Origin of the sequence: Providencia sp. PROV202 (assembly GCF_028479565.1) — a bacterium.
Taxonomy (GTDB): Bacteria; Pseudomonadota; Gammaproteobacteria; order Enterobacterales; family Enterobacteriaceae; genus Providencia; species Providencia zhijiangensis.
The window spans coordinates 115344-173014 of the sequence record NZ_JAMPNV010000010.1; the positions used below are offsets into that span (position 1 = coordinate 115344).

At 42.7% G+C, this 57671-nt stretch carries 46 protein-coding genes, 8 tRNA genes and 1 pseudogene (2 of these 55 cut by a window edge); 39 read left to right on the forward strand and 16 right to left on the reverse strand.

The genetic code is table 11. From position 1 onward, the window contains the following. From iscA to rluF, 20 genes are all read left to right on the forward strand, one after another. Window positions 1-108 carry the final stretch of an iron-sulfur cluster assembly protein IscA gene (iscA, locus tag PR799_RS06835; protein ID WP_154628970.1) on the forward strand. 216 nt of this gene lie to the left of the window's left edge, so 108 of the gene's 324 nt are visible here — the last part of the coding sequence; the start codon falls outside the window, past its left edge; it ends in the stop codon at window positions 106-108. Between the two features lie 112 nt (window positions 109-220). Further along, window positions 221-742: a co-chaperone HscB gene (gene hscB / locus PR799_RS06840; protein ID WP_154628969.1), complete on the forward strand. Its 522-nt coding sequence runs from the start codon at window positions 221-223 to the stop codon at window positions 740-742. Window positions 743-754: 12 nt separating this feature from the next. Beyond that, window positions 755-2605 (forward strand): Fe-S protein assembly chaperone HscA, encoded by a 1851-nt coding sequence (gene hscA / locus PR799_RS06845; protein ID WP_272521561.1) that lies wholly within the window; start codon window positions 755-757, stop codon window positions 2603-2605. Between the two features lie 2 nt (window positions 2606-2607). Then, window positions 2608-2943, forward strand: coding sequence for an ISC system 2Fe-2S type ferredoxin (fdx, locus tag PR799_RS06850; protein ID WP_154628967.1), 336 nt, complete (start codon window positions 2608-2610; stop codon window positions 2941-2943). Between the two features lie 481 nt (window positions 2944-3424). Continuing rightward, window positions 3425-4597, forward strand: a complete 1173-nt coding sequence (locus tag PR799_RS06855; RefSeq protein ID WP_272521562.1) for an MFS transporter — start codon at window positions 3425-3427, stop codon at window positions 4595-4597. Between the two features lie 54 nt (window positions 4598-4651). Beyond that, complete coding sequence (locus PR799_RS06860; protein ID WP_272521563.1) at window positions 4652-5449, forward strand: hypothetical protein; 798 nt, start codon at window positions 4652-4654, stop codon at window positions 5447-5449. 74 nt (window positions 5450-5523) lie between these two features. Further along, window positions 5524-5724, forward strand: a complete 201-nt coding sequence (gene iscX / locus PR799_RS06865) for a Fe-S cluster assembly protein IscX (RefSeq protein ID WP_154602672.1) — start codon at window positions 5524-5526, stop codon at window positions 5722-5724. 242 nt (window positions 5725-5966) lie between these two features. Further along, window positions 5967-7262 carry an aminopeptidase PepB gene (gene pepB, locus PR799_RS06870; protein ID WP_154602673.1) on the forward strand — a complete coding sequence of 432 codons (1296 nt, stop codon included), beginning with the start codon at window positions 5967-5969 and terminating at the stop codon, window positions 7260-7262. Window positions 7263-7375: 113 nt separating this feature from the next. Further along, the gene (locus tag PR799_RS06875) at window positions 7376-7828 is read left to right on the forward strand and encodes an enhanced serine sensitivity protein SseB C-terminal domain-containing protein (protein WP_154628963.1); all 453 of its coding nucleotides are present in this window, start codon (window positions 7376-7378) and stop codon (window positions 7826-7828) included. A gap of 240 nt (window positions 7829-8068) precedes the next feature. Beyond that, window positions 8069-13108 (forward strand): alpha-2-macroglobulin family protein, encoded by a 5040-nt coding sequence (locus PR799_RS06880; protein WP_272521564.1) that lies wholly within the window; start codon window positions 8069-8071, stop codon window positions 13106-13108. A 113-nt stretch (window positions 13109-13221) separates the two neighbouring features. Beyond that, window positions 13222-15543 carry a peptidoglycan glycosyltransferase PbpC gene (gene pbpC, locus PR799_RS06885; RefSeq protein WP_272521565.1) on the forward strand — a complete coding sequence of 774 codons (2322 nt, stop codon included), beginning with the start codon at window positions 13222-13224 and terminating at the stop codon, window positions 15541-15543. Window positions 15544-15831: 288 nt separating this feature from the next. Continuing rightward, a complete protein-coding gene (gene ndk / locus PR799_RS06890; protein WP_006658631.1) occupies window positions 15832-16257 on the forward strand; it encodes a nucleoside-diphosphate kinase in 426 nt (141 codons plus the stop codon). A 171-nt stretch (window positions 16258-16428) separates the two neighbouring features. Next, window positions 16429-17628 carry a bifunctional tRNA (adenosine(37)-C2)-methyltransferase TrmG/ribosomal RNA large subunit methyltransferase RlmN gene (locus PR799_RS06895; RefSeq protein ID WP_154628960.1) on the forward strand — a complete coding sequence of 400 codons (1200 nt, stop codon included), beginning with the start codon at window positions 16429-16431 and terminating at the stop codon, window positions 17626-17628. Between the two features lie 229 nt (window positions 17629-17857). Further along, window positions 17858-18808 carry a cytoskeleton protein RodZ gene (gene rodZ, locus PR799_RS06900; protein WP_272521566.1) on the forward strand — a complete coding sequence of 317 codons (951 nt, stop codon included), beginning with the start codon at window positions 17858-17860 and terminating at the stop codon, window positions 18806-18808. A gap of 178 nt (window positions 18809-18986) precedes the next feature. After that, window positions 18987-20108 carry a flavodoxin-dependent (E)-4-hydroxy-3-methylbut-2-enyl-diphosphate synthase gene (gene ispG / locus PR799_RS06905; RefSeq protein WP_154628958.1) on the forward strand — a complete coding sequence of 374 codons (1122 nt, stop codon included), beginning with the start codon at window positions 18987-18989 and terminating at the stop codon, window positions 20106-20108. Between the two features lie 214 nt (window positions 20109-20322). Next, on the forward strand, window positions 20323-21600 hold the full coding sequence (hisS, locus tag PR799_RS06910; protein ID WP_272521567.1) for a histidine--tRNA ligase: 1278 nt from the start codon (window positions 20323-20325) through the stop codon (window positions 21598-21600). Between the two features lie 10 nt (window positions 21601-21610). After that, window positions 21611-22234: a YfgM family protein gene (locus PR799_RS06915; RefSeq protein WP_181477332.1), complete on the forward strand. Its 624-nt coding sequence runs from the start codon at window positions 21611-21613 to the stop codon at window positions 22232-22234. 21 nt (window positions 22235-22255) lie between these two features. Then, entirely contained in the window at window positions 22256-23428 is a 1173-nt protein-coding gene (gene bamB / locus PR799_RS06920; RefSeq protein WP_272521568.1) for an outer membrane protein assembly factor BamB, read from the forward strand. Between the two features lie 129 nt (window positions 23429-23557). Further along, window positions 23558-25036: a ribosome biogenesis GTPase Der gene (gene der, locus PR799_RS06925; RefSeq protein WP_154628956.1), complete on the forward strand. Its 1479-nt coding sequence runs from the start codon at window positions 23558-23560 to the stop codon at window positions 25034-25036. Between the two features lie 127 nt (window positions 25037-25163). Beyond that, window positions 25164-26042 carry a 23S rRNA pseudouridine(2604) synthase RluF gene (rluF, locus tag PR799_RS06930; RefSeq protein WP_154602681.1) on the forward strand — a complete coding sequence of 293 codons (879 nt, stop codon included), beginning with the start codon at window positions 25164-25166 and terminating at the stop codon, window positions 26040-26042. A 173-nt stretch (window positions 26043-26215) separates the two neighbouring features. Here the strand turns inward: rluF and PR799_RS06935 are convergent, their stop codons facing one another. Together PR799_RS06935 and hemF are read right to left on the reverse strand one after the other, a co-directional pair. Then, window positions 26216-27346 carry a M4 family metallopeptidase gene (locus tag PR799_RS06935; protein WP_154628955.1) on the reverse strand — a complete coding sequence of 377 codons (1131 nt, stop codon included), beginning with the start codon at window positions 27344-27346 and terminating at the stop codon, window positions 26216-26218. A gap of 149 nt (window positions 27347-27495) precedes the next feature. Beyond that, window positions 27496-28419, reverse strand: a complete 924-nt coding sequence (gene hemF, locus PR799_RS06940; protein WP_272521569.1) for an oxygen-dependent coproporphyrinogen oxidase — start codon at window positions 28417-28419, stop codon at window positions 27496-27498. Window positions 28420-28555: 136 nt separating this feature from the next. Between hemF and PR799_RS06945 the strand changes: the two genes are divergently transcribed. The 3 genes from PR799_RS06945 (at window position 28556) to PR799_RS06955 (ending at window position 30806) form a co-directional block, all read left to right on the forward strand. Beyond that, window positions 28556-28987 carry a GNAT family acetyltransferase gene (locus PR799_RS06945; RefSeq protein ID WP_154629019.1) on the forward strand — a complete coding sequence of 144 codons (432 nt, stop codon included), beginning with the start codon at window positions 28556-28558 and terminating at the stop codon, window positions 28985-28987. A 101-nt stretch (window positions 28988-29088) separates the two neighbouring features. Next, a complete protein-coding gene (locus PR799_RS06950; RefSeq protein ID WP_154628953.1) occupies window positions 29089-29673 on the forward strand; it encodes an RpoE-regulated lipoprotein in 585 nt (194 codons plus the stop codon). A 236-nt stretch (window positions 29674-29909) separates the two neighbouring features. After that, the gene (locus PR799_RS06955; protein WP_154628952.1) at window positions 29910-30806 is read left to right on the forward strand and encodes a Dyp-type peroxidase; all 897 of its coding nucleotides are present in this window, start codon (window positions 29910-29912) and stop codon (window positions 30804-30806) included. Between the two features lie 68 nt (window positions 30807-30874). Here the strand turns inward: PR799_RS06955 and PR799_RS06960 are convergent. Beyond that, window positions 30875-31039, reverse strand: a pseudogene (locus PR799_RS06960) (type II toxin-antitoxin system HicB family antitoxin); the annotation flags it as partial. A 238-nt stretch (window positions 31040-31277) separates the two neighbouring features. Between PR799_RS06960 and cysP the strand changes: the two are divergent. The 5 genes from cysP to cysM all read left to right on the forward strand — a co-directional run bounded on the left by cysP (window position 31278) and on the right by cysM (window position 36048). Then, window positions 31278-32300: a thiosulfate ABC transporter substrate-binding protein CysP gene (gene cysP / locus PR799_RS06965; RefSeq protein WP_154628951.1), complete on the forward strand. Its 1023-nt coding sequence runs from the start codon at window positions 31278-31280 to the stop codon at window positions 32298-32300. Further along, on the forward strand, window positions 32300-33130 hold the full coding sequence (cysT, locus tag PR799_RS06970; RefSeq protein ID WP_036949525.1) for a sulfate/thiosulfate ABC transporter permease CysT: 831 nt from the start codon (window positions 32300-32302) through the stop codon (window positions 33128-33130). The genes cysP and cysT overlap by 1 nt, the downstream gene beginning before the upstream one ends. Then, window positions 33130-33990, forward strand: coding sequence for a sulfate/thiosulfate ABC transporter permease CysW (cysW, locus tag PR799_RS06975; RefSeq protein WP_154628950.1), 861 nt, complete (start codon window positions 33130-33132; stop codon window positions 33988-33990). Before cysT ends, cysW begins: the two co-directional genes overlap by 1 nt. Window positions 33991-33992: 2 nt before the next feature. Further along, window positions 33993-35081, forward strand: a complete 1089-nt coding sequence (cysA, locus tag PR799_RS06980) for a sulfate/thiosulfate ABC transporter ATP-binding protein CysA (RefSeq protein WP_154628949.1) — start codon at window positions 33993-33995, stop codon at window positions 35079-35081. An 82-nt stretch (window positions 35082-35163) separates the two neighbouring features. Then, on the forward strand, window positions 35164-36048 hold the full coding sequence (cysM, locus tag PR799_RS06985; RefSeq protein ID WP_272521570.1) for a cysteine synthase CysM: 885 nt from the start codon (window positions 35164-35166) through the stop codon (window positions 36046-36048). 103 nt (window positions 36049-36151) lie between these two features. Here the strand turns inward: cysM and crr are convergent, their stop codons facing one another. The 5 genes from crr to cysZ all read right to left on the reverse strand — a co-directional run bounded on the left by crr (window position 36152) and on the right by cysZ (window position 41163). Next, window positions 36152-36661 carry a PTS glucose transporter subunit IIA gene (crr, locus tag PR799_RS06990; RefSeq protein ID WP_006658610.1) on the reverse strand — a complete coding sequence of 170 codons (510 nt, stop codon included), beginning with the start codon at window positions 36659-36661 and terminating at the stop codon, window positions 36152-36154. A 48-nt stretch (window positions 36662-36709) separates the two neighbouring features. After that, entirely contained in the window at window positions 36710-38437 is a 1728-nt protein-coding gene (ptsI, locus tag PR799_RS06995; protein WP_154628947.1) for a phosphoenolpyruvate-protein phosphotransferase PtsI, read from the reverse strand. 136 nt (window positions 38438-38573) lie between these two features. Then, on the reverse strand, window positions 38574-38831 hold the full coding sequence (gene ptsH / locus PR799_RS07000; protein ID WP_006658608.1) for a phosphocarrier protein Hpr: 258 nt from the start codon (window positions 38829-38831) through the stop codon (window positions 38574-38576). 355 nt (window positions 38832-39186) lie between these two features. Then, window positions 39187-40143, reverse strand: coding sequence for a cysteine synthase A (gene cysK, locus PR799_RS07005; protein ID WP_154628946.1), 957 nt, complete (start codon window positions 40141-40143; stop codon window positions 39187-39189). Between the two features lie 255 nt (window positions 40144-40398). After that, on the reverse strand, window positions 40399-41163 hold the full coding sequence (gene cysZ / locus PR799_RS07010) for a sulfate transporter CysZ (RefSeq protein WP_154628945.1): 765 nt from the start codon (window positions 41161-41163) through the stop codon (window positions 40399-40401). A 219-nt stretch (window positions 41164-41382) separates the two neighbouring features. Between cysZ and zipA the strand changes: the two genes are divergently transcribed. The 4 genes from zipA (at window position 41383) to PR799_RS07030 (ending at window position 46247) form a co-directional block, all read left to right on the forward strand. Further along, window positions 41383-42426 carry a cell division protein ZipA gene (gene zipA / locus PR799_RS07015; protein WP_272521571.1) on the forward strand — a complete coding sequence of 348 codons (1044 nt, stop codon included), beginning with the start codon at window positions 41383-41385 and terminating at the stop codon, window positions 42424-42426. Between the two features lie 45 nt (window positions 42427-42471). Further along, a complete protein-coding gene (gene ligA / locus PR799_RS07020) occupies window positions 42472-44508 on the forward strand; it encodes an NAD-dependent DNA ligase LigA (RefSeq protein WP_272521572.1) in 2037 nt (678 codons plus the stop codon). 242 nt (window positions 44509-44750) lie between these two features. Continuing rightward, the gene (locus PR799_RS07025) at window positions 44751-45935 is read left to right on the forward strand and encodes a NupC/NupG family nucleoside CNT transporter (RefSeq protein ID WP_036949543.1); all 1185 of its coding nucleotides are present in this window, start codon (window positions 44751-44753) and stop codon (window positions 45933-45935) included. A 96-nt stretch (window positions 45936-46031) separates the two neighbouring features. Then, complete coding sequence (locus tag PR799_RS07030; RefSeq protein WP_272521573.1) at window positions 46032-46247, forward strand: DUF3820 family protein; 216 nt, start codon at window positions 46032-46034, stop codon at window positions 46245-46247. A 22-nt stretch (window positions 46248-46269) separates the two neighbouring features. Here the strand turns inward: PR799_RS07030 and PR799_RS07035 are convergent, their stop codons facing one another. From PR799_RS07035 to gltX, 4 genes are all read right to left on the reverse strand, one after another. Beyond that, entirely contained in the window at window positions 46270-47616 is a 1347-nt protein-coding gene (locus PR799_RS07035) for a flavin monoamine oxidase family protein (protein WP_154628941.1), read from the reverse strand. Between the two features lie 215 nt (window positions 47617-47831). Then, a tRNA-Ala gene (locus PR799_RS07040) sits at window positions 47832-47907 on the reverse strand. Window positions 47908-47956: 49 nt separating this feature from the next. Next, window positions 47957-48032 (reverse strand) — tRNA-Ala (locus PR799_RS07045). Between the two features lie 191 nt (window positions 48033-48223). After that, window positions 48224-49645: a glutamate--tRNA ligase gene (gene gltX, locus PR799_RS07050; protein ID WP_154628940.1), complete on the reverse strand. Its 1422-nt coding sequence runs from the start codon at window positions 49643-49645 to the stop codon at window positions 48224-48226. Between the two features lie 356 nt (window positions 49646-50001). On the opposite strand from gltX, the gene PR799_RS07055 reads away from it, so the two are divergent. The 7 genes from PR799_RS07055 to PR799_RS07085 all read left to right on the forward strand — a co-directional run bounded on the left by PR799_RS07055 (window position 50002) and on the right by PR799_RS07085 (window position 52464). Then, window positions 50002-50077 (forward strand) — tRNA-Val (locus PR799_RS07055). A gap of 27 nt (window positions 50078-50104) precedes the next feature. Next, window positions 50105-50180 (forward strand) — tRNA-Val (locus PR799_RS07060). A 31-nt stretch (window positions 50181-50211) separates the two neighbouring features. Next, window positions 50212-50287 (forward strand) — tRNA-Val (locus tag PR799_RS07065). A gap of 41 nt (window positions 50288-50328) precedes the next feature. Then, window positions 50329-50404, forward strand: a tRNA-Lys gene (locus PR799_RS07070). Between the two features lie 162 nt (window positions 50405-50566). Next, window positions 50567-50642: transfer RNA gene (locus PR799_RS07075), tRNA-Lys, on the forward strand. Window positions 50643-50703: 61 nt separating this feature from the next. After that, window positions 50704-50779: transfer RNA gene (locus PR799_RS07080), tRNA-Val, on the forward strand. Between the two features lie 1391 nt (window positions 50780-52170). After that, window positions 52171-52464, forward strand: a complete 294-nt coding sequence (locus tag PR799_RS07085) for a helix-turn-helix domain-containing protein (RefSeq protein WP_036949379.1) — start codon at window positions 52171-52173, stop codon at window positions 52462-52464. Between the two features lie 245 nt (window positions 52465-52709). Here PR799_RS07085 and PR799_RS07090 read toward each other — a convergent pair whose 3' ends face one another. The 4 genes from PR799_RS07090 to PR799_RS07105 form a co-directional block, all read right to left on the reverse strand. After that, a complete protein-coding gene (locus tag PR799_RS07090) occupies window positions 52710-54437 on the reverse strand; it encodes a potassium/proton antiporter (RefSeq protein ID WP_272521575.1) in 1728 nt (575 codons plus the stop codon). 370 nt (window positions 54438-54807) lie between these two features. After that, complete coding sequence (locus PR799_RS07095) at window positions 54808-55476, reverse strand: methionine ABC transporter permease (protein ID WP_132495518.1); 669 nt, start codon at window positions 55474-55476, stop codon at window positions 54808-54810. Further along, the gene (locus tag PR799_RS07100) at window positions 55473-56486 is read right to left on the reverse strand and encodes a methionine ABC transporter ATP-binding protein (protein WP_154628938.1); all 1014 of its coding nucleotides are present in this window, start codon (window positions 56484-56486) and stop codon (window positions 55473-55475) included. Before PR799_RS07100 ends, PR799_RS07095 begins: the two co-directional genes overlap by 4 nt. 3 nt (window positions 56487-56489) lie before the next feature. After that, window positions 56490-57671 carry the 3' portion of an FAD/NAD(P)-binding protein gene (locus tag PR799_RS07105; RefSeq protein WP_272521578.1) on the reverse strand. The gene runs 279 nt beyond the window's last position, so 1182 of the gene's 1461 nt are visible here — the last part of the coding sequence; its start codon lies beyond the right edge, outside the window; it ends in the stop codon at window positions 56490-56492.

Sequence of the window (57671 nt, forward strand, 5' to 3'; positions counted from 1 at the left end):
GACGGCACTGAGCTGGATTTTGTAAAAGAAGGCTTAAACGAAGGGTTTAAATTTAATAACCCTAACGTTAACAGTGAATGCGGATGCGGTGAAAGTTTTCACGTATAATGTCTTCAAATGAGCATGACTTTGACCAATGTAACTAACGTGGCGTTAATGACCACATAATCTTTAGCTAAGCTTAGCTACATTGGTACCCGGTTCGAGAAACTGAGCACTTATGGATTACTTTACTCTTTTTGGGCTAACCCCTAATTACGCGATTGACAGTGAGCAACTCACGCATCGCTTTCAAGAATTACAGCGACAATATCATCCCGATCGCTTTGCAACCTGTTCAGAACAGGAAAAAATGCAAGCAATCCAACATGCTGCGACTATCAATGCGGCATATCAATCCCTTCGTCATCCGCTGAAACGCGCGGAATATATGCTGTTATTACATGGTTTTGATATAAATAACGAACAACATACCATGCATGATACTGCATTCCTGATGGAGCAACTCGAATTACGTGAAGAGTTAGATAACATCGAAAACAGCCCGCAAGCCCTTGAACGGGTGTCTGCCTTTATGAAAAATGTCAAACAAATGCAGCAGACGCGCAGCGCCTTGATGGTTTCAGAACTCGATGCGATGCAGTGGGAAAAAGCCGCTGATACCGTTCGAAAATTGCGTTTTCTCGATAAGTTACAGCAACAAGCTGAGCAACTCGAAGAACGGTTACTAGACGACTTTTAAGAGAAAACGATTATGTCTTTATTACAGATTAGCGAACCAGGAATGACCGCCGCGCCGCACCAACGTAAATTGGCGGCCGGGATCGATCTTGGTACAACACACTCTTTGATTGCCACTGTTCGTAGTGGTGAAGCGGCGGCATTACCCGATGAACAAGGGCGCTATTTGCTTCCTTCTGTGGTGAATTATCAAGCAGATAACCGGATTGTGGGTTGGGAAGCGAAACAATTATCCGAACAAGATCCTGTCAATACCGTGATTTCAGTGAAACGCATGATGGGGCGTTCATTAGCCGATATTCAAAAACGTTACCCGGATTTACCTTATCAGTTAACAGCTAGCGAAAACGGTCTGCCATTTATTCAAACGGCGGCAGGGCAAGTGGATCCTATTCAAGTTTCTGCTGATATTTTAAAAACGTTGGCAAAGCGCGCAGAGCAAACTCTTGGTGGTGAAATGGATGGCGTGGTGATCACGGTTCCAGCTTACTTCGACGATGCCCAGCGCCAAGGCACCAAAGATGCGGCTCGTTTGGCGGGTATGCATGTTTTACGTTTACTGAATGAACCTACTGCGGCCGCGATTGCTTATGGTTTAGATTCCGGTCAAGAAGGGGTGATCGCCGTTTATGATTTAGGTGGCGGTACGTTTGACGTTTCGATTTTACGCCTGAGCCGAGGTGTCTTTGAAGTATTGGCAACAGGTGGTGATACGGCGTTAGGTGGCGATGATTTCGACCACGTATTGGCGCAGTGGATTGCACAGCAAGCGGGACTTTCCATTCAGGGTGACCACCATTTAACGCGCCAATTATTAAACATTGCTACCGAAACAAAAATCGCATTAAGTGACGCAGATTCCGCGACAGTTACGCTGCCAACTTGGCAAGGTACAGTTAGCCGTGAAACGTTTGAGTCACTGATTGAAACCCACATCAAACGTACACTGATGGCGTGCCGTCGTGCCTTAAAAGATGCCGGCGTAGAAAATGACGATGTCTTAAATGTGGTCATGGTTGGTGGTTCGACTCGCGTACCATTAGTTCGTGAAAAAGTGGGCGAGTTTTTTGGTCGCACACCATTAACCTCCATCGATCCAGACAAAGTCGTGGCTATCGGCGCTGCAATTCAAGCCGATATTTTAGTGGGCAATAAACCAGACAGTGACATGCTGCTTTTGGATGTGATCCCGCTGTCATTAGGTTTGGAAACCATGGGCGGCTTGGTGGAAAAAGTCATTCCGCGCAACACCACCATTCCTGTGGCTCGCGCGCAAGAATTCACGACATTCAAAGATGGACAGACCGCCATGAGCGTTCACGTTGTACAAGGTGAGCGTGAAATGGTTTCAGATTGCCGTTCATTAGCCCGCTTTACGCTGCGTGACATTCCGCCAATGGCGGCTGGTGGTGCACATATTCGTGTCACATTCCAAGTGGATGCCGATGGCTTACTCAGCGTGAGTGCCATGGAAAAATCCACGGGTGTTGCCGCATCGATTCAAGTTAAGCCATCCTACGGTTTAACTGACACTGAAATTTCAACCATGATTAAAGATTCAATGACTAACGCGCAAGACGATTTAAATGCGCGCCGCCTAGCGGAGCAAAAAGTTGAAGCGGCAAGAGTGCTTGAAAGTTTAACGAGCGCATTAGAGCAAGATGCACATTTACTGACTCCAACCGAAGAGACAGAAATTGATAATGCGGTCAATGAGTTAATCCAAGCAGTAGAAGGCACAGACCCTACTGTTATTGAAAATGCAATTAAACAACTGGATAAGAAATCCCAAGAATTTGCCGCTCGCCGAATGGATGCATCTATTCGTCAGGCGCTGTCAGGCCATTCTGTGGATGAGATATAATTATGCCTAAAATCGTTTTTTTACCTCATAGTACGTTATGTCCGGAAGGTGCCGTAGTCGAAGCACAAGAGGGCGAATCTATTTTAGACGTAGCACTGCGCAATGGAATTGAAATCGACCATGCCTGCGAAAAATCCTGCGCATGCACAACCTGCCACTGCATCGTTCGTGAAGGCTTTGACTCTCTCGAAGAAAGCAGCGAACTCGAAGATGACATGCTAGATAAAGCATGGGGCCTCGAGCCAGAAAGCCGTCTAAGCTGTCAGGCACGTGTTACGGATGAAGACCTCGTTGTTGATATTCCGAAGTATACGATTAACCATGCTCGCGAGCACTGATGCTCGTCATGTAGTTCACGCCGTAGCGTTATCGAGTCGCTCGTCATAGTTCGCACCGTAGCGTTGTTGGCTACACTCGCTAATCCTAGTCACATACTTTTGTATGTTTCTAGGGATTAGCTCCTTTGCCGCCTAGGCTCTTCATATTTCGCGCCATAGCGTTGTTGGCTGTATTCGTTAACCCTAGTCACATACTTGTGTATGCTCCTAGGGATTAACTCTTTTGCCGCCTAGCTACAGCACGAACTATTTAGAGCGTCAAATTTTTATATTTCAAGAGTATGATTTAAATCTCACCCTGCTTATTTTTCATATTTAATTAATTAAAATATTAACTTTTATATTTTAAATTTTAATCTAAATCTATTCTTTTTATTTCTATTTTACGATGATATAAATAAACGTCCATTGCTCAATGGAAGTCTATAAATTACTTAATATGTAATTGATGATTTTTATATTATATAAAAAGGATTTTATTATGAAATGGAAATATCGATTTGGCGCTGTGGCAGGAAATACATTGGAATATTATGATATTGCTATTTTTGCGGCAATATCAGGTTACTTAAGTGCGGAGTTAGAAAGGCTAGGCTATAACCAAGCGACTGAAATGGTATGGGGAATATTTGCATTACGATTTCTTATTCGACCGATTGGGGCTTATGTCATAGGGCGCTATGCGGATAGGAAAGGAAAAAAATCGGCGTTAGTGTTAACAAGTTTTATTACAGGAGCCGCAACACTCTGTATGGCTTTATTGCCTATTAATTTATTAGGTAATTATACACCCATTGCTATTTTAATTTTACAAATGGCGCTGGCATTTAGTTATGCAGGGGAATATCCATCATTAATAACCTATCTTTTTAATCACTCCCAAAATAATGAAAGGGCAAGGTTATCAGCCATAATAAATGGTAGTACATTACTTGGTATTATTTTCTCATTAAGTGTCGTTTTTTTCCTTGAGTACTTTTTAGAAGCTGAATTTATGCAAAGGGTAGGCTGGCGAATTCCATTGTTTTTAGGCTTACTTAATATTGCAATTAGTTTTTGGTTTAGGATTAAATTACCAGAGAATAATACTAAAGAAGTTAATGAAGAAAAATTAAATTATATTCATATGTTTTCGGTGTTTTTATTAACAATACCTGGGAATATTATATTTTTTGTACAACATTTTTCAACCGTTGTGCTTCTTGATAAAATGCAAGTTATCGCAGAAAAAACAAACTGGGCGTTGTCACTCGCAATTTTAGCACTTTTATTAATGTTAATTTTCGGGTGGTTAGCGGATAAATATAATATTGTGGAAAAAGTCTTTAATCTGGGTGTTATTTCTATGGTGTTTTTTTCTATTCCAGCTTATGCAATGATAAATACTCAATCCATTGAATTAATTATATTGGCACAGTTTATCATCAATATTTACGCTGCCATGATTTTAGCTACAACTCCTTTTATTTTATTTAAGGTTGCTAAAGGAAAAGTCGTTACACTAGCTCTAGGGTTTAATTTTGCAGCAATGCTTTTTGGGGGTTTTTCACCTTTGGTTATAACGTATCTGGCATCAATAAATGTGGTTTACATTGGTTTTTTCTTAACGTTTTGTGGTGCACTACGATTTATTATATATAGGGTTAAATTTTAATTATCTGGAAATGAAGTCTGAGTGGTGAAATATAAAATATATGAGGGAAATAAAATGAATGTAGAAAGTCTATTATTTGAAGGGGTTTGTAGTAACTTTAAAAGTGAGTTTTCAAACATATTTGATTGGAATGATGTAGATATCACCTACTTCTGTATAGATATAAAAAATAAAAATATGCATATAGCTTCTAATAATTATGAGTGGCAATTGGTTTCTATAGATAATGATATAGATAAATTAGTGGAAGAGCGATTAAAGTCAAGCCTGCAATATTGGAATAACTATTCAGATTCATTACAGCAAATTCTTGCCAAAGCTAAAAAGAACAAGTTTAAAGTAGACTTTTGTAATCGATATGGTAATACCTTTGAAATTACAACGGTAAACTCAAATAAGCAGTTAACATTCTCAGATATGTTATCCATTTATAAGCATCGCCCTATCATCTCAGAGTATGCCTATCAGTTGTGGAAAAAAAGTCCGGAAGTTGTTTTGCCAATGAGAGCCAATATATCTTTAGATACTAAATTATTAGGGAAAACAAAAAATGTAACGCCAGAATTATTAAACCCTCACAAATATATGCGTTTCGGTAATATTCGTTTTACGCGCAAGGAAATGATCACAATTCGCCTACTTTTATCTCACTGTAAAGTCAAAGAAATTAGCTATATTCAAGGGTGCGCGGAAGCTAATGAGCATAAAAGAATTCAACATATTAAAGACAAGCTCGGTTGTCCTCATGTTTCGTCTAGCGGATTATTCACTGCATTAAGGGAGCATGGTATCACGCTTGCGTGCTTGGAAACGCTGATAGACTTACCTCTCCAGACTGGATGTGGTAAGTGAACTAAAAGTATTAGGCAATATTATTTAGAGCGGTATAATTCCAAAAAACTTACTTGGTAGAATTTGGAAAAAATATGAGCCTAAAATGGACAAACAGTCGTGAAATCGGTGAAGCGCTCTATGATGCTTACCCAGATACAGACCCAAAAACCGTGCGTTTCACTGACATGCACCAATGGATCTGTGACTTAGAAGACTTTGATGATGACCCGCAAAAATCGAACGAGAAAATCCTCGAAGCTATTCTGTTAGTCTGGCTGGACGAGTACGAATAATTTTCGTGGATAAAAACCGGATAGCGCTGAATAGGTTGCATCCGGTTTTTTTTCGCCTGTAACAAGCCGTATAAGAAAATAAAAGGGTTCAAAAGAACCTATTAGTCTGATAGAAACTAAACTCAATAATATTGCTGTTTTTAGGGTATAGTTGGCGAATTAGCAAAGATTGATAGCAGAAACTGATAAGCTAAATTCAAGATCCCGCAATAATCAACTTAGTGGATAAAGTGAGAAAAATAATGACCAAACAAATTATGCCAGTCATGATTACATGCGAACCTGCAGCACCATGCTGGGGTGAAGGCGCTCTATTAAGTTCAAACGATAAAGGCATGACTATCCACCTTAAGCACCCAGGTAAACTGTGTGCTGTTCAAAGTGCTGGTCGTAAGTTAGATAGCCAAGGTATTCGCAATGTTTCATTAACGGGTGAAGGTTGGGACTTAGAAAAAAGTTGGGCATTTTGGCAAGGTTTCCGTGCACCAAAAGGGGCGAGAACCATCGAATGGCCAGCACTGCAAGAAGCGGATCGCAAAGAATTAGAACAACGCATCAATACCATTGATTGGGTTCGCGATATTATCAATGCGCCAGCAGAAGAATTAGGCCCAGAGCAATTGGCTCAGCGTTCAATTGATTTACTGTGCAAAGTGGGCGCTCAAGATATCAGTTATCGCATTGTGAAAGGCGATGACTTATTAGAACAAGGTTATGCAGGTATCCATACTGTGGGTCGTGGGTCTAGCCGTCCTCCAGTATTGCTGGCATTGGATTACAACCCAGGTAAAGATGAGAAAGCGCCTGTGTTTGCCTGTTTAGTCGGTAAAGGTATTACTTTTGATTCAGGGGGTTATAGCATTAAGCCATCTGCTTCAATGAACTCAATGAAAGCCGATATGGGCGGCGCAGCCACATTAGTGGGTTCTTTAGCGCTTGCTATCACTCGTGGTTTAAACAAACGCGTAAAATTATTCCTATGTATTGCAGACAACATGGTTAGCGGTAATGCCTTTAAATTAGGGGATATTATCCGTTATCGTAATGGTAAATCTGTTGAAATCATGAACACGGATGCGGAAGGGCGCTTAGTTTTAGCGGATGGTTTAATCGATGCAAGCAAAGAAAAACCAACGTTATTAATCGATGCGGCAACCTTAACTGGGGCTGCGAAAACAGCCGTGGGTAATGACTACCACTCCGTACTGAGCTTCGATGACAAACTCGTGGCAGAATTAATGTCAGCCTCAGATGAAGAGTTCGAATTATTCTGGCGCTTACCATTAGCGGAATTCCACCGTCAACAATTGCCTTCTGGCTTTGCTGATCTGAACAATATTGCAGCGCCTTCGCATACTGCGGGTGCAAGTACAGCGGCCGCCTTCCTGTCTCACTTTGTTGAAAACTACCGTCAAAACTGGGTACATATCGATTGTTCAGCAACTTACCGTAAATCACCAGTGAGTTTATGGGCAGAAGGGGCAACCGGTATTGGTGTGAGAACATTAGCCAACTTACTTCTCAAAAAATCAAAATAATTCGCGTTATAATGAAATCGCAGTGGTGCAGTCAATGCAGCCTGCGATTTTTTCTTTAACATGAATGGTTTTTGAATTTAGACGATATTATTTTTGGTTGTAGAGGATATTGAATGACGCAACAATCCCAAAACCTAACAACAGACTCGCAATCCGATGTTCAGTTTACTGAACTCACGGTGCCGGAAGGTTCTTCATTAAAATTAAGCGTTCTCGAACAAGAACCTGAAGAATTGACAGCGGCGCTCAGTGAGTTTTTTAAACAACATAAAGTCGTACGACGCGCGTTTATTGTTTCGGTTCAAGAAGTGGAAGATGAACAATTTGATGATATTTTGATGATAGCGTTGGAATTTGTCCCGGGCGCAGAAAATATCGATGAAATTATTCAAGAAGCTGGCGCAACCGCGTGCGAATATATCGATGAGGATGAATCCATTGATTTTTGCATCGTTAACGAAGACGAAAAAGGGTTAAGCCACATTATTACCCAGCACGTTGCGCCATTTTATCAACGCCGATTAGGCAGCTTCCTGCGCGACAGTATTCCCATCAAAAATACCTAATTCTCTCCTTACTTAAAATAAAGACCGGACTTCTCCGCGTCTTTATTTTGTCATGCTATTTTTTCCGTTTTGTCTGATAGGTGTTGGTGTTACATTCTGTTAAATTATGTATTCAATTAATGCGCATGCTTATTATTGCGGATTACACACTAAGCTCAATCATCGCAACGTATTTAAGTTCAAGGGTTTTCTTGGGCTTCATGAACATAATAAATTAACTTAATAAGGGATGGGGCGGTAATGAAACAACAATCAAGTTGGACTTCATTGGCGGGTCTAAAAACGAAAAAGCGTTATGTAGCATTAGCCTTAGCGTCCGTTATGGCATTAGCGGGCTGCGATAATACTGACGATACCACGAAAAAAGAGGGTAATGTCTCCACCTCAGCGGCAGAAACGAGTACCAAAACGGCGCCCGTTGCAGAACAAAAACAGGCTGCACCTAAGCTTTCCAATGAAGAGTTAGTGAAGAAATATGCCGGGAAAGATCTGGAAATTTTGGATGCCTCAGAATTGCAGCTAGATGGTGCGAGCGCCATGGTCGTGACGTTCTCGGTGCCTTTACAACCGAATCAAAACTTTGGTCAGTATCTGAATCTGGTGGATGTGAAATCAGGCAAGCTGGATGGAGATTGGGAACTATCTGATAATCAGATGGAATTACGTTTCCGCCATTTACCGCCATCAAAAGAATTAAACCTTTCGGTTAATCCGGGAGTGAAAGCAGTCAACGAACGCACCATTAACAACAGCTTTGAGAAGAAATTCCAAACGGCACAAATTATTCCAACCGTTGGCTTCGCAAGTAAAGGCTCTTTACTGCCAAGCAAAGTTGCCCAAGGTTTACCAGTGATTGCACTGAACGTGGATAAAATCGACGTGAATTTCTTCCGCGTTGATGAAAAGCAATTACCACAATTCCTCGCGATGTGGCAATACCGCAGTAACTATGAATATTGGTATTCCGATGAATTCCTCGACAAAGTCGAATTAGCCTACACAGGGCGTTTCGATTTAAACCCAGATAAAAACACCCGCCAATCCATTTTGTTACCATTAAAAGATATTAAAGAGCTGCAACAAGATGGCGTTTATTTAGCGATCATGCAAAAAGCGGGTAGCTACAGTTATCAATTCCCTGCGACAGTCTTTACGCTCAGTGATATCGGCGTGTCATTACATAGCTATCATGATCGTGTGGATATTTTCACCCAATCATTAGCCAAAGGTTCGGCGATTAAAGGCGTCGAGCTGCGTATTTTGGATGAGAAAGGCCAATTAGTCACCAAAGGCACGACTGATGGTGATGGTCATGCCCAGTTAGACAAACTGGCTGGCGGTAAATTATTACTGGCAACCCACGAAGGGCAAACCAGTATGATTGACCTGACTCAGCCAGCATTAGACCTGTCTGAGTTTGATATTTCAGGCCCTTCAGGCTATGCAAAACAGTTCTTTGTATTCGGCCCTCGTGATTTATATCGTCCGGGCGAATTACTGCTAGTGAATGGTTTACTGCGTGATGGCGATGGTCAGCCAGTGAAATCTCAGCCAGTCAAAGTGGATGTCTTAAAGACGGATGGACAGGTCTACAAGAGCTTTGTATGGCAAGGAGATGAAAAACAAGATGGTCTGTACCAGTACCAGCTAGAGATCCCGAAAAATGCTGAAACGGGTGGTTGGTCACTGCGTTTTGATTTAGGTGATGGTTCACCACAACGTTATTACAAATTTAATGTTGAAGATTTTATGCCAGAGCGCATGGCGCTGGATATTACAGGCAGTGAAAAGCCGGTATTAAGTTCACAGCCCGTTGACTTTGACATTAAAGGCCGTTACCTCTACGGCGCCCCAGCAGCGGATAATCAGTTGCAAGGGCAAGTGCTGTTGAAAGCAAATCGTGAAGCAGTTGCGAAATTGCCGGGCTTTGAATTCGGTGCGACGAATGAAGAAGGCTTACCGCGTAAACTGGATGAGTTTGATTTAACCTTAGATGGTAGCGGTGAAACTGTGATTTCCTTGCCGCAAAGCAACTGGGAATCAACGCGCTCGCCAATTACGGCGGTTCTGCAAGCTAGCTTACTAGAGGCAGGCGGTCGTCCGGTTACTCGCCGTGCTGAACAAGCGATTTGGCCAGCGAAAAAACTGGTGGGTATTCGTCCTCTCTTTGAGAAAAAAGAGATCTACGATTACCGTACAGACCGCTACGCGAAGCGTTATAACGTCGATGAAAATTCATTGGCTGAGTTTGAAATTGTCATGTCAGATATGGCAGGGCATAAACTGGCCGCAGAAAACCTGACGGCGCGTTTAGTGTACGAACGTCGCGATTACTACTGGAGCTGGTCAGAAAGTGGTGGTTGGGTTTCTAACTACGATCAAAAAGATCTCGTGGTGGCGAATGAGAATATTTCTATCGCCAAAGATGGCACAGCGAAGATCTCGTTCCCAGTGGATTGGGGTTCATTCCGTTTAGAAATTACCAACCCTGACAATGAGCTTGTCAGTAGCATTCAATTCTGGGCAGGCTTCTCTTGGCAAGATAATACCGGAGGTAGCGGTTCCGTTCGCCCTGACCAAGTGAAATTAAGCTTGAATAAACCAGCTTACTTACCGGGTGAAAAAGCCAAAGTCCGCATCGAAGCGCCAAAAGCAGGTAAAGGTTACATTCTGCTTGAATCTAGCAGTGCACCATTATGGTGGCAGGAAATTGATGTCCCAGCTGGCGGGTTAGATGTGGAAGTGCCGATAAATAAAGAGTGGGCACGCCATGACTTATATATCTCCGCGGTGGTTGTTCGCCCAGGAGATGATTCCAAAGAGGCGACGGTTAAACGCGCCGTTGGGGTATTACACCTGCCGCTAGCCGATGAAAATCGTAAGATTGCATTGGCGTTGAACGCACCGACAAAAATGCGTCCAAATGAAGATCTGAAAGTGAAGATCAAAGCCACTTCTCAAGATGGCAAGCCACTGCCTGAAAAAGTGAATGTACTGCTGTCTGCGGTTGATACGGGTGTCCTGAATATCACCGATTTCAAAACTCCAGACCCATACGATGCTTTCTTTGGTCGTAAGCGTTACAGCGTTGACCAATATGATGTGTATGGTCACTTAATTGAAGGGCAAGGGAAGTTAGCGAACCTGCGCTTTGGTGGTGATGGTGAAGATGCCGCACTTGAGCGTGGTGGTATGAAGCCACTGACAGAGGTACAAATCATTGCGGAACAAGCGCAGCCTGTCATCTTAGACAAAAATGGTGAAGGTGAAATTACGCTGGCAATCCCTGATTTTAATGGGGAGTTACGCTTAATGGCGCAAGCATGGAACCAAAAAGATTTTGGTCATGCAGACAGTAAGGTCGTTGTTGCGGCACCATTAGTAACGCAAATGTCGATGCCTCGCTTTATGGCGAGTGGCGATAAATCTTACTTCGCGTTAGATCTTACCAACATGACCGACAACACACAGAATGTGACAGTCACATTTAAAGCGTCGGGTATGGTGAAATTAGACGGCGCACCAACCCGCGATATCGAACTGACCAAAGGCAAACGTACTACAGTGACGTTGCCAGTCAGTGCCGATTATGGCTTTGGTGAAGGTGAAGTTTCCATGACCATCAATGGCGTGAAAGTCGAAGTGGAAGCGGAGAAAGAGTACAAAAACAGTTGGAAAGTGGGTGTGCGCCCAGCACAACCGGCCGAAACTGTGGCATTTGCTACCGCGATTGAGCCGGGTGAAATTTGGTCATTACCAACCAATGATTTTGCTTATTTACAGCAAGATACTCTGGAAGGACAAGTTCTGTTAACGAGTCGCCCACCACTGCAAATTTCACGCTATATTCGTGAGCTGTTTGCGTATCCATACGGCTGTTTAGAGCAAACCGTGAGCGGGCTGTATCCGTCACTGTTCTCTACACAAGCTGAACTGCAAAAGCTGGGTATTAATTCACAAACTGACGCAGACCGCCATAAAGCGATTGAGTTAGGGATCCCACACTTACTGAGTATGCAGCGTGATGACGGTAGCTTCTCTTTATGGGATAAAATGGGACGTGAAGAGTATTGGTTAACCGCTTATGCGACGGATTTCTTAAATAAAGCGAATCAGCGTGGTTTCTCCGTACCACAAAGTGCATTGAATAACGCCAACGCACGCCTGTTAAGTTACCTGCAAGATGGTAGCCAAGTGAGTTATCCGTACACGGATCAGCCAGACGCATCCCGTTTTGCGATCCAAGCCTATGCGGGCTTAGTATTAGCGACTCAGCAGAAAGCACCATTAGGAGCACTGCGTCAAATCTATGGTCAAGCCAACAATGCGACCAGCGGTTTAGCGTTAGTTCAACTGGGTGTGGCATTAAACCTGATGGGTGATAAAGCGCGTGGTGAAAGTGCCATTATTGATGGTATGAAGAAACAGAGCGCACGTTACAGCAGCATTGGTGACTATGGTTCAGCTATCCGTGATGATGCGATGATCGTGGCATTGTTAAATGAATATAACTTGATGCCAAAATCCCGTGATCAAAAACTGCAAACGCTATCTAACAACCTGACTTCGCAGAAGTATTTCTCAACTCAAGAGAGCAATGCCCTGTACTTAGCCGGTCGTTTCTATGCTAATGAAACAGAAACACCATGGAAAGCGCTAGTCAATGGTCAAGAGCCACCATTGGTTTCAGATAAACCAGTGAGTGAGTTCTTAACTAAACAACAGCTAGTAAATGGTTATAGTGTTGAAAACAGCGGTACAAGCACACTGTATACTCGCTTGAATGTTGTCGGTTATCCGATGCGTTCACCGAAGCCATACTCAAATGTGCTGGATATCAAACGCAGTTACTACGATATGAAAGGCAACCGTATTTCAATCGATAGATTAAGAAGCGGCGAAATGGTGGTGGTGAAGTTGGAAGTGAATGCCAACCAAACTGTCCCTGATGCACTGGTGGTGGATTTATTACCTGCGGGCTTAGAGTTGGAAAACCAAAACTTAGCCAATAGCAGCGCGAACCTCAGTGAATCTGCGCCAAATCTGCAAGAGATGATTGATGATATGCAGCAGTCGCAAATTCGTCACATGGAATACCGTGATGACCGTTTTGTTGCGGCAGTAGAAGTTCAACAATATCGCCCAACTACACTGGTTTACTTAGCTCGCGCAGTAACGCCGGGTGTATATAACAAACCAGTACCACAGGTGGAATCCATGTATGTGCCAGAGTGGCGTGCAACGGGTTACTCCGATGGTCAGTTGGAAGTGGTTCGTTAATTGACATTGAATCAATATCGCTATTGATTTAGATGAAGATAAAGAGGGAAGCGTGTGTTTCCCTCTTTTTTTAGTATCATAAAAACAAATAATAACTCTCGGTATATTGACGAATGAAGAGATGGCTACGTCGCATTGGGTGGACGCTACTGGTTTTGGTCGTGGTATTGCCACTGGCCTTTTTAGCCGCAGATAAAATTTGGCCGCTGCCAATCAAGCAGATTGAGATGGCACGCACGGTCGTCGCGGGGGATGGGACTCCGTTATGGCGCTTTGCCGATAAAGAAGGAATTTGGCGTTTCCCCGTTAAATTAGATGAGGTCTCGCCAGAATATATTGACGCGTTATTAACCTATGAAGATCGCCATTTTTACCAGCATCCGGGGGTTAATCCATTTTCATTAATGCGTGCAGCTGGGCAGTTAGTGAGCTCTGGGCGCATTGTCTCTGGGGGCAGCACCATCTCAATGCAGGTGGCAAGGCTGATTGACCCACATGAGCGTACGTTTGGCGGAAAACTCAAACAGTTATGGCGTACCGCACAGCTGGAATATCACTATTCCAAAGATGAAATCCTCGAAATGTATCTTAACCGTGCGCCTTATGGGGGCACGATTGAGGGCATAGGTGCTGCCAGCTGGGTTTATTTGAATAAATCCCCCGCAAAATTAACCGCAAGTGAAGCAGCATTATTTGCGGTTTTACCCCAAGCGCCAAGTCGTTTAAGACCTGATAGATACCCAGAACGGGCGCAAGCAGCACGAGATAAAGTACTCGACAGATTGGCTGAATACCAAGTTTGGAGTACTGAAAAAGTCAATGAAATTAAGCAAGAGCAAATCTGGCTTGCCCCACGTAAAAATCCGCATTTAGCGCCATTATTGGCACGTCGGATGGTTAAAGATTCCCAAGAATCCATCGTGGAAACCACCATTGATGCTAGCCTGCAAAAGCAGCTTGAAGATATGGCGATGAACTGGAAAAACCAATTACCCAAGCAAACTTCATTAGGATTGCTGGTGGTTGATCACACGGATATGAGCGTGAAAGCGTATATCGGGTCGATTGATTTTCAGGATGATAGTCGCTTTGGTCACGTGGATATGATCAGTGCATGGCGCTCGCCCGGCTCAACACTCAAGCCATTTTTATATGCGCTGGCCATGGATGACGGCTTGATCCACGCCGAATCACTGTTACAAGATGTGCCTCGTCGATTTAATGATTATCGTCCCGGTAACTTTGATAGCGGCTTTAATGGCCCTGTCAGTGTGAGTGATGCGTTAGTGCGCTCATTAAACTTGCCTGTTGTGCAACTGCTGGATGTGTACGGCAGTAAGCGTTTTGCCGCTCAATTACGTAATGTGGGTACAGAACTGCGTTTCCCAGTTGGTGGAGAACCTAACTTGTCGTTGATCCTCGGGGGAACGGCGGCACGAATGGAAGATTTAGTCTCAGCTTACAGTGCATTTGCTCGCCAAGGTGAAGTTTCTCCACTGCGTTATCGACCGACAGATGTTATCCGCGACCGCAAGTTGATGTCTCCGGGGGCCGCGTGGATTGTTCGCCGGATTATGGCAGGAGAAGCCCGTCCAGTCCCTGATGCTAACTTATCGGGGCAGCCAAATCTTGCCTGGAAAACAGGTACCAGCTACGGCTACCGTGATGCTTGGGCGATTGGTGTAAACCCTCGTTATACTATCGGGGTTTGGGTTGGTCGCCCTGATGCGACACCTGTTGCAGGGCAGCTCGGCTATGCCACAGCGATCCCAATTATGAACCAAGTGAATAACATGCTGCTGATGCGAATTTATCAATCTCGCGAAGTGCTCCCCAAAGATTCAAGGCCAGCAAGTGTTAGCCAAGCCGTGATCTGTTGGCCGGGGGGAACCTCATTACTGAAAGAAGATAGTAATTGTCGCCAGCGCCGTTTGAGTTGGATTTTAGATAATACTATTCCACCAACACTCATGGCTCGGGATCAAGAATCCTCTCTTGGACTCAGGCAAAAAGTGTGGGTGAATGATCAGGGGTTACAAGTAGCACCAGATTGCCCAAATGCCCAAGAAAAAGAGATCCATTTATGGCCGATCACCGTGGAGTCATGGCTGCCTGCAAGTGAAAAACGAGTGAATCGACTGCCTAAGCCTGATACAGCTTGTCCGCCACTAAATCTTGAAATGCCGCCACTCTTAATTTCAGGGATCCGCGAAGGGGAGGTTCTCCAGCGTTTACCTGGAAAAACCAGTTTAGACCTGCGTTTACTCACGCAAGGTGGACAAGGGCAAAAATGGTGGTTTTTAAACGGTGAGCAAGTGAACAATACAGAGCAAAATGGGGCAATTTTGCTGACGCTCGAAAAAAGTGGAAACTACCAAATATCGGTCTTAGATATGAGCGGACAGGTGACAGCTATCAACTTTAAGGTGAAGTAATAGCATAAAACGATGACTTAATTAAAAATCTAGCATTTTTTGCTATAAAAAGATTAACAAAATGTTGATGTGACTGTAGGAAATTGTAATCCAAGCCCCTATAATCAACGCCCTATTTTTCTGCTTCCTAACATCAGGAATAGAAACAATATAAAAAACTACAACAGGCACATATTCTTGGTTCTTCATATGCCACTCTTGAAATCCTAGTAGAAACATTGGGTTAAATAAGAGAAACAAAGCAGAGAATAAAGAGTAAAAGTCAAGTCAATCGCTAAGAGGTTATTTATGGCTGTTCAACGTACATTTTCTATCATCAAACCAAACGCAGTTAAGAAAAACGTAATCGGTGCAATTTACAACCGTTTTGAAAGCGCAGGCTTCAAAATCGTTGCGGCTAAAATGATGCACCTGACTCGTGAACAAGCTGAAGGCTTTTACGCTGAGCACAAAGGTCGTCCTTTCTTTGATGGTCTGGTTGAATTCATGACTTCTGGTCCAATCATGTTACAAGTGTTAGAAGGCGAAAACGCAATCCAACGTCACCGTGATCTGATGGGCGCAACTAACCCAGACAACGCATTAGCGGGTACTTTACGTGCTGATTACGCAGACAGCTTTACTGAAAACGCAACTCACGGCTCAGATTCAGAAGAGTCTGCTGCACGTGAAATCGCTTATTTCTTCGCTGCTGATGAAATCTGCCCACGCTAAGGCGTTCTCAATAATGCATTAGCGTTATTGTTATAATATTTGTACAATATGTCGCCCTGTTAATCATTGCGTTAACAGGGTGATTTATTTTTTAGTCGTCCCGACTAATCGCAACCCCAATTTACGTCGTGCTTTTCGCACTGCCGAAAGTGTAATAACGAGGCAAACTCAATGTCTGATATGACTACCAATGCACAATGTGCAACTCCTTCTGCTGTATCTGCTGTGCCAGAAAAAAATGGGCAGCTAGAAAAAAGCGGTCAAAAAATTAACCTGCTAGATTTAAACCGCAAGCAGATGCGCGAATTTTTTGCTGAGCTCGGCGAAAAACCGTTCCGTGCAGACCAAGTGATGAAGTGGATTTACCACTATTGCTACGATGATTTCGAGCAAATGACCGATATCAATAAGGTGCTACGCGCGAAATTAACAGAAGTCGCTGAGATCCGAGCACCTGAAGTTGCTGATGAACAACGTTCATCCGATGGCACGATTAAGTGGGCTATTAAAGTCGGCGATCAATTAGTTGAAACTGTGTATATCCCTGAAGCTGATCGCGCAACACTGTGTGTCTCTTCCCAAGTTGGCTGTGCATTGGAATGTAAATTCTGTTCTACAGCACAGCAAGGTTTTAACCGTAACTTACGTGTTTCCGAAATCATCGGGCAAGTTTGGCGTGCGGCTAAAATCATCGGTTCACTGAAATCTAGCGGTCGCCGTCCTATCACCAACGTGGTGATGATGGGGATGGGGGAGCCGTTATTGAACTTAAATAACGTGGTTCCAGCGATGGAGATCATGTTAGATGATTTTGGTTTCGGTCTGTCAAAACGCCGCGTGACCATTTCCACTTCAGGGGTTGTTCCTGCTCTGGATAAGTTAGGCGATATGATTGATGTCGCACTGGCCATTTCTCTGCACGCACCAACGGATGATGTGCGTGATGACATCGTACCAATCAATAAGAAATATAATATCGAAACATTCTTAGCTAGCGTGAATCGTTATTTAACGAAATCCAATGCCAATGCGGGACGTGTCACAGTTGAATATGTGATGCTTGATCATATTAACGATAGCGTTGAACAAGCTCACCAACTTGCGGAATGTTTGAAAAACACACCAAGCAAAATCAACTTGATCCCATGGAACCCGTTCCCAGGAGCGCCATATGGTCGCAGTTCCAACAGCCGAATTGATCGATTCTCTAAGGTATTGATGGAATACGGTTTTACAACTATAGTTCGCAAGACTCGTGGTGATGATATTGATGCTGCATGTGGGCAACTGGCCGGGGATGTTATTGATAGGACGAAACGTACCTTGAAAAAACGCCTTGCTGGGGAACCTATCCAGGTAAAATCAGTCTGATATATAGATAATATCTAATCAGTGAGTTAGGTTATAATTCGGGGTGTTTTATGGTTAGGCAAAACGCCCTGGTTCGCCTACAATAGTTAAAGCGACATATAATCTCTATCGTTGTAAAAAACAATGTTATTGGAAACTATATTGTTGAAAACTATGACGTGCTCAGACGGGTAAAGTAGCATGAAGTCTGCTTTATATTTATTAAACTTGGAAACAGTGTTGCCAGCTAATGACTATCGAAAATAATACCGAACAAACTTCTATCACTGTAGGACAATTATTATCCCGAGCGCGTGAGCGTATGGGACTAACGCAAGAAACAGTTGCGGAACGACTGTGTCTTAAAGTGAGTACGGTAAAGGAAATAGAACAAGATATTCATCCTGCGGGCGTAGAGCCAACGTTTTTACGTGGTTATATTCGTCTGTATGCACGCATGGTCGGAATTACTGAAAACGATATTGCCCCATTCTTAAAAAGTGATGTTCCCGCGCAGTCTCCCAATGTTTCCCCAATGCAAAGCTACTCATTAGGCAAAAAGCGTAAAAAACGCGAAGGTTGGCTAATGAAATTGACGTGGCTGATCGTCATTGTGCTTATCGCGATGGTGGGTATTTGGTGGTGGCAAGAGCATAATGCGCAACAGAAAGACCTATTAACCATGGCGAACCAAAATGAAGCGTTGGTTCAACAAAGTAATAGCGAACCCGTAAATAATATTGCAGTTGATATGCCACTTGTCACTGACAATAGCGCTGCGCAAACCGATCCGCTGGTTGATCCTGCACCTGTATTGGCAGACACTCAATCAGCAACGAATACCGACGCAGAAGGTGTGAGAACGATCCCGCTGCCAAATGCGCCGCAAACAACGCCTTCCGTAGACAGAGCCCAAGCAGATGCTTCTCAAACAACAGATATGCCAGCCGCAACAGGTAATGGTTTAACGTTAAATTTCTCGGGTCAATGTTGGTTAGAAATTCGTGACGCAAACAATAAAGTTTTATTTAGCGGCATGAAAAATGGCGGCGATAAATTAGAGCTTGATGGTGCACAACCTTATCGTTTAAACATTGGTGCGCCAGCCAATGTGACTGTGCAATTCCAAGGTAAAGACGTTGATTTAAGCCGTTTCATCAAAGCAAAACGTTCTGCTAAATTTAAGTTGCCAGAAGCATAAAAAGATGACGAAATTAAAGAAGCAAACTATATCCTAAAACACTCTTTGTGATAGTTTATAGTTTGCTTTCTTGTGTATAGTGGGGCGCGTTAAAGCAATGACCATACACTATGCCATGATATTAAAGAGCGCCATGGTATTAAAATGAGTACATGGATGTTCGGAGAATTAAACAAAAATGCATAACGAATCACCAATCAAAAGACGCAAATCCACCCGTATTTATGTCGGTAATGTTCCTGTTGGCGACGGCGCACCAATCGCTGTTCAATCAATGACCAATACCCGTACAACCGATGTCGAAGCAACTGTTCGCCAAATTAAAGCCCTTGAACGTGTTGGGGTAGATATTGTGCGCGTATCGGTACCCACGATGGATGCGGCAGAAGCCTTTAAATTAATCAAACAGCAAGTTGATGTCCCTCTGGTCGCTGATATTCACTTTGACTACCGTATTGCCCTAAAAGTGGCGGAATACGGTGTTGATTGCCTGCGTATCAACCCGGGAAATATTGGTAGCGAAGAGCGAATTCGCCAAGTAGTTGATTGCGCTCGTCATTACAATATCCCTATTCGTATTGGCGTCAACGGCGGCTCGCTGGAAAAAGATATTCAAGAAAAATACGGTGAACCGACACCTGAAGCATTGGTTGAATCAGCCATGCGTCATGTGGATATCCTGGATAGATTGAACTTTGATCAATTTAAAGTCAGTGTGAAAGCCTCTGATGTATTCCTTGCCGTGGGCTCTTATCGTCTGCTGGCTCAAAAAATTGACCAACCACTTCATCTCGGTATTACTGAAGCGGGTGGTGCGCGTTCAGGTTCCGTGAAATCAGCTATCGGTTTAGGTATGCTGCTCTCTGAAGGTATTGGGGATACATTGCGTATTTCGCTTGCCGCCGATCCAGTAGAAGAAGTGAAAGTGGGCTTCGATATTCTGAAATCACTGCGTATTCGTTCCCGCGGTATTAACTTTATTGCTTGCCCAACATGCTCACGCCAAGAATTTGACGTGATTGGCACAGTGAACGCGTTAGAGCAGCGACTTGAAGACATTATCACGCCAATGGATGTGTCTATCATCGGTTGTGTTGTGAATGGTCCTGGTGAAGCTGAAGTGTCTACATTGGGTGTCGCGGGTGCGAAAACCAAGAGCGGATTCTACGAAGATGGTGTTCGTCAAAAAGAGCGCTTTGATAATGACAATATCATTGATCAGCTAGAAGCTAAAATTCGAGCCAAAGCGGCAATGATGGATGAAAGCATGCGAATAAATGTTAATCAAATAGATAAATAATATTTAGAAACTGGCTCATCATGAGTCAGTTTTTTTATTTATTACCGTGATTAGCAGTGTTAATCGCGGTCATTTTTTCTTAAAATTACGCCATAGCGACCAAAATCAACAGATAATTCCCGATTCCACGGTGGTTTTGCAGTTTGTTGATTGAACCTGATGACATTTCGCTCTTATAATCGACCTTATGTAATTCTGAAAATAGAGAAATAAAGTGGGAAAAAATATCCAAGCCATCCGAGGCATGAATGACTACTTGCCAGCAGATACTCGAGTGTGGCAAAAAATCGAAGCAACATTGAAAAATATTTTACAGGGTTATGGTTTTAGCGAAATTCGTACCCCGATTGTAGAGCAGACCCCGTTATTTAAACGGGCGATTGGTGAAGTGACTGACGTTGTTGAAAAAGAGATGTATACCTTCAACGACCGTAATGAAGAGAGCCTCACACTGCGCCCAGAAAATACCGCAGGTTGCGTCCGTGCCGGTATTGAGCATGGTTTGCTGTACAATCAGGAACAGCGCTTATGGTATTTAGGGCCAATGTTCCGTTATGAGCGCCCACAGAAAGGCCGTTATCGCCAATTCCACCAGCTAGGTGCTGAAGTTTTTGGTCTGGCAGGCCCAGACATTGATGCGGAAGTGATCTTAATGACCGCGCGCTGGTGGCGTGCGCTTGGGATCAGCGAGCATGTCACTCTGGAGCTCAACTCAATTGGTTCACTAGAAGCGCGTGCAAATTATCGTGATGCGCTGGTCGCTTTCCTTGAGCAGCATAAAGATAAGCTGGATGAAGATTGCAAACGTCGTATGTATAGCAATCCTCTGCGCGTATTGGATTCTAAAAACCAAGACGTTCAAGCATTATTAAATGATGCGCCAGCGCTGTTTGACTATCTGGATGTGGAATCTCGCGAACACTTTGATGGCCTGTGCAAATTATTAGATAACGCGGGCATTAAGTACCGAGTTAACCAACGCTTAGTGCGTGGTTTAGACTATTATAACCGCACTGTATTTGAGTGGGTGACAACTGCGCTAGGTTCCCAAGGTACGGTCTGTGCGGGTGGTCGTTATGATGGTCTGGTAGAACAACTGGGCGGTCGTGCAACACCTGCAGTTGGCTTTGCAATGGGTATGGAGCGTATGGTTCTGCTGGTTCAAGAAGTGAATCCAGAGTTCACCGCAGATACCTCCGTTGCTGATGTGTATCTGGCTTCTTTTGGTGAAAACAGCCAACAAGCTGCATTGTTAGTTGCAGAAAAAGTGCGTGATGAACTGCCAACTCTGCGTTTAATGACTAACCACGGCGGCGGTAACTTTAAGAAACAGCTCGCGCGTGCCGATAAGCAAGGGGCAAAAATTGCTCTGATCTTAGGCGAAGACGAAATCAATAATAGCCAAGTGACGTTGAAAGATTTACGTACTGGTGAGCAAGAAACTATTTCACAGCAACTAATGGCATCGCGTATCGCCACGCTGTTAGGTTAAGGAGAGACAAGTGGAAGTCTATACAAACGAACAAGATCAAGTTGAGGCGATCAAACGTTTTTTCGCTAACAACGGCGTTGCTTTAGTGGTTGGACTGGTTATTGGTGTCGGTGGTGTGTTTGGTTGGAACTATTGGCAATCACACAAGTCGAATGTGTTGCAAGAAAGTGCAGCAAAATACGAAGCCGTCAATACTCAGTTACGTTCAGGTTCAGCGGAAGGTATTCAAGCTGCACAAAAATTTGCAGCAGAAACTAACGACGTTTACAGTTCAATGACTGGGCTGGAACTGGCGCAAGTTTTTGCTGATAAAGGCGATTTAGCAGGTGCTGAGAAAGCATTGACTGACGCATTAGCGAAAGCAAAAACCGTTGATTTGCAAGATGTGATTAACCTGCGTTTAGCGCGTATCCAACTTGCACTCGGTAATGCAGATGCGGCAATCGCCTCTGTTGCTAAGATCCAAGGTAAGTCATGGCAAGCTACGGCACAGGATGTCCGTGGGGATGCTTTACTCCATAAGGGTGATAAATCCGGCGCTAAAGCTGCATACACTCAGGGGTTAGAAAGTGAAGGTTCTCAATCACTCAGAGGTATTTTGACTCTGAAATTGAACAACGTATCTAATTCATAAGAAGAAAGGAAACGACACACTATGCAGTTGCGCAAAACTCTTTTGGTAGGCCTGGTTGCTTCAGCTTTACTTGCCGGTTGTTCCAGCGAAACTGATTCTATTGTGATGGCGCCATTACCACAGGTTGAGAATCAATTTACACCTTCAATTGTTTGGGATAAGTCCGTTGGTAATGGTGTTGAGCAGTTTTATTCTGAACTCTCTCCAGCATGGGATGGCTCGGCAGTTTATGCTGCGGATCGCAAAGGTTTAGTTAAAGCGCTTGAGCTTGAAAGCGGCAAAGAGCTGTGGTCTGTCGATTTATCGAAACGTACTGGTTTTCTTTCTGCCAATTTATCTGCGTTACTGTCTGGTGGTTTGACCATCTATGATGACAAAATTTTCATCGGCACTGAGCGTGGTACAGTTATTGCGCTAAATAAAGAAAACGGTGAAGTGCTATGGGATGTGGAAGTGGCGGGCGAAGCCTTGTCCAAGCCTGTCGTGAGTGGCGACATGGTGGTTATCCACACGAGCAATGGTCAATTACAAGCACTAGATACAGCGACAGGCTCGATTAAGTGGACAGTGAATATGGATACGCCATCACTGTCATTACGCGGTGAGTCTGCGCCTGCGGTTGCATTCGGTGCGGCTATCGTTGGTGGTGATAACGGTCGAGTGAGTGCAGTCCTGCTGTCTCAAGGTCAATTGATTTGGCAACAACGTATCTCTTTAGTCACCAGCTCAACAGAAATTGGTCGTCTGAACGATGTGGATATGACGCCTGTGATTGATGATGGCAAAGTGTACGCGATTGCCTATAACGGCACATTAGCGGCGCTGGATATGCGTTCTGGTCAAATGTTATGGAAGCGTGATTTAGGCTCCATCAATGATATGGTTCTATCGGGCGATACCCTGTATTTAGTTGACCAAACCGACCGTGTGCTAGCTGTTCGTAAGAGCGACGGCGTGACATTATGGACTCAAGATCAGTTACTGAACCGTGGATTATCTGCACCAGAAGTCTATAACGGCTATATTGTTGTAGGTGACAAAGAAGGTTATCTTCACTGGTTAGATACCAGCACAGGTGGCTTTGTGGCTCAAAATAAATTGAACAGTTCAGGGATCCACAGTCGCCCAGTGATTGCGAGTGATAAACTGATGGTTCAGACAAGAAACGGAACAGTTTACCTGTTAACACGTTAATTTTCTGACAAGCAGACAATTTATCGATAAAATAAACGGTTCCTGAATACAGGGGCCGTTTCGTTTTTTTGTTTTCTGAGTTTAGCCTCAGAATTCTATTAGTTAATTAAAGTTGTGAGGCACTGAAGAATGATACCCGTTGTAGCGCTGGTTGGGCGTCCAAACGTAGGAAAATCCACGTTATTTAACCGATTAACCCGTACCCGTGACGCACTTGTAGCGGACTTTCCCGGTCTGACCCGTGATCGTAAATATGGTCGTGCAGAAGTTGAAGGGCACGAATTTATTATTATCGACACTGGTGGTATCGATGGTACAGAAGAGGGCGTAGAAACTCATATGGCGGCTCAGTCGCTTCAAGCGATTGAAGAAGCGGACGTTGTTCTCTTCATGGTAGATGCAAGAGCAGGTTTAATGCCCGCTGATGAAGGCATCGCTAAGCACTTACGTAGCCGCAAGAAAAAAACGTATTTAGTTGCCAACAAAACTGATGGTATTGATGCCAATATTGTTGTTGGTGATTTCTATTCACTGGGTCTTGGGGAAATTTACCCTATTGCCGCTTCTCATGGTCGTGGTGTCACTCAGTTAATTGAGCACTCTTTAAAACCTTTTATTGAGGTTGAAGACGACGAAGTCGAGCTCACTGATGAAGAAGCTAACGCGGCCTATTGGGCTGAGATGGAAGCGGAAGGTGAGTTCTCAGAAGACGAAGAAGATGATTTCGACCCAAGCACGTTACCTATCAAACTGGCTATCGTAGGGCGCCCAAATGTGGGCAAATCCACCCTGACTAACCGTATTCTTGGTGAAGACCGCGTGGTCGTCTTTGATATGCCGGGTACCACCCGCGACAGTATTTATATCCCAATGGAGCGTGATGAGCGTGAATATATTCTCATCGATACCGCTGGGGTGCGTAAGCGCGGTAAAGTGACTGAAACTGTAGAAAAATTCTCAGTGATCAAGACACTGCAAGCAATCGAGGATGCTAACGTCGTCTTACTGGTTATCGATGCTCGCGAAGGTATCTCTGACCAAGATTTATCGTTACTAGGATTCATTTTGAACGCAGGCCGTTCATTAGTTATTGCAGTGAATAAATGGGATGGCATGAAGCCGGAAGATCGCGAGCATGTCAAAGATATGCTGGAACTGCGTCTTGGTTTTGTGGATTTTGCCCGTATTCACTTTATCTCTGCACTGCACGGTAGCGGTGTAGGTAACTTGTTTGAATCTGTGCAAGAAGCGTATGAATCAGCGACTCGTCGTGTTGGTACTGCGCTGTTAACGCGCATTATGAAAATGGCGGAAGATGAACATCAGCCACCATTGATCCGTGGTCGCCGTGTGAAGATGAAATATGCGCATGCGGGGGGGCATAACCCACCAATCGTTGTGATCCACGGTAACCAAGTTTCTGATTTACCTGATAGCTATAAACGTTATTTAATGAACTATTTCCGTCGTTCATTAAATGTGATGGGAACGCCAATTCGTATTCTGTTTAAAGAGGGCGAAAACCCTTATGCGGATAAGAAAAATAAACTGACGCCAACCCAATTACGTAAACGTAAACGTCTGATGCAGCACTTGAAAAAACGTTAATCGCCAACTGTTAGCGCGATAAACAGACTAAAGCCGTAACCCGTTTAGGTTGTTACGGCTTTTTACTATTATTTGTTAGCTCGCCACAGCCCTAAAATTTAAGTTGTTTTAATGACTGAGGAAAACCATGGAAATCAATTCAACCACACGCCTGAATAAATACATTAGCGAGAGCGGTATCTGCTCTAGACGTGAGGCTGATCGTTATATCGAGCAAGGTAATGTGTTCATTAACGGTAAACGCGCAGGCATTGGCGACCAAGTTTCTGCTGGAGACGTGGTGAAGGTCAATGGACAGTTAATTGAGCCACGCAACGAAGAAGATTTAGTCTTGATAGCGTTGAACAAACCTGTTGGGATTGTTAGCACCACCGAAAGCGGCGAAAAAGACAACATTGTGGATTATGTCAACCATAGTACCCGCATCTTCCCGATTGGCCGCTTAGATAAAGATTCTCAAGGTTTGATCTTCCTGACGAACCACGGCGACTTAGTGAATAAAATCTTACGTGCAGGTAATGATCACGAAAAAGAGTATATCGTCACAGTCAATAAACCAGTGACCGATGAATTCATTCGTGGCATGGGTGCGGGAGTGCCAATTCTCGGTACCATGACGAAGAAATGTAAAGTCAAAAAAGAAGCGCCGTTTGTTTTCCGCATCACACTGGTTCAAGGTTTAAACCGCCAAATTCGTCGTATGACTGAACATTTTGGTTACGAAGTCACGAAATTAGAACGCGTGCGGATCATGAATGTGAGGCTCACTGGTATTCCTGTGGGTGAGTGGCGCGACTTAACCGATGATGAGCTTATCGAGCTGTTTAATTTGATTGAAAAATCAGAGTCCGATGTTAAACCTAAAAAAGCGGCGAAACCTCAAGCACGTAGCGGTAGCGGGAAAACAACGGGAAAACAAGGCGCGGGTAGCCAAAAGCCGAAAGCAAATGCGGAACCGCCGAAAAAGAAATTTACCCAGCCAGGACGTAAAAAGAAAAAACGTTAATTGGGTAAATGACGAAATAAAAGATATTGAAGTGAGAAAAGGCTGAGGATGAGTTACCAAAAACTCGTGTGTACTTGGCCTTTTTTATTATGATTTTAGATCAACGGTTTAGATAAAAGTCAGCCTCTCTGTGGGCCGACAATGGTGTGAAAATCACAAATTACACTTCATTTTTATTGAACTTGTAGCCCAACATCTAGCCAGCTTTGGCGTGTTGCCAATTCAATTTGATCACCAAACAGGTTTTTCGCTGAATGAATTGTTGCTTGAGCAAATTCAATAAATGTCGCAGTATTCGAGACGCTTGGATCCGATACCGCTGCAACCCAGATTTTCCCTGCTATTTCCCACGAATAACCACCTAATTTTGTTGCCAGTAAATAGAAGGCTTTGTTTGGAATACCTGAGTTAATATGCACACCGCCATTATCAACATAGCGAGGTAAATCGCGATATTGGTCCATATGTCCCACTTGTGGGTCATTATTTGATTTAGTGAAATAGTAAGCGGTACCAGGTTCTTTCATTGAGCGTAATGCCGGACCCTTTCTCTTATCAATGAACAAATTCTCACCCAGCAACCAGTTAGATTGTGTCGCAGTTTGTTTTAGAACATATTGTTTGACCATGATGCCTAAAACGTCAGCCACCGATTCATTTAACGCACCAGATTGATAGACATAGTCAAAATCAGCTTGTGAACCAATGTATCCATGAGCAAGTTCATGGGCGATTATGTCAATATCGTTGTAGAACGGGCCAAAAACAGTTCCATCACCATCCCCAAAGAAAATAGCTTGAGAATTCCAAAATGCATTGGAGTAGTTTTTGTCATAATGGATAACCGCATTGATATCAGCATCACAACCAAACATTTGGTCAATATTGAGTTTCTCCTTGAGGAATGAACGGATCAGTCCAATAGCTGCGAACACGCGATGTGCCGGTTCAGTCGGCGCCACCTTATCCTCTTCTCGCATAATAACGGCGAAATCATTATGTGCCATATGCTCATCAGCTGGCATTTCTTCGCGACGGCAAATCGGTAAGCTGGAGTGGTTGTGAGTGTAGTTTTCTACACGTTGTTGGGCATCACGGATCACTCGGTTGTAGGTACCACCAGTGATATTACAAGCGCTAGCCAATAATTGACGTTGATAGCTCGCATCTTCTTCAGTGTAAGTGCGGCTCATAATGTCATTGATATGAAATAGGGTTGATTTCAAATCATTGCATTGGCTTTCTTGATAGAAGTGAGAGATTAAGCTAGGTGATAATAGTGAACGACCAAGTATCTGATTCATTTATAACTCCATTTTGTTTGACGAAATGGAATCATAAACGGTTGTGATTTTATTGTAACTATATGATAATTAAGTAATTAAATCAATATCTGCTAATTTTTATTATGAAAATCAGCAGATAGAAATCTGATTAATTACAAAAGTTTGTATTATTTATTGTGTGTGAGCCAATCTTTACCGGTGATCAAAAAATCGGTATACAGCTTAGCTTCTGGGCTACCCGCTTCTGGGTGATAATCATATTCCCAACGTACTAATGGCGGCATAGACATCAAGATGGACTCTGTGCGCCCACCACTTTGCAAGCCAAATAGTGTGCCTCTATCCCAAACAAGGTTAAATTCCACATAGCGTCCACGACGATAAAGCTGGAATTGGCGTTCACGCTCACCCCATGGGATCTCTCGACGTTTTTCGACAATTGGTACATAGGCTTGTAAAAAGCCATTGCCGACATCCTGGGTGAATGCAAAGCAAGACTCAAAGTCCCATTGGTTGAGGTCATCGTAAAATAATCCGCCGATACCGCGAGGCTCATTGCGATGTTTTAAGAAGAAATAGTCATCACACCACTGTTTGAATTTAGGGTAAACCTCTGTTCCATAAGGGGTGCAAAGTTCATTGGCGACGGTATGCCAATGGAGTGCATCCTCTTCAAATCCATAATAAGGGGTTAAGTCGAACCCACCACCAAACCACCATACAGGATCGGCACCTTCTTTTTCAGCAATGAAAAAGCGCACATTGGCATGTGTAGTCGGTATATAAGGGTTGAGAGGGTGGATAACTAATGAAACGCCCATGGCTTGGTAGCTACGTCCTGCTAATTCCGGGCGATGTGCTGTCGCTGAAGCGGGCATTTTTTCACCTTTAATATGTGAAAAATTCACGCCGGCTTGTTCAAAAAGTGCGCCTTGGGTTAAGACTCGGCTGCGTCCACCACCACCTTCAGTGCGTTCCCAAGTTTGTTCAAGGAAGGTTTCTTTGCCATCTAATTCTGTGATTTTTTGGCAGATGGTATCTTGCAAGCTTTGCAAATAGGCTTTTACGCGATCAATGTCTGGGTAATTCATTGTTTTTTAATAAAACCGTCGGGAGAAATAAATTGGGTAAAGTATACCCCGTTGAGGTAAAAAAGGCATATTGATTATTGATTGTGTATCAAAAGCAGTGATAATGGCAGACAGTTTAGCTCAAACGGACAAGATGATGGAAATACGCATATTTCGCCAAAATGATTATGAAGAAGTGCTTACATTGTGGGAACGTTGCCAATTGAATGAAATTTCAGGTGATCCTGAATTAGATATTGAGCGTAAACTACAATGCGGCGCCGATCTTTTCCTTGTAGCCGAGGTATCGGGTGAAGTGGTCGGAACCATTATGGGGGGCTACGATGGAATTCGTGGTACCGCTGTGTATTTAGCTGTTCATCCTGAATTTCGCGGGCGCGGTATTGCTAATGCGTTAGTGAGTCGTTTAGAGAAAAAATTGATAGCCCGTGGTTGTGGTAGCATTGAATTGTTGGTCAGAGAAGAGTCTGATTCGGCAATCTGCATGTTTGAAAAAATGTTATATGAAGAAGAGCAAGCTGAGCGTTTGATCTATTCGAAAAGATTGACTCACGAAGTGGATTTCTAAACTGCCAGTGATTATTTTCTTGAAGGTTTAGCAAATAGCGTGAATCTTTTATGAAATGGACGGTCTTAGTATGCATTATATGACCCGCTAAAGAGGATGATATGTCCCAAAACGTATTCGTAACCTTATTTAAAGTTTCTCTACTCGGTGGCGCGGTGATGCTATCGGGTTGTGCTGGTAAAAGCCTATTCTCACCATCCACATGGTTTCATAGCCCTCTGATGATTTCAGAAGCGGGCGTGGGGGCAATTACAAGTTTGACCCCAATGGATCGTGATGTGATTAACAATCAACTGGATGACCGCTATGCAGTACGTGGTGGTATGCAGCTTGAAAATGGTGAAATGGTTTCTGTGTTTCAAGCTATGAAAGATTTAGACGTTGAAGTCGAAGTCTTTGGTCCTGAAAAAGGCACTGTATCTCGTATTGTCGTGAATGATCCTGATATGCTCACTGAATGGGATACCCAAATTGGTACTGAGTTTGGAGACATTTACCAGAAGGCTTACGGCTCATGCTCCTTAGGGGAAGCGGTTGATAATGTGCCGACGGTACTGTGTGTTGCACCGCAAAGTAGCAAAGTGGTTTATAAATTTAGCGGGAAATGGCAAGGTCCAGAGAATTTAATGCCTGCGGATGAAGTGTTGAAAACATGGAAAGTGTCGCAAATTATTTGGCATAAATAAGTTACTTAGCTAAGATTTTGAACGAAAGGCCGTAAGTTATTCGATTTAATATGCAATATCTTACGGTTCTAATCTACTGATAATATTCCTATCTATTCTCTTCTCTCGTTAGATCCTTCTAATATTTCCTAGACTGGCTAACTCTTGCGTTAAAACAAGGTGAAAATCATTATTAATGCGATAAACTAATTTAAAGTATAGGTTTGTGTAATTTATTCATTCTAAGGGGTTTATGCATGTCTCATTCCCAAAGTGGTATTTTGAAGGAACATAGTCGTTTTGGTATTTTTATTGAAGCCATGGTGACCGGATCACTCGAAGAGGTGAAATCAGGGTGCAAGATTTTTGTTGATGAATTAACCAAACTACAAGCAAAATTCCCTGATGATCGTCTTGGTGCCGTGATTGCATTTGGTTCAGACGTTTGGAAGAAGCTCGGACACTCTGGCGTTTCACCGGAATTAAAGCCATTTCGTACGCTCGGCAAAGGGCTAGCGCCAGCAACTCAGCGCGATATGTTTATTCATATTCAGTCATTACGTCATGACATTAACTTTTCTCTGGCGCAAGCCGCGCTAAAAGCATTTGGCTCATCTATTGAAGTGGTTGAAGAAATACATGGTTTCCGTTGGGTTGAAGATAGGGATTTAAGCGGTTTCATTGATGGTACAGAAAACCCTCAAGGCGAAGAAATTGCTGAAGTGACGTTGATTAATCAAGGCGATGATATTGGTGGTAGCTATGTCATGGTACAGCGCTATGAGCATGACCTGAAAAAATGGTCTCGTTTCTCTGAACATGAACAAGAGAAAATGATTGGTCGTACTAAACACGATAGCGTTGAATTAGACGAAGATGCACGTAATAAAACTTCTCACGTTTCTCGCGTAGTGATTGAAGAAGAGGGGGAAGAACTCTCTGTTATGCGCCATAGCTTGCCATACGGTACGGCAAGCGGTAAACACGGTTTATTCTTTATTGCCTACTGCGCAACTCTCCATAATATTGAACAGCAATTACTGAGCATGTTTGGTGAAACTGACGGTAAATACGATGATCTGCTGCGCATGACTAAAGCCGTTTCTGGCAGTTATTACTATGCGCCATCCATTGAAAGATTATTATCCCTATAATCTTATCGCAATAATTCAAGCTGTCGCGGATAGCGGCAGCTTGAAAGTATTTATTGATCGGCTTTCTGTCATTCTTTACGTGCTGCGTCAGCAATGAATCCACTACGGCTTCCATACTCAGGATTGGCTTTAACTAGCGTATCAATACGATGTAGTAAGCGATGAGGTAGCGTGATATTAATCCTTTCTGCACGGCCATCATATTTATCCATATCAACATCAATGAATAACCAAAATTTACGCTTAGCAAGTGGTAGTATTTGTTCTCGAAATTTTACCACAGGATCTCTATGAGCTTTACTCATTACATTAACCTCTTCAATTTCCATCAGATTTTTTAGCTTATTGCTATAACCTCTTTGTTATTCCAACTTGATATATCAAAAGATGATTGATAACTACAAAGTTATAACCAAAACATATACATTGTTTTTTAGATTATGTTTGGGTTTAGTCACAAGTAGGGATCATATGAAAAAATCAATTTTAAAAAATACAGGTTTAGCGAGCTTGGCGATGTTCTCGTTAATGAGTAGCGCATCCTTATCCGCGACGGAATTACTGAATAGTTCCTATGATATTTCAAGAGAGCTATTTGCGGCATTAAACCCTGAATTTGAAAAACAGTGGGCACAGGAAAATCCTAATGATCCACTGACCATCAAGCAGTCTCACGCAGGCTCATCGAAGCAAGCACTGGCCATTTTACAAGGGCTAAAAGCAGATGTGGTGACGTTTAACCAAGTGACCGATGTGCAAATTCTTCATGATAAAGGGCAATTAATCCCGGCGGATTGGCAAGCGCGTTTGCCGAATAACAGCTCACCTTATTATTCGACAATGGCGTTTTTAGTTCGTAAGGGCAATCCGAAAGGCATTAAAACGTGGGATGACCTCGCACGTAGTGATGTGAAACTGGTATTCCCAAACCCCAAAACGTCGGGAAATGGTCGCTACACTTATCTAGCAGCATGGGGAGCGTTTAACCAAGAAAATGGGAAAGATAGTCCCAAAACGCGCGAGAAAATGCAGCAATTCCTGAAAAACGTTGAAGTGTTTGATACGGGCGGTCGTGGTGCAACAACCTCATTTATCGAGCGAGGGTTAGGGGATGTTTTAATTAGCTTTGAGTCTGAAGTGAATAACATCCGTAGCCAATATGGCGAATCAGACTACGAAGTGATCGTGCCTCCAATCGATATTTTGGCGGAATTCCCAGTCGCGTGGATTGACAAAAATGTGCAAAAAAATGGCACAGAAAAAGCGGCAAAAGCCTACTTGAATTACCTCTACACCCCAGAGGCGCAAAATATGATTACTCGCTTTAATTACCGTGTGAATGACAAGCAGGTAATGGAAGCGAATAAAAGCAAATTCCCGTCAACTCAGCTATTTACAGTGGAATCACAATTTGGCAATTGGAACAATGTGATGAATAACCACTTTTCGACGGGAGGGGAATTTGATCAACTTATGGAACAAGGTCGTCGTTAATGCGTAAATCAGGAAAGCGGTTTTTACCCGGTTTCGGACTGACGTTAGGCAGCAGCTTGTTTTTCGTCTGTTTGATTTTGCTATTGCCTTTAAGCGCTCTCGTGGTGCAGCTTTCCGATATGACATGGCAGCAGTATTGGGCTGTGATCAGTTACCCTCAAGTGGTTGCCGCCTATAAAGTGACCTTATTGGCGGCTCTGGTCGCAAGCCTGTTTAATGCGGTTTTTGGCATGTTGCTGGCATGGATTTTAACGCGCTATCGCTTTCCTGGACGTTTGTTCTTAGATGGGTTGGTGGATTTACCTTTCGCACTTCCTACCGCGGTAGCGGGACTGACACTCGCGACCTTATTTGCCACATCAGGCTGGTATGGGCAGTATCTGCATCAGTTCGATATCAAAGTGGTGAATACATGGTTAGGTATCGCCGTCGCGATGGCCTTTACCAGCATTCCGTTTGTGGTCAGAACGGTTCAGCCTGTACTGGAGGAGTTAGGACCTGAATACGAAGAAGCGGCACAAACGCTAGGCGCAACACGCTGGCAAACGTTCCGCCGCGTTGTGTTACCTGAAGTTTCTCCTGCGCTAATTGCAGGAACCGTTTTATCTTTTACACGCAGTCTTGGTGAATTTGGGGCGATTATTTTTATCGCCGGAAACATTGCGTGGCAAACAGAGGTGGTCTCCTTAATGATTTTCAGCCAATTGCAGCAGTTTGATTATCCTGCCGCCAGTGCGATTGCATCGGTAATTTTGGCGGTGTCATTGCTTCTTTTATTCACAGTGAATGTGATCCAAAGCCGCTTTGGTAAACGCTTAGGAGGGCATTAATGGGACAAGTCACATCATTTCCAGTCACTCAACGCAGAAATATCAATTGGGGAAAATGGGCGCTTATTGGAATTGGGCTATTTTTCTCAGTATTGCTGCTGGTTGTGCCAATTATCTGGATTTTTATTACCGCATTTGAGAAGGGGTTGGGTGAAGTCCTCGTCAACTTAAGTAACCCAGATATGCTCCATGCTATCGGGTTAACAATTCTTATCGCCTTGATCACAGTACCTGTTAACTTGGTTTTTGGCGTGATGCTGGCATGGCTGGTGACGCGTTTTCAGTTTCCGGGGCGCCAACTGTTATTGACCTTAGTTGATATTCCTTTTGCGGTTTCACCTGTCGTGGCGGGGTTACTCTATTTACTCTTTTACGGTTCGAACAGCTGGTTTGGCGGGTGGTTAGAAGGCTTTGATATTCAGGTGATGTTTTCATGGCCGGGCATGGCGTTAGTGACTATTTTTGTGACATGCCCATTTGTCGTCAGAGAACTCGTGCCATTGATGTTAAGTCAGGGAAGCCAAGAGGACGAAGCTGCAACATTATTGGGTGCATCGGGTTGGAAAATGTTTTGGCGAGTCACTCTGCCTAATATTCGCTGGGCGTTGCTTTATGGTGTGGTATTAACCAATGCGCGTGCGATTGGTGAGTTTGGCGCGGTGTCTGTAGTATCTGGCGCTATTCGTGGTGAAACTTACACATTGCCTCTGCAAGTTGAGTTGCTTCATCAAGATTACAATACGGTAGGCGCGTTCACGGCTGCGGCTATCTTAGCGTTATTAGCGATTATTACCTTGATTGTGAAAAGTGCTTTGCAATGGCATTTAAGCCGACAGCAAACTGAGTCAGGAGTCCATTAATTATGAGTATTGAAATTAATCATGTTGGCAAATTGTTTGGTAAAACGTCAGTGCTGAACAATATCTCATTGGATATCGGCTCAGGGGAAATGGTGGCATTATTGGGGCCATCTGGCTCTGGGAAAACTACCTTGTTGCGTATCATTGCGGGGCTAGAGCAGCAAAGCCACGGTTCGTTACGTTTCCATGGTCAAGATGTGAGCCAAGTACATGCAAAAGATAGGCATGTTGGTTTCGTGTTCCAGCATTATGCGCTATTTCGCCATATGACGGTGTTTGAGAATGTGGCATTTGGTTTGACCGTCTTACCTCGAAAACAGCGACCCTCAAAAGCGGTGATTAAGCAAAAAGCGATGGAGCTGCTTGAGATGGTGCAATTAGCCCATTTGGCTGAGCGTTTTCCTTCTCAGCTTTCTGGGGGGCAAAAACAGCGGGTAGCATTGGCGAGAGCGTTAGCGGTAGAGCCACAAATTTTGCTGTTAGACGAACCGTTTGGCGCGCTAGATGCACAGGTTCGTATTGAGTTACGTCGTTGGTTGCGTCAACTTCATGAAGAGTTGAAATTTACCAGTGTCTTTGTGACTCACGACCAAGAGGAAGCGATGGAAGTCGCAGATCGCATTGTCGTGATGAGCCAAGGGCATATCGAACAAGTTGGTACCCCTAATGAAATTTGGCAATCACCGGAAACCCGTTTTGTGCTTGAATTCATGGGGGAGGTTAACAAAATTCCTGGACAGATCCGCGGTTCACAGTTGCAGATAGCGAATTTTACCTTCCCACTCGCGCAGGTTAGTGCTCAGCAAGGGGAGGTTGATGTATTTATTCGCCCTTGGGATATTCGCTTGCAGAAAGAAAGCGATGAGCAACACCAATTGCCAGTAAGGATCATTGAATCAGGTCCCCGAGGGCACTTTTGGCAATTAACGGTGCAACCTTTAGGTTGGGGTGAGGAAACCTTGTCCGTGGTATGGCAGGATGCGCGTACTGTTCCTACAAGGGGAGAAAATTACTATCTTGGCAGCCAACAAACACAAATTTATCAGGGTAAAGACCCATTATTTTTCCCCTCTCTCGCTAAAAGCGCGTAGATTAATAAGGGATGATTGATTTTAGAATTAATTGTTAATTATATTATCAATCAATAAAAAAATTATTATAAGGAAAAACACAGTGTCAACGTTGGAACAGTTTATTGGTCATACGCCGTTGGTTCGCTTGCAACGGCTAACGGAAGGTCTAGAGGCGGAAATCTGGGTAAAACTTGAAGGAAATAATCCTGCCGGCTCAGTAAAAGATAGAGCGGCATTTTCGATGATCAACGAAGCGGAAAAACGTGGGGAGATCAAACCGGGAGATACGCTTATTGAAGCAACCAGTGGCAATACAGGGATCGCGTTAGCGATGATTGCTGCGGTGAAAGGCTACAAACTGAAGCTGTTAATGCCGGACAACATGAGCCAAGAGCGTAAAGCATCAATGCAAGCGTATGGTGCCGAACTTATTTTAGTGAGCACGACGGTAGGAATGGAAGGGGCGAGGGACTTAGCTCAAGAGATGGCAAACCGAGGTGAAGGGAAAGTTTTAGATCAATTTAATAACCCTGATAACCCGTTAGCCCATTTTAAAACCACAGGACCCGAGATCTGGCAACAAACCGCAGGTCGAATTACCCATTTTGTTTCCAGTATGGGCACTACAGGTACCATCACTGGCGTGAGTCGTTACTTAAAGAGCCAATCACAAGATGTGGAAATTGTGGGCTTACAACCCGCTGAAAAGAGCCAAATTCCGGGTATTCGTCGTTGGTCTCCTGAATATTTACCGGGGATTTTTGACAGCAAATTGGTGGATACTGTGCTCGATATTAATCAGCAAGAAGCCGAAGACACGATGCGCGCCTTAGCAAAACGTGAAGGTATTTTTTGTGGTGTGAGTTCAGGCGGTGCAGTTGCAGGTGCGCTGCGTGTGGCCAAAGAGAACCCTAATGCGGTAATTGTGGCGATTATTTGTGACCGTGGTGACCGCTATCTGTCGACAGGCGTTTTTGATAAGTAACCGTTTAGGAAAGTGAACCTAACAAAAAACCACCAGGGCAAAAATGTCGCTGGTGGTTTGTTATTAAGCGGTTTTTTAAGGTTTAGCTTAAGGTTTAGCGCAATTATTTCTTAATACGCATAATGACTGTTTCACCAACAGTCACGGTACCGCTTAATTTATTCAGCTCTTTGATCTCGTCCATGTTTGAAATAACAACTGGAGTCAGAACTGATTTTGCTTTTTCTTCTAACAGGGCTAAGTCAAACTCAATGACAACGTCGCCTTTTTTCACAGATTGACCTTCTTCTGCGATACGTTTAAAGCCTTCGCCTTTGAGTTCAACAGTATCAATACCGAAGTGAACAAACAGTTCGATACCATCATCAGATTCAATAGAAAACGCATGGTTAGTTTCAAAAATTTTACCGATTGTACCATCAACCGGAGCCACAATTTTGTTGCCAGAAGGCTTGATAGCAATACCGTCACCAACAATTTTTTCTGCGAACACAACGTCTGGTACATCTTCAATATTGACTATCTCGCCTGATAATGGCGCGATGATTTCAATATTGCCACTGCTACTTTTGTCTTCCGAAACTAGTGATTTCAGTTTGTCAAACAGACCCATGGACCTTCTCCTAATCGTTTTATATGGGACCGAACTAATGTGCTGCTGTTAGCATAACGTTTTTTCTTGGATAAAGGTATCGACAAGTTTCATCAATTCATCGGCTGTTGGTTGAGCAAGTGCTTGTTCCGCTAGCGCTTGAGTATCCGCAAAATTCGCATTACGAATTAGCTTTTTGATACGAGGAATTGAGATTGCGCTCATACTAAATTCGTCCAGCCCCATGCCTAACAGCAATAAGGTCGCACGTTCATCACCTGCTAATTCACCACACATACCCGTCCATTTTCCTTCTGCGTGAGAAGCGTCAATCACTTGTTTAATCAAGTTCAAGACGGCTGGAGACATCGGATTATAAAGGTGTGAAATCAGCTCATTACCACGGTCAACCGCTAAAGTGTATTGAGTGAGATCATTCGTCCCAATACTAAAGAAATCAACTTCCTTCGCCAAATGATGTGCAATGACTGCTGCAGCTGGCGTTTCCACCATAATACCGACTTCAATCGCTTCATCAAAGGCTTTGCCTTCTTCTCGTAGCTGCTCTTTAAGCATCTCAAGTTCTGCTTTCAGTTCTCGAACTTCTTCGACAGAAATAACCATCGGGAACATGATACGCAGTTTACCAAATTTAGACGCCCTTAAAATAGCTCTTAATTGAGAGTGTAGAATTTCTTTGCGGTCAAGACAAATACGAATTGCACGCCAGCCAAGGAATGGGTTCTCTTCCTTAGGTAAGTTCATGTATGGTAAGTCTTTATCGCCACCAATATCCATTGTACGTACAATCACGGCTTGGCTGCCCATAGCTTCTGCTACCGCTTTATACGCTTGGAATTGCTCTTCTTCTGTTGGCAGAGCGTCTCTGTCCATAAATAAGAATTCAGTGCGGTATAGACCTACGCCTTCTGCGCCATTACGTTCAGCACCCGCGACATCACGGACAGTACCGATGTTTGCACAGACTTCAACTTGATGACCGTCTAAAGTCATTGCGGGTAAATCTTTTAATTTTGCTAGCTCTTCTTTTTCTTGCTGGTACTCATTTCTGCAAGCTTTTAGCTTATCAATTTCGCTTTCAGATGGATTGAGGTAAATGGTGTTGTTCACGCCATCTAATACAATAAAATCACCGCTTTTCACTTTGCTGGTCGCATCGGTGGTACCGACAATCGCAGGAATTTCCAGTGAACGAGCCATGATAGAGGTATGGGAAGTACGACCACCGAGGTCAGTGATAAAACCTAATACTTTGTCTAAGTTTAACTGAGCGGTTTCGGATGGAGTCAAATCAGGGGCGACTAAAATAACTTCTTCGGTGATTGCGCTTAAATCCACAATCGGCATATTAAGAATATTTCTGAGTAGACGTTTACCAATGTCGCGTACGTCAGCGGCACGCTCTTTCAGGTATTCGTCATCTAATGCTTCTAATGCTTGTGCTTGGTCTTCAATCACAGAATAGACCGCCGCGTCTGCGGTTTTTTTATCGCCTTTGATGAGTGAGACAATTTCTTGCTCTAATTCTTCATCTTCCAGCAGCATGATATGACCTTCAAAAATCTCAGCTTTTTCCGCACCAAGATTTTTTTCTGCTTTATCTTTGATAAGGCTAAGCTGCTCAGCTGATTTGTTACGTCCATCAATGAAGTTTTGGATCTCTTTATCAACTTGCTCGTCAGTGATTTTACGGGTGCTGACAACAATAGGATCTTCTTTGAGGATGAGAGCCTGACCAAAAGCAAAACCTGGGGATACTAAAATTCCTGAAATCATAATATTACCTTACTACTGATAGGAGATTTGATGTTGCAGAGACAACAGTAGATATAAGTGATTAAGCAGGTGTCCCCGAATAATTTATTCAGGGACAGGGAATTATTACGTTAAAACAAGATGGCAAAGTGAAGATTTATTCTAATTCGCCCATCAGTTTAACTAAAAATTCAACTGCTTGTTGCTCATCTTCACCTTCAGCAGAAATGGTGACTACGGTGCCTTGGGTTAAACCTAATGTTTGTAGTTTGAACAGGCTTTTTGCGCTAGCTGATTTGCCGCCTGAACTCAGAGTAATATCTGAAGTAAATGCTTTTGCTTCTTTAACGAATTGAGCCGCAGGACGAGTATGTAAACCGTTAGGTGCTGTAATTGTAACTTCTTGCTGGAACATAATATTTCCTCAGTGATTTTAAGTTTTTTATGATGACACAGCCTATTGTAGATGAAATATGCTGAGCATGCGTATAATTTAGATTATCAACGATTCATTTGGTTTTCTACTTTGTTTGGTATCAACCAAATTATCATTTATTTAGCTTAAACTTCACACAACGCTTTTAGTAGGTATTTCGCCATTCAATCAGTGAGTGGCTAAAAAATGATTAATTTCGAGGTGTGAAATAATTACTATGTTTAATACTAAATGCCGGATAATAAATCATCCCAATCCGTGCTAATCTATGATCTCACCCACAAAAAAAGCACCTAATTGGTGCTTTTTTAACGTAATGTTAACCTAACTATCATTATTCGGCATTAATATCCGCAAACAGTGCGGTGGATAAGTAACGCTCACCTGAAGACGGTAAAATGACCACAATATTTTTGTCTTTATATTCAGGTAGTGCCGCAAGTTTAGCGGCTGCTGCAATGGCTGCTCCGGATGAAATGCCTGCTAAAATGCCTTCTTTTTCCATTAGCTCACGAGCGGTTGAAATCGCTTCGTCATCGGTAATTTGCAGGACTTTGTCAATAATAGAAAGGTCTAAGTTGCCAGGGATAAAACCAGCACCGATACCTTGGATTTTATGGGGGCCCGGCTTAATTTCTTCACCTGCAAGAGCTTGAGTGATCACTGGCGAAGTTGCGGGTTCAACAGCAACCATCACCACATCTTTTTTCCCTTTTGTCTGCTTTAAATAGCGACCAATACCTGTGATTGTCCCGCCAGTTCCAACGCCAGAAACAACGACATCTACGTTGCCATCGGTATCATTCCAAATCTCAGGCCCAGTCGTTTTCTCGTGAATAGCTGGGTTGGCTGGGTTACTAAATTGCTGTAATAGCAGATATTTACTTGGGTTGCTGTTGACGATTTCTTCCGCTTTAGCAATGGCGCCTTTCATACCTTTGGCGCCTTCAGTCAGGATTAAATTAGCACCAAGGGCTTTTAAAAGTTTACGGCGTTCTATGCTCATGGTTTCTGGCATGGTTAGCGTTAGTTTATAACCGCGAGCCGCAGCCACGTAGGCGAGGGCAATACCTGTATTTCCGCTTGTTGGTTCAACCAGTTCTTTATCTTTTGTCAGGATGCCTTTTTTCTCAGCATCCCAAATCATGTTCGCGCCCACTCGGCATTTCACACTGAAGCTTGGGTTACGAGATTCCACTTTTGCCAAAATATTACCGTTGCCAAAATGCTGTAAACGCACTAATGGGGTATTTCCAATGGTCAACGAATTATCTTCATAAATTTTGCTCATGGGACATCCTTAAAATTAACGGTTAGCCAAGAATTAGGTGTGTTTTCAAAATGGAATATGAATTCAACATACTCGAACATCTGATTATTGCAAATATGATTTAACGCTAGAATATAACCGAGGGTTATTTAAAGTTACGTTATTATAACTAAGAAGAAAAGCCTGGTATTGATCTGGATTGAGAGCAGAAGCCGTAGAGAAGGATATGCAGATAGGTACCTGCATATCCCTAGAAAGTGTTAATTTCGAGAAGGGCTAATAGCGAGCGTAACGAGCACGATAACGGTCAACCCACATTAAGGTTGCGCCACAAACCGCAACTGGCATGATGACTAAGTTTAAAATTGGGATCATCATTAATAAGCTGACTGCACCACCAAATTGAATATTATTCACTCGATCTTTTGAGAGTGCTTGTTTCATGTCGTTGAACCCAACGCGATGGTTATCAAATGGGTAATCGCAATATTGAATGGACATCATCCAAGCGCCGAATAGGAACCATAAAACGGGCGCAACAGTTTGCCCAATACCTGGAATGAAGAACAGCACCAATAACACGATGGCTCGCGGCAAATAGTAAGCAATTCGCACAAATTCGCGTTTAATCATGCGTGGTACATCTTTTAGTAATTCTGCCATGCCCGAATCTGGAGCGGGCTTACCGGTCAGTTCCGCTTCTAAATGCTCTGATAGCCAGCCGTTAAACGGTGCAGCGATGATATTGGCAACCGTGCTAAAGAAATAGCTAAAAACCAGTAAGATAGAAATGACGGCGACAGGCCAAATCAGATAGTCAAGCCATTGTAGCCAGCTAGGGATGTAGCTCATAACCTGATCAATCCATCCTCCAAGCTTACTGTATAACCACCAAAAAGCGCCTCCAAGAAGCAGAATGTTTGCTAATAGGGGTAAAAGAACAAAGCGCTTAATGCCAGGACGAGTGATTAGTCGCCACCCTTGTGAAAAGTAATAAAAACCAGAGTGATTTTTTTGTGGCGAAAATGTCGATTGGGTCATACTTCTTATTATCTCCTTTGCGGGTGAGCATGTATCATATAGGTATGAAATTACACTGACTAGTGATAATTTTGTATAAAAAAGCAGCAAACGAAGGCGGAATATTCTCTTTCTTGTAAGAAAATCGTTCTGAGGGTTGCACTTAGAGCAATTGAGAAATAATCTTAAGGTAGTTTCCGCCGTGATGGCATCATTATTCATCAACTAGAGATAGCAGCGATGCAGGATTTGCGTCTAATATTAGTGGTCGTAGGTGCGATAGCCATTGTCGCTTTATTACTGCATGGTTTATGGACCAGCCGTAAAGAGCGCTCTAAGTTATTTCGCGACAGACCTGTAAAACGTAGAAAGAATGACACGCAGGAAAACTCATCAGAATATGATGATTCTGCTCTGTTTACTGAAAATCAACCGGTACAAAAAGCCGCTGTTGAAGATCAGCCTATCTATATGGTGAAAGAGGAGCCGCGTGCTGAGCCTGTCTCTCAACCCCATACAATTCAACGTGACGCTGAGCCTGAGTTTAATTTAACTGCAGAGCACTCACCACAACCTGCTTCAAAGCCAGTTAAACCAACAGCTTCTGAGCCTGTGTTTGCTCCCCATGTTGATAATCGCCATGCCCCTGAGCAATTGACGATTAATATGGCGGATGAAGCTGATTTACAAGAACATGTTTCAGAACCTGTACGCATTCATACAGAGCCAAAGATTCATGTTTCTGCACAGCCAGAATCTGTACCACAAGTCTCTGCTCATCAAGAAGCAGTACAACCTGTGGCTCAGCCTCATACCGAAGTAGAGCACGAAGCACCTAGTGCACCGGCAGAAAAAGCGGCAGTTGCAAGCGAAAAGGAAATTGTTCTGGTACTGCATGTTGCAGCGCATCATGGACAGGTTCTTGAAGGTGAAGCATTACTGCAAAGTATTCTTCAGGCTGGCTTCCAATTCGGTGCCATGAATATCTTCCACCGTCACGTTCATCCAGCGGGATCGGGGCCAGTATTGTTTAGTTTGGCAAATATGGTGAAACCGGGGTCATTTGACCCAGAAGCCATGTCTGATTTCACCACGCCGGGTGTCTCTATCTTTATGATGGTGCCGTCTTATGGTGAAGCTAGCCAGAACTTTAAATTAATGCTCCAAGCGGCACAACGTATTGCATCAGATGCAGGTGGTGTTGTGTTGGATGATGAACGAAAAATACTGACACCTCAAAAAATAGAGGTGTATCATGCTAGAATTCGAAATACATTAAGTTAATTAAAACCCCCGATTCAGGGGGTTTTTTATATCTATTGGTGAAACATGACGACGAAACAAACCTCAGACGCACTCACGCAAAAAATAGACGCGTTAAAACAACAATTGCGCCATCACGAATACCTCTATCATGTTATGGATGCACCCGAAATTCCCGATGTGGAATATGACAAGCTGATGCAGGAACTTAAAAGCCTCGAAGCGCAGCATCCAGAACTGATCACCACAGATTCCCCAACTCAGCGCGTGGGTGCAGCACCATTAGCTGCATTCGATACGGTTCGCCATGAAATTCCCATGCTCTCTTTAGATAATGTATTTGATGAAGAAAGCTATCTCGCATTTGATAAACGCGTGAAAGACCGACTGCATAACCACACTGAATTAACATTTTGCTGCGAACTCAAATTAGATGGTCTAGCCGTCAGTTTGCTGTATGAAAATGGTGAGTTAGTTCAAGCGGCAACCCGTGGTGATGGTACTGTTGGCGAAAATATCACGGCCAACGTACGCACGATCAAAGCAATTCCGCTACGTTTACGCGGGGATAATATTCCTGCCCGGGTTGAAATTCGTGGTGAAGTTTTTATGCCTCAAAAAGGCTTTGAGGCGATGAACGAAGAAGCACGTAAAACGGATGGTAAAATTTTCGCTAACCCACGTAATGCGGCAGCGGGTTCCCTTCGCCAGTTAGATCCACGTATTACGGCTAAACGTCCATTAACTTTCTACTGCTATGGTGTAGGGCTAGTGGAAGGTAAAACATTGCCAGATACCCATTATGAGCGCTTGATGCAATTCAAAGCGTGGGGGCTGCCAGTGAGTGAGCATGTGCAATTACGTGTTGGTTGCCAACAAGTCCTCGATTTCTATCACCATGTTGAAAAAATTCGCCCGACACTCGGTTTTGATATCGATGGTGTCGTGATTAAAGTGAATGATATTGCCACTCAAGAAGAATTAGGTTTTGTTTCCCGGGCACCACGCTGGGCAACCGCGTTTAAATTTCCTGCTCAAGAGCAAATCACGTTACTGAAAGATGTTGAATTCCAAGTGGGGCGCACTGGGGCGATTACACCAGTGGCTCGCTTAGAGCCAGTACAAGTTGCGGGTGTTGTGGTAAGCAATGCCACACTCCATAACGCGGATGAAATTGACCGTTTGGGCGTTCGCATTGGGGATACCGTTGTGATCCGCCGTGCAGGGGATGTTATTCCTCAAATCGTGAGTGTTGTGCTGGATAAACGCCCTGCAGATAGTCGTGAAATTTTATTCCCGACCCATTGCCCTGTATGTAATTCAGATATTGAACGTATCGAAGGGGAAGCAGTGGCTCGCTGCACTGGTGGATTAACTTGTGGTGCCCAATTAAAAGAGTCACTGAAACACTTTGTTTCTCGCCGTGCGATGGATGTCGACGGGATGGGCGATAAAATTATTGAGCAGTTGGTCGATGCGGAATATGTGAAAAACGCGGCGCAGCTCTACCAATTATCAGCGGGTAAACTAACTGGTCTAGAAAGAATGGGACCAAAATCCGCGCAAAAACTCATTGATGCGCTCGAAAAATCCAAACAAACGACACTGGCTCGCTTTATCTATGCATTAGGGATCCGTGAAGTGGGTGAGGCGACAGCGGCAAATCTTGCGGCACATTATGCATCATTAGACGCGGTGATGGCGGCGGATGAAGAATCACTGAAAACCGTTCAAGATATTGGTGAAGTGGTGGCGAAGCATGTGGTGCATTTCTTCCGTGAAGAGCACAACCGCCAAGTTATTCATGATTTATTGACCATTGCGAACATCCACTGGCCTGAAGTGAAAGTGATTAACAGTGCTGACATTGATAGTCCATTCGCTGGAAAAACGGTCGTACTGACTGGGTCGATGTCAACGCTTTCCCGCGATGAAGCTAAAGATAGACTGGTCGCCTTAGGCGCAAAAGTCGCAGGCAGTGTATCGAAGAAAACTGACCTGGTGATTGCCGGTGAAGCGGCGGGTTCAAAGTTAGCGAAAGCAACAGAATTGGGTATAAAAGTCATTGATGAAGAAGAATTAATTCGTTTGCTGAATATCTAATCGTGACCTATATTTAATGCGCAATGCCATTATCGACCACTGTGATAATGGCATTTCTTATTTTCTGGCTAACATTTTTACAGTTGTTATTAATGTGTTACTCGTGAAACGTGATCTGGTCGTGACTTTTGAAAGATAGGCTGAGTCGGTTTTCATATTAATGTGACGTTAATCTCATTTAAATGTTGTCTATTACATAAAATATGCGCATAGACTGATTCGTAACTTTGTTGGAGTCAAATATGACCTCGATCCTGCACTTTATTTTATCCATCGTCATCATCGGCGCTCTCGCGATTCTCGCGAGTAGTAACCGTAGAGGGATCCGCCCTCGCTATGTTATTCAATTACTTGTGATCCAAATTGCACTCGCTTACCTGTTCTTAAAATCAGGTATCGGTGAGTCTTTCGTTCTTGGTGTTGCTGGCGTATTTACCCATTTATTGGGTTATGCGGCAGAAGGGACCAAATTTATTTTTGGCGGAATGATTGAAGGCAACTTAGCATTCTTCTTCCTACAAGTGTTATGCCCAATTATCTTTATCTCTGCACTGATTGGTATTTTACAACATATTAAAGTTCTGCCTTTCGTTATCCGCATCATCGGTACGGTCCTGTCGAAAGTAAACGGTATGGGTAAACTTGAGTCATTCAACGCAGTAAGTTCATTATTACTGGGTCAGTCAGAAAACTTTATTGCCTATAAAGACCAATTAGGCAGCATGTCAGAAAGAAGAATGTACACCATGGCGGCAACGGCGATGTCTACCGTTTCAATGTCCATCGTGGGTGCCTACATGACCATGTTAGATCCAAAATATGTTGTTGCCGCTCTGGTCTTAAACATGTTTGGTACATTCGTGGTGTTATCGCTGATCAACCCATACCCACCAGAAGGGGAAAAAGAGATCCAAATGCGCAGCCTGCATGAAGGTCAAAGCTTCTTCGAAATGCTGGGTGAATACATTCTTGCTGGGTTTAAAGTTGCGATTATCGTTTCTGCGATGCTGATTGGTTTTATCGCTCTGATTGCGATGGTTAACGGAATCTGTTCTGCTATTTTCAATGTTAGCTTCCAAACTATGCTGGGCTATGTGTTCTATCCATTTGCTTGGATGTTAGGTATCCCTGCGAATGAAGCGCTACAAGTTGGTGGCATCATGGCAGTGAAAATGGTGACTAACGAATTCGTAGCAATGGATGGTTTAAAAGCGGTAGCATCTGGTTTATCTGACCGTTCTGTGGGCATCTTATCTGTATTCTTAGTGTCATTCGCTAACTTCTCTTCCATCGGTATTATTGCTGGTGCAATTAAAGGGTTAGATGAAAAACAAGGTAATACCGTTGCACGTTTTGGTCTGAAATTACTGTACGGTTCAACGTTGGTAAGCTTCTTATCTGCTGCGGTGGTTGGATTAATCCTGTAGTCATCACGATAAAAAGTGTTACAGTGAGAAGCGGCATTCAGTGAATGTCGCTTTTTTTATGTTTCACGCTTTCTATTTAGAAGGAATTGGGAAGAAATGGAAAAACAAGACTTACTCGATATCGCCAATACATCGATGCCATTTGGTAAATATAAAGGCTGTGTCCTGATTGATCTTCATGAGGAATACCTACTGTGGTTTTATAAAAAGGGGGAGTTTCCGGCAGGGCGATTAGGACAATTGATGGAGATGACGCTCGGGCTGAAGATAGAAGGGCTAGATAGCATTGTTAAGCCCCTAAAACGAAAATAAGGGTTAGAGGCTTAATCGATAATTATTGCGCGTTAAGCAGGCTGTTGGCCGCCTCTATACCCGATTGATAAGCACCATGTACGGTACCGGCTCCTAATAGCGCCAAATGTTCTCCAGCAAAGAAAATTTTGTTATTAATAGGCTGTTTTAATTGGGCTATTTGATCCGCCGAATAGTTAGGGGCGGGGTAGCTAAATGAACCATAAGCGTAAATATCTTTCTCCCACTCGGTTTTTATCAGCTGTATGGGTGCGGGTACATTATCAAATACCTTACTAAGCGATTCTTGCAGTTCATGCCAGGCGGTGTGCTCATCACACTCTTCAAGCCATTTAGCGGACAACCCACCAAATAAAAACAGCAATGTTGGTTTTTGATAAATCGCGCTCACATCCATAAAATTCAACCAATAATCAGACTCATGAATGTACATACTATTGACGTTATTGAGTGAATTTTTGCGCCAGAAAGCTTGTTCAAAGGTGACAAATAATTTGTTGAATACACCGAAACCTAACTGGTTAATGGCTTCCTGCGTTTTTTCAGGCAATGCAGGCGTGAAATGAATTTTATCTTTCTTCAACACCCCAAGTGGTACGGTCACAACGACCTTATGGGCATTGAACTGTTGTCCATCAAGCGTGATGACAGTGACATAATTATCTAAGTAATGAACATGTTCAACAGGGTGGTTAAGGCGAATATCCAGCCCTTTCGATAGCGTTTCGATAATTTGGGAATATCCACGCGGGAAGATCACTTCATCGCCTTCACAAAAGCCTTCGAGTTGTAAAAAATAGGGGGATAATGTCTCTAATGTACAAGCACAGGGATCTTCAGCGATAGCTTCAAAAAATTCATGTAACCCTGTTTGTAGCTGTTCAAATAGCGACTGACTTGCATGGTGATCGACAGTCAATAAATGGTGGAATTCAGGGCTTTGCAACCAGCTATTTAATGCTTCAGCTGCATTGTTAAATTGGCAAGGTGATGAAATGTTCTCAAACTGTTCCATTAAATAATCAAGGCCCGCTTCAAAAGCTTCTTTTTCGTTCTCACACAAAACCAAGCCATTTTTTTTATAGAAAATAGCATCTTGGTAATTGAAAACAACAGTTTGAATATGGTGCTGTTGCGCGATAGCATTAATTGGATTGTCAGTAATACCGTGGATCCAAGAAGCGCCTAAATCATAAAATTGGTTATCAATTTCCTGCGTATGAATGCGCCCACCAAGACGGTCGCGTGCTTCTAAGATAAGGACTGTTTTATGTTGGGGGTTTTGGGGTTGTGACTGTAATTGATTTGCGACTGATAAACCTGAAACGCCTGCTCCTATCACAATGATATCGGCATCTATGTGTGGCATAACTCACCTAGTTGAAATGGAATACGGACGATGTGCGATGACACATCTGAATAATTCTATTTAAATGAAATTATAAGCTAATTATATATGAGTAAATCAAATGTGAATAGACGGTACAGTAGGGGAAAGTGAGTTAGGCTAAATTATTAAGATAAATTACAAATAGGATTTTTTGGAAAAGGGAAGAATGAATTAAAGGGAGATAAGAAAGAGTTTGGTGGAGCTAAGCGGGATCGAACCGCTGACCTCTTGCATGCCATGCAAGCGCTCTCCCAGCTGAGCTATAGCCCCAAACGAAGTATTTTGTGATGAAATTCAGCCATCTAAACTGGTTTTTAGATGGTGGAGCTAAGCGGGATCGAACCGCTGACCTCTTGCATGCCATGCAAGCGCTCTCCCAGCTGAGCTATAGCCCCAAACAAAATCTTTTGGACGGGAGGCATCATATTCAAGCTCGGTTGGAGTGTCAATATATTAATATGTTTTTCGGGTTTAACTGCTGAAATATAGAACATTTTGCAATCAATTCCCATTTAATGCGGGGCTGAAAAGCAAACTGCCTCTTAAGTTAAGAGGCAGTAAATAGAAAGGCTTCTTATTTAGAAAATTATTGTGCGGATGCTTCGCGTTCTGCGATAAACGCTAATGCTTTTTCGATACGAGCGACAGAGCGAGCCTGACCGATAGCATGAACGGTAACATCTAACCCAGGAGATTGACCTGCGCCAGTCACGGCTACACGCAGAGGCATACCCACTTTCCCCATGCCCACTTCTAATTCAGCCGCAGTCGCTTCAATTGCTTGATGAACATTTTCAGCCGTCCAATCTGAAATAGCGATTAATTTGTCTTTCACGACTTCTAATGGCTGGCGAGCAACTGGACGTAAGTGTTTTTTCGCTGCATCAGCATCGAATTCTTCAAAGTCCTGATAGAAGTAGTGGCAAGATTCCGCCATTTCTTTCAGTGTCTTACAGCGCTCACCCAGTAATTTGATTAACTCAACTAACTGTGGGCCAGTGCTGGTATCGATATTTTGCTGTTCGATATGCCATGCAAGGTAGGTAGCCACTTCTTCAGCAGGTAGGGTATTGATATAGTGATGGTTCAGCCACTGTAATTTTTCAGTGTTGAATGCACTTGCTGACTTGCTGATAGCATCAAGAGAGAAATATTCTTTCATTTCTTCAATTGAGAAAATCTCTTGGTCGCCGTGTGACCAGCCTAAGCGCACTAAATAGTTTAATAGCGCTTGTGGCAGGTAGCCGTCATCACGGTATTGCATAACGCTAACAGCACCATGGCGTTTAGACAGTTTTTTACCATCATCACCTAAAATCATAGAAACGTGAGCATATTCAGGAACTGGCGCGCCTAATGCTTTGAGAATGTTGATTTGGCGAGGGGTGTTATTGATATGGTCTTCACCACGAATGACGTGGGTAATTTCCATATCCCAGTCATCAATCACCACACAGAAGTTATACGTTGGAGAACCATCGGTACGACGAATGATTAAGTCATCAAGTTCTTGGTTGCTAAATTCAATTGGACCACGGATGGTATCATTGAAAATAACGGAACCTTCTTGCGGGTTACGGAAGCGAACAACATGCGGTTCTGCTGCAGTGTGGTTATGTTCATGGTCACGGCAACAACCGTCATAGCGAGGTTTTTCGCCTTTTGCCATTTGTTCTTCGCGTAAAGCTTCTAAACGCTCTTTAGAGCAGTAGCAGCGGTAAGCGGTACCTGCTTCTAACATGGTATCGATTACGGCATTGTAGCGATCGAAACGCTTAGTTTGATAGTAAGGACCTTCATCCCAATTTAAATTCAACCAGTTCATACCGTCCATAATGGCGTCGATAGCTTCCTGAGTTGAACGTTCTAAGTCGGTATCTTCAATACGCAGGACAAATTCGCCCTGATTGTGGCGACTATATAACCAGGAATACAGGGCGGTACGAGCACCACCAACGTGCAAGTAGCCAGTTGGGCTTGGTGCAAAACGGGTTTTGATTTTACTCATCGAGATTGCCTTAATTGCGAAACGTTGTTTCTTAATGCGCTTATGATCATCGTAAGCATTGCTAAAAGTTCCTCTATTCTATCACCCTGTAGTGAATCCTCAATCTGCTTATCTCTATACAGATAAAGAAAATCATCAAATTGGGAAAATAACCGCTAAAATTTTTAGTCTGGTGAGCTTTGAGTGATTTTTTTCTAATAAAATTTAGTAGGATAATGTAGTTAATTGATTAAAAAGGGTACTTCTTAGGTGATAATTAAAACATCTTGATTATTTTTGCAACGAACAGAAAAAATCTATTCAAAAACCGTTGACTCAGAACGCAGTATCCCTATAATGCACCTCCATCGACGACGGGGCGATTAGCTCAGTTGGTAGAGCACCTCCCTTACAAGGAGGGGGTCAGTGGTTCGAGCCCGCTATCGCCCACCACCGTTGACGATGAAAACATAAATGATTGGGCGATTAGCTCAGTTGGTAGAGCACCTCCCTTACAAGGAGGGGGTCAGTGGTTCGAGCCCGCTATCGCCCACCAATTATTTATGACAATGTGATTATTATGAAGTGGGCGATTAGCTCAGTTGGTAGAGCACCTCCCTTACAAGGAGGGGGTCAGTGGTTCGAGCCCGCTATCGCCCACCACTTCATATTTTCTTGCATTAAAACAATTCAGAAATATAGATGGGTCGTTAGCTCAGTTGGTAGAGCAGTTGACTTTTAATCAATTGGTCGCAGGTTCGAATCCTGCACGACCCACCATCTCAGAATTGTAACCATCATAGATGGGGTTAGTTAACTCGGTAGGATCATAAACCACGGATAAGATGGTTGCTGGTTCGACCCGCAGGGTGAGACCGTAGGTCGAGAAATCCTGCACGACCCACCATCTAAAGTAGTGAAAAACAATTTAGAAATACAGATGGGTCGTTAGCTCAGTTGGTAGAGCAGTTGACTTTTAATCAATTGGTCGCAGGTTCGAATCCTGCACGACCCACCATCTAATGATTGTAGCCGTAAAATTGGGTCACGACCCAGTATCAAAAATAGCGTCATGAAGTGGGCGATTAGCTCAGTTGGTAGAGCACCTCCCTTACAAGGAGGGGGTCAGTGGTTCGAGCCCGCTATCGCCCACCACTTCATTTTTATCAAAAATCACGCCATAAATCCTCAATGCAAAAATTAACTTACTGATTTTAATTGGTTTATACATAATTGCATCCAGTAAGACTTTACTATCCCTCCCTCAGCTATTCTTCGTTTATTTTGCTTAAATATTCATATTGCTTATAAAGTATTATTCCTATTAAGATATGTACATATCGTTATATTGATCATTATATTGTTAATATAAACTTTTGAATTTTTAATGAATCCAAATATTGAATGAAACGATAACAAGACTTTTCCTTGTATTGTAGAGCCCTTAGTTTTTTTGAAACCAAAAATTAGTTAATAAAAATAAAGCATATCAACGTTATAAGTAAAATCACTTAAATGATAATGTTAAAGGATTAATCTATTTATAGTTTTATCTAAAATGAATTTTTATTAAAAACTATGATGGCAATGAAATTATGCTAGAAATTAAATTATGCCATACCACATGAACAGCCTTATGTTAGTTTGGATTAAATAGGTTATTAAGAATATTCTTAGTTGATATTAAAAAAATAACAAATAAAACTTTCATTGATATTACAACAAAAGAACATCTGTATAGTAGTATATTGGTGAATAATTCTAGTTATTCTCGTTTTGATAATCTTAAAGTTCAATAATTTTCGAGTGTTTATGTATTCATAATATTAAAATAAGATTATCAATAATCAGTAATGTTCATATTTTTGTGATATTCATCAAGTAAAGTGAATGTTCGACTTCCTTAACGTTAATGTTTTGTTATGTTGAATGTGTAGGTGCATTAAATTCACTAGGTTACTTTAAAAATATAGCGTTTAATTAATTTGTAGCATACAGTTCAAAAATGTAAGTTATTGATGTTTTATGTTGCGAAATGGTTATATATGTAAAACATATATTTTTTACTTTCTTTTACAGAAAATGCTCACTTAATGTGGTTTTTGACTCAAAAAACCACCAATGTTATCGTGAAACGATTAACTTTGTTACAGTGTTAAATTATTCTGTTTATTTCCTTTATTTTTGGATTTATTGGCGGGAAAGTGATTAGTTTTTAGTGAATTGTCTTGTGATGTGCTCTTTCACCTGAGCTTGCTTGGTGATATTCACTGGATATCAATTCATGTAACTGATTGATAACTAAGGGTCTATTTGCTAACTCGTCTTGTTTGTATAGAGAAAAATATTTTGTTACATAGTTGCAATGTCATTTTTGGACTAGTTGAAACTAATTAGAAGGCTAGTATATCATTCTCTTAGTGATGTTGGATGTATCACCATGTTTTTATCGATGAACTATATAGTACATATAAAATAACAATGAAAATGGCAGAAAATACCTGCTGATTTTTATTCAATTAATATAGATTGAAGCGAGAATGTTTATGAATACAAAATATCCTGTCGCTTGTGCAGTTGGACAAAAAATTAAATCTTTAAGAAAAGCTCAAGGCTATACAGTTTTCCAATTAGCTAAAGAGATCGACATTAGTGAACAACAACTATTTCGTTATGAACGAGGTGTGAATCGTATTGATATCGATTGTTTAGTTCGCGTATTAAAGGTATTAGGCGTAAATATGGGAGAATTCTTCAGTGAAGTTCTCCAGGATGATATCAATGCATCTGAGGAAAGAGAATCTAAAGGGTTTAACGACTCGCTTTATTCTCTCGTATAATATTAATTCTTTGCACACGTTTCATAATGAAACAAATTAAGTGTGGTAATTAAATTGTTTCAAATGAGAACGGTGAAATTAATTAACTCAATTTAATTAGTAAAAGTCATTGAATATATTAACCTCCCTCTTATATAGAGTACTTGCAAAAATAAAAGCCCCTTCGGGGCTTTTATTTTTTTATGCATACAAATTAGAAAACAAGCGTGGAAAAATGGAAATGGATTATCACTATTTTTACCATATTATTCCTGCTGGATTTTTACTGGCTCTAAAATAACGGTAACGATACGTGGACCGATCATTTCATCAATTTTTATTTGTATGTCATCTAGCTTAACTACATCCCCTTGAGTGGGTTCATTTTCAGTATTGACGTGAATAAATTGATTGAGTGTTTTATCGGAATCAACTTCAATCAAGATACCATACGATTCATAAATTTCATTTAATCGCGTTGTACCTTTTAAGCTTAAACCAGACTCAGGTAACTCCATAATGGTTGGCTCCGAAGACGTTTGTTCGGAGAATAATCTTTCTAGGAATAAGCGATTTTGTGGTTTTAGTACAACAAACAAATGATCATTCGCCATTAAGATTGTTGACCCGCGGGGGGGTAACACGCTTTTTTCTCGAGTGATCATCGCAATCACGGTTTGGTCCGGTAGTGCTAATTCAGATAATCGGCGTCCCACAGCAGAGCAGTCCTCGCCCAGAGTGTATTCGACTAAGTCAGCATCAATCTGGTCGACAGCGGTAATATCTAATGTCGCAGCGGGTATAAGCGGTGGTGGCTGCATAAGATTTAATTTGCGGGCAAAGTAAGGCAGTGTGGAACCTTGTAATGTTGCAGAAATTAGAACCACGAAGAAGACAACATCAAAAATAAGGTTGGCACCCGGTAATCCAAAAATAAAGGGGAAAATAGCCAAAATAATCGGGACAGAGCCTCTTAGCCCCACCCAGGAGATAAGTGCTATCTCATTTCGTGTGAAGCGAAATAGTTTGAGTACTGGGATAACGGCGAGTGGTCTTGCTACAAAGGTTAATACCAGTGCAATGAGCAACCCTTCCTGCCATACCTCAATTAACGAGCTAGGGTTAACCAGTAAGCCTAACATCACGAACATGATGATTTGGCTTAACCATGCCAGCCCATCATGGAATAAAAAGGTATTGCGTTGAAAAACAAACGAGTGATTACCAATAACCACACCCGTGACAAAAATAGATAAGAAGCCACTGCCACCTAAATTACTGGCGACACCGAATGAAAATAAACCACAGGCAGCCACTAAAACAGGATAAAGACCTGCGGCGAGTAACTTAATTTTGTTGATGATCTTTATTGAAATCCAACCAACCCCAATCCCAACAGCAGCACCGATTCCCATTTGACTAACAAATAATAACGCCAATTCACTGCCGGAAGCTTGTGGGTTCATTAGCAGTTGCAGCAGACCAACGGTTAAAAATATAGCCATCGGGTCGTTGGTTGCACTCTCTATCTCTAAAGTCGCCTGTAAACGCTCGTTTAGGTAAATGCCAGCATTGCGTAGCAGTGAAAATACGGCGGCGGCATCCGTTGAGCCAACAATGGCGCCTAAAAGTAACCCTTCAAGAAGTGGAATACCTAAAATATAGGCGGCGGCTAACCCGGTGATACCTGCGGTAATTAAAACACCAACGGTCGCTAAGGTGAACGCTGGTTTCCAGACTAGCTTAATTGATTTTACTGAGGTTTGTAGTCCACCATCGAAAAGGATTAGAGCAAGGGCAAGAGAGCCAACAGCATAAGAAACATTGACGTTATCAAAGGTAATTTTCCCTAAGCCATCCTCACCTGCCAACATGCCAATAAAGAGAAACATAACCAGCATAGGCAAACCCAGTCTTGCAGACAGTTTGCTCGAAAAAATACCGAGTAAAATCAATATGGATGAAAGCAATATAAGTTGTTCGATAGTCGGCATAATCAGTTTTCAGTTAGAGGTGGATAAAACGCTGACGATGCATCGTAAAGCGCGCGAGGTAGCTAAAGATGTTATCAAAGTGACTAAAATATACATTTAATGGTGTTTTTAGTCCCAAGAGGTCAAATAAACATTATGATGTATACTATTATGATTATATATGAATCATTTGAAATATATTGGTATTTTACTGCATTTTTTTAAATATAATTTTTAGAAATAGCTTATTTTTTTATTAAATTCGTGTTAATAGCGACTTTTTTTATGTGTAAATATTTTTTGAGGTGGAATTGAAAAGGGGAGAGGTGATGGGTAATTGTATGAGAAATCAATAAAAGTCGATGAAGATATTTCATCGACTTTATATTAACTAGTGAAAACGCGCCTTTCTTGCCAAAGTGTCACCAATAAACTGTATTCCTTGCACTATAATCACCAAGGTCACAACCGTAATTGCCATAGCAACATTATCAAAGCGTTGATAACCATAATTTAGCGCAAGGTCACCAACACCCCCACCGCCAACAGCTCCAGCCATCGCGGTTGCTCCAACTAACGTTATACTGGCAGCGGTTAAACTTAAAATTAATGATGACTTTGCTTCTGGTAAAATAAAGTGCCACACAATTTGCCAGTTGGTCGCCCCCATTGCATCGGCGGCTTCAATAATGCCTGAATGGACACTGAGCAATGAATTCTCGACCAATCTTGCCGTATAAGGCGCAATATAAATAACTAATGGCACAATGGCTGCGGTGGTGCCAATAGATGTTCCTACCACAAAGCGCGTTAATGGGATTATGGCCACTAATAAAATAATAAAAGGTAGTGAACGGAATATATTAATAATAGGGTTAATCACGCGATAAATACGTTTATTTTCCCAAATCCCTTCTGGTCGTGTAATAACTAATAAAATTCCCAATAAGATCCCGAATAGTGAACCTAGGACAAGCGCAATACTCACCATAGTGAATGTTTCTGACATGGCCAATAAAAATTGTTTACTTGTCAGTGCCGTTTCAAAAAACTCACTCATACTGTCCCCTTATTCACTGCAACGCCACGATGGCGTAAATAGGTTATGGCTTCATCAATATGTTGTTTATCTCCTAACATTTGAACAAACATACTGCCTAAAACGACGCCATTGATTTCTTTCATGTTGGCAAACAGGATATTGATTTTAATAATATTCTTGATAATAAGCTCATTCACCACTGGCTCTTGTGCCGATTTACCTAAAAACTCTAATCGATACACATCCTCTTGATGTTCAAGCTGATGGAGTACACGCTCCGGAATTTTTTCATTGAGTACCGTACCCACAAATTTTTGCGTGGTCGAATGTTGAGGATTGGCAAAAATATCAAGTACTGTGCCCTCTTCAACAATGCGACCGGATTCCATAACGGCGACACGATGACAAATCTGCTCAATGACTTCCATTTCATGAGTGACCAATAGAATGGTAATTTTCTGCTCACGATTGATTTTTTGCAGTAATGCCAAAATGGAGGCGGTAGTTTGTGGATCCAAGGCAGAGGTTGCCTCATCACACAGCAAGATTTGCGGATTATTAATTAACGCTCTTGCTATTCCAACACGCTGTTTTTGTCCACCAGAAAGCTGGTTAGGGTATTGGTATTTCTTATCGCTTAGCTCAACGTATTCGAGAATGTTATCTACGCGACGGGCAATTTCGTGCTTATCAATGCCGAGTAAAATCAGAGGCATAGCAACATTCTGCTCGACGGTCTTCGTTTCTAACAAATTAAAATGTTGGAAAATCATTCCGATGCTTTTTTTATGTGCTCGTATTTGGGATGGGGTATGCTCCGCTAAATTGTGCTGATCGACCTTGATGGAGCCACCGGTAGGCTTTTCTAATTGGTTGACTAAGCGGATCAAGGAGCTTTTACCTGCACCGCTATAACCAATAAAACCAAAAATATCACCTTTATTGATATGCAAATTAATATCTTGTAGAGCGACTAAGGATTGCCCATTTTTTTCATAGATCTTTTGGACATTGTTAAATTCAATCATCCTTTACTCCACATTTTCAATCAGTTGTACGCGCTGAGCGGGAGGCAAGGCAGGTTGCCATTCATCACCTAATAACTCATTCTCTGTACTGGTTTTAACCAACTCAAGGTGCTGCTGTCGATGGGCAAGATACAACTTGGCGGCAATATGATCCGCTAAACGCTCAGCTCCGGTATTGGTACCTGGGATCAGACCAATTACGGGGCCCATGCTGAGTGAGGCACTTAAATTGAAGCAATAAAAGTGGTCGATAAACGGAAATTCGTAACCCGATTTTGCTTGTAATTCAAAGTGTTCACCAAGATAGGGATGCGCGGCAAGTTCATCATTTTCTTCACCTTTCGGTGGGGTATAAACATCTTTCCATGTTTTAATAAACGGTGCTAAGCGATGAAATGCGCTGTGTTTCTGCCAATTCAGTCGATAGCCTGTCGCTAAAATGAGGTAATCAAAAGAGAAGTCCCCCTGAGTGGTGGAAACGTGCAATTTATTCTCTTTGATGGTGACATCATTGACTTGCGTATCGAAGTTAAAATATGCATGAGTATGGCGAGAAACACGCAGTGTGCTGCCATGAGGGGCTGGGGTTTTCGCTTTCAAAACATAGTCGGCATAATGCCATTTTTGCGCATCGGTAAAATACCCATAGGCATTGGTAAAACCGGCACTTCCAGCAACTTTCCCACGGTTTACTCGCGGCATCTCTTTGGCTCGGATCAATAGCTCAACAGACTTAGCACCATGTTCTAATGCAGTGGCTGAACTGTCCATCGCGCCTGCACTGTAGCCTACAACGCCAATATCGAGCCCGTTAAATCTCTCATAGTTGCTACCCGCATATGAATGCTCCCAGTATTGAGTTGGGATTTTATCCATAAATTCTGGGATATTCGGCTCGCTAAATGACTCCATACCCGTTGCAATCACAACATGCTGCGCGATAAAAGAGACCTGTCCATTGGGAGTGTCGAACGTTAATTCACGACCTTGAGGGATTAATTTAACATCGACTAATTGGTGCTGATTCAGCAGTGTGGGTGCCGTCATGGTTTTAAACCATTGTAGGTACTCACCCCATTGTAAACGTGGAATTTTATCGAGATTTTCCCACGCGTCATCGCCAAATTGAGCTTTAAACCAGGCTTGGAATGTTAAAGAGGGAGAGGCGAGAGCAGGGCCGACAAC

What these genes read in the sequence shown, in the direction of transcription:
- cysZ (WP_154628945.1), bottom strand. Translation starts at nt 41,163, where the DNA reads ATGACCCAATCGACATTTTCGCCACAAAAAAATCACTCTGGTTTTTAT.
- ptsI (WP_154628947.1), bottom strand. Translation starts at nt 38,437, where the DNA reads ATGATTTCAGGAATTTTAGTATCCCCAGGTTTTGCTTTTGGTCAGGCT.
- PR799_RS06855 (WP_272521562.1), top strand. Translation starts at nt 3,425, where the DNA reads ATGAAATGGAAATATCGATTTGGCGCTGTGGCAGGAAATACATTGGAA.
- cysP (WP_154628951.1), top strand. Translation starts at nt 31,278, where the DNA reads ATGAAAAAATCAATTTTAAAAAATACAGGTTTAGCGAGCTTGGCGATG.
- bamB (WP_272521568.1), top strand. Translation starts at nt 22,256, where the DNA reads ATGCAGTTGCGCAAAACTCTTTTGGTAGGCCTGGTTGCTTCAGCTTTA.
- ligA (WP_272521572.1), top strand. Translation starts at nt 42,472, where the DNA reads ATGACGACGAAACAAACCTCAGACGCACTCACGCAAAAAATAGACGCG.
- PR799_RS06950 (WP_154628953.1), top strand. Translation starts at nt 29,089, where the DNA reads ATGTCCCAAAACGTATTCGTAACCTTATTTAAAGTTTCTCTACTCGGT.
- PR799_RS06875 (WP_154628963.1), top strand. Translation starts at nt 7,376, where the DNA reads ATGACGCAACAATCCCAAAACCTAACAACAGACTCGCAATCCGATGTT.
- PR799_RS06860 (WP_272521563.1), top strand. Translation starts at nt 4,652, where the DNA reads ATGAATGTAGAAAGTCTATTATTTGAAGGGGTTTGTAGTAACTTTAAA.
- cysA (WP_154628949.1), top strand. Translation starts at nt 33,993, where the DNA reads ATGAGTATTGAAATTAATCATGTTGGCAAATTGTTTGGTAAAACGTCA.
- zipA (WP_272521571.1), top strand. Translation starts at nt 41,383, where the DNA reads ATGCAGGATTTGCGTCTAATATTAGTGGTCGTAGGTGCGATAGCCATT.
- PR799_RS06945 (WP_154629019.1), top strand. Translation starts at nt 28,556, where the DNA reads ATGGAAATACGCATATTTCGCCAAAATGATTATGAAGAAGTGCTTACA.
- rodZ (WP_272521566.1), top strand. Translation starts at nt 17,858, where the DNA reads ATGACTATCGAAAATAATACCGAACAAACTTCTATCACTGTAGGACAA.
- PR799_RS07090 (WP_272521575.1), bottom strand. Translation starts at nt 54,437, where the DNA reads ATGCCGACTATCGAACAACTTATATTGCTTTCATCCATATTGATTTTA.
- iscX (WP_154602672.1), top strand. Translation starts at nt 5,524, where the DNA reads ATGAGCCTAAAATGGACAAACAGTCGTGAAATCGGTGAAGCGCTCTAT.
- PR799_RS07085 (WP_036949379.1), top strand. Translation starts at nt 52,171, where the DNA reads ATGAATACAAAATATCCTGTCGCTTGTGCAGTTGGACAAAAAATTAAA.
- hemF (WP_272521569.1), bottom strand. Translation starts at nt 28,419, where the DNA reads ATGAATTACCCAGACATTGATCGCGTAAAAGCCTATTTGCAAAGCTTG.
- PR799_RS07025 (WP_036949543.1), top strand. Translation starts at nt 44,751, where the DNA reads ATGACCTCGATCCTGCACTTTATTTTATCCATCGTCATCATCGGCGCT.
- PR799_RS07100 (WP_154628938.1), bottom strand. Translation starts at nt 56,486, where the DNA reads ATGATTGAATTTAACAATGTCCAAAAGATCTATGAAAAAAATGGGCAA.
- PR799_RS06895 (WP_154628960.1), top strand. Translation starts at nt 16,429, where the DNA reads ATGTCTGATATGACTACCAATGCACAATGTGCAACTCCTTCTGCTGTA.
- pbpC (WP_272521565.1), top strand. Translation starts at nt 13,222, where the DNA reads ATGAAGAGATGGCTACGTCGCATTGGGTGGACGCTACTGGTTTTGGTC.
- fdx (WP_154628967.1), top strand. Translation starts at nt 2,608, where the DNA reads ATGCCTAAAATCGTTTTTTTACCTCATAGTACGTTATGTCCGGAAGGT.
- ndk (WP_006658631.1), top strand. Translation starts at nt 15,832, where the DNA reads ATGGCTGTTCAACGTACATTTTCTATCATCAAACCAAACGCAGTTAAG.
- PR799_RS07030 (WP_272521573.1), top strand. Translation starts at nt 46,032, where the DNA reads ATGGAAAAACAAGACTTACTCGATATCGCCAATACATCGATGCCATTT.
- gltX (WP_154628940.1), bottom strand. Translation starts at nt 49,645, where the DNA reads ATGAGTAAAATCAAAACCCGTTTTGCACCAAGCCCAACTGGCTACTTG.
- PR799_RS06935 (WP_154628955.1), bottom strand. Translation starts at nt 27,346, where the DNA reads ATGAATCAGATACTTGGTCGTTCACTATTATCACCTAGCTTAATCTCT.
- pepB (WP_154602673.1), top strand. Translation starts at nt 5,967, where the DNA reads ATGACCAAACAAATTATGCCAGTCATGATTACATGCGAACCTGCAGCA.
- PR799_RS07095 (WP_132495518.1), bottom strand. Translation starts at nt 55,476, where the DNA reads ATGAGTGAGTTTTTTGAAACGGCACTGACAAGTAAACAATTTTTATTG.
- hscB (WP_154628969.1), top strand. Translation starts at nt 221, where the DNA reads ATGGATTACTTTACTCTTTTTGGGCTAACCCCTAATTACGCGATTGAC.
- ispG (WP_154628958.1), top strand. Translation starts at nt 18,987, where the DNA reads ATGCATAACGAATCACCAATCAAAAGACGCAAATCCACCCGTATTTAT.
- PR799_RS07035 (WP_154628941.1), bottom strand. Translation starts at nt 47,616, where the DNA reads ATGCCACACATAGATGCCGATATCATTGTGATAGGAGCAGGCGTTTCA.
- PR799_RS06955 (WP_154628952.1), top strand. Translation starts at nt 29,910, where the DNA reads ATGTCTCATTCCCAAAGTGGTATTTTGAAGGAACATAGTCGTTTTGGT.
- ptsH (WP_006658608.1), bottom strand. Translation starts at nt 38,831, where the DNA reads ATGTTCCAGCAAGAAGTTACAATTACAGCACCTAACGGTTTACATACT.
- cysW (WP_154628950.1), top strand. Translation starts at nt 33,130, where the DNA reads ATGGGACAAGTCACATCATTTCCAGTCACTCAACGCAGAAATATCAAT.
- der (WP_154628956.1), top strand. Translation starts at nt 23,558, where the DNA reads ATGATACCCGTTGTAGCGCTGGTTGGGCGTCCAAACGTAGGAAAATCC.
- cysT (WP_036949525.1), top strand. Translation starts at nt 32,300, where the DNA reads ATGCGTAAATCAGGAAAGCGGTTTTTACCCGGTTTCGGACTGACGTTA.
- PR799_RS06880 (WP_272521564.1), top strand. Translation starts at nt 8,069, where the DNA reads ATGAAACAACAATCAAGTTGGACTTCATTGGCGGGTCTAAAAACGAAA.
- cysK (WP_154628946.1), bottom strand. Translation starts at nt 40,143, where the DNA reads ATGAGCAAAATTTATGAAGATAATTCGTTGACCATTGGAAATACCCCA.
- crr (WP_006658610.1), bottom strand. Translation starts at nt 36,661, where the DNA reads ATGGGTCTGTTTGACAAACTGAAATCACTAGTTTCGGAAGACAAAAGT.
- hscA (WP_272521561.1), top strand. Translation starts at nt 755, where the DNA reads ATGTCTTTATTACAGATTAGCGAACCAGGAATGACCGCCGCGCCGCAC.
- rluF (WP_154602681.1), top strand. Translation starts at nt 25,164, where the DNA reads ATGGAAATCAATTCAACCACACGCCTGAATAAATACATTAGCGAGAGC.